The organism is Cloacibacillus sp. (assembly GCF_020860125.1).
In the GTDB taxonomy this organism is placed as follows: domain Bacteria; phylum Synergistota; class Synergistia; order Synergistales; family Synergistaceae; genus Cloacibacillus.
Genome location: NZ_JAJBUX010000001.1, coordinates 1 through 46,304, shown reverse-complemented (window position 1 = coordinate 46,304; position 46,304 = coordinate 1). Strand labels below are relative to the sequence as shown.

At 55.4% G+C, this 46,304-nt stretch carries 39 protein-coding genes, 1 tRNA gene and 1 CRISPR repeat array; of the genes, 16 read left to right on the top strand and 24 right to left on the bottom strand.

Annotation, left to right across the window (positions count from 1 at the left end; translation table 11 throughout):
• Nucleotides 1-411 precede the first annotated feature (411 nt).
• Complete coding sequence (locus tag LIO98_RS00200) at nt 412-2,037, bottom strand: bifunctional aspartate transaminase/aspartate 4-decarboxylase (protein ID WP_291952299.1); 1,626 nt, start codon at nt 2,035-2,037, stop codon at nt 412-414.
• 281 nt (nt 2,038-2,318) lie between these two features.
• Here LIO98_RS00200 and LIO98_RS00195 point away from each other — a divergent pair, with 281 nt between their 5' ends.
• From LIO98_RS00195 to LIO98_RS00185, 3 genes are all read left to right on the top strand, one after another.
• Nucleotides 2,319-3,710, top strand: a complete 1,392-nt coding sequence (locus LIO98_RS00195; protein WP_291952298.1) for a glutamate decarboxylase — start codon at nt 2,319-2,321, stop codon at nt 3,708-3,710.
• 104 nt (nt 3,711-3,814) lie between these two features.
• Nucleotides 3,815-5,320 carry a putative glutamine/gamma-aminobutyrate antiporter GadC gene (gadC, locus tag LIO98_RS00190; protein ID WP_291952297.1) on the top strand — a complete coding sequence of 502 codons (1,506 nt, stop codon included), beginning with the start codon at nt 3,815-3,817 and terminating at the stop codon, nt 5,318-5,320.
• Nucleotides 5,321-5,522: 202 nt separating this feature from the next.
• Nucleotides 5,523-5,598, top strand: a tRNA-Asn gene (locus tag LIO98_RS00185).
• 199 nt (nt 5,599-5,797) lie between these two features.
• Here LIO98_RS00185 and garR read toward each other — a convergent pair.
• From garR to LIO98_RS00140, 9 genes are all read right to left on the bottom strand, one after another.
• Nucleotides 5,798-6,691 carry a 2-hydroxy-3-oxopropionate reductase gene (garR, locus tag LIO98_RS00180; RefSeq protein WP_291952296.1) on the bottom strand — a complete coding sequence of 298 codons (894 nt, stop codon included), beginning with the start codon at nt 6,689-6,691 and terminating at the stop codon, nt 5,798-5,800.
• Between the two features lie 60 nt (nt 6,692-6,751).
• Complete coding sequence (locus LIO98_RS00175; RefSeq protein ID WP_291952295.1) at nt 6,752-7,783, bottom strand: D-2-hydroxyacid dehydrogenase; 1,032 nt, start codon at nt 7,781-7,783, stop codon at nt 6,752-6,754.
• Between the two features lie 163 nt (nt 7,784-7,946).
• On the bottom strand, nt 7,947-9,362 hold the full coding sequence (locus tag LIO98_RS00170; protein WP_291952294.1) for a Sapep family Mn(2+)-dependent dipeptidase: 1,416 nt from the start codon (nt 9,360-9,362) through the stop codon (nt 7,947-7,949).
• 86 nt (nt 9,363-9,448) lie between these two features.
• Nucleotides 9,449-10,186, bottom strand: a complete 738-nt coding sequence (locus LIO98_RS00165) for an ABC transporter ATP-binding protein (protein WP_291952293.1) — start codon at nt 10,184-10,186, stop codon at nt 9,449-9,451.
• Nucleotides 10,183-10,968 (bottom strand): ABC transporter ATP-binding protein, encoded by a 786-nt coding sequence (locus LIO98_RS00160; RefSeq protein WP_291952292.1) that lies wholly within the window; start codon nt 10,966-10,968, stop codon nt 10,183-10,185. The genes LIO98_RS00165 and LIO98_RS00160 overlap by 4 nt, the downstream gene beginning before the upstream one ends.
• The gene (locus LIO98_RS00155) at nt 10,961-11,830 is read right to left on the bottom strand and encodes a branched-chain amino acid ABC transporter permease (RefSeq protein WP_291952291.1); all 870 of its coding nucleotides are present in this window, start codon (nt 11,828-11,830) and stop codon (nt 10,961-10,963) included. The genes LIO98_RS00160 and LIO98_RS00155 overlap by 8 nt, the downstream gene beginning before the upstream one ends.
• Before the next feature lie 16 nt (nt 11,831-11,846).
• The gene (locus tag LIO98_RS00150) at nt 11,847-12,731 is read right to left on the bottom strand and encodes a branched-chain amino acid ABC transporter permease (RefSeq protein ID WP_291952290.1); all 885 of its coding nucleotides are present in this window, start codon (nt 12,729-12,731) and stop codon (nt 11,847-11,849) included.
• A gap of 136 nt (nt 12,732-12,867) precedes the next feature.
• Nucleotides 12,868-14,064, bottom strand: coding sequence for an ABC transporter substrate-binding protein (locus LIO98_RS00145; RefSeq protein ID WP_291952289.1), 1,197 nt, complete (start codon nt 14,062-14,064; stop codon nt 12,868-12,870).
• A 208-nt stretch (nt 14,065-14,272) separates the two neighbouring features.
• Nucleotides 14,273-14,974 (bottom strand): FadR/GntR family transcriptional regulator, encoded by a 702-nt coding sequence (locus tag LIO98_RS00140; protein ID WP_291952288.1) that lies wholly within the window; start codon nt 14,972-14,974, stop codon nt 14,273-14,275.
• Nucleotides 14,975-15,799: 825 nt separating this feature from the next.
• Here LIO98_RS00140 and LIO98_RS00135 point away from each other — a divergent pair.
• Both LIO98_RS00135 and LIO98_RS00130 read left to right on the top strand, forming a co-directional pair.
• Nucleotides 15,800-16,609, top strand: coding sequence for a mechanosensitive ion channel domain-containing protein (locus LIO98_RS00135; protein WP_291952287.1), 810 nt, complete (start codon nt 15,800-15,802; stop codon nt 16,607-16,609).
• Between the two features lie 26 nt (nt 16,610-16,635).
• Nucleotides 16,636-17,517 carry an NAD(P)-dependent oxidoreductase gene (locus LIO98_RS00130; RefSeq protein ID WP_291952286.1) on the top strand — a complete coding sequence of 294 codons (882 nt, stop codon included), beginning with the start codon at nt 16,636-16,638 and terminating at the stop codon, nt 17,515-17,517.
• A gap of 132 nt (nt 17,518-17,649) precedes the next feature.
• On the opposite strand, the gene LIO98_RS00125 is transcribed toward LIO98_RS00130, so the two are convergent.
• Nucleotides 17,650-19,056: an MATE family efflux transporter gene (locus LIO98_RS00125; RefSeq protein WP_291952285.1), complete on the bottom strand. Its 1,407-nt coding sequence runs from the start codon at nt 19,054-19,056 to the stop codon at nt 17,650-17,652.
• Between the two features lie 229 nt (nt 19,057-19,285).
• Complete coding sequence (locus LIO98_RS00120; RefSeq protein ID WP_291952284.1) at nt 19,286-20,107, bottom strand: MBL fold metallo-hydrolase; 822 nt, start codon at nt 20,105-20,107, stop codon at nt 19,286-19,288.
• 80 nt (nt 20,108-20,187) lie between these two features.
• Between LIO98_RS00120 and LIO98_RS00115 the strand changes: the two genes are divergently transcribed.
• Together LIO98_RS00115 and LIO98_RS00110 are read left to right on the top strand one after the other, a co-directional pair.
• On the top strand, nt 20,188-20,322 hold the full coding sequence (locus tag LIO98_RS00115) for a hypothetical protein (RefSeq protein ID WP_291952283.1): 135 nt from the start codon (nt 20,188-20,190) through the stop codon (nt 20,320-20,322).
• Nucleotides 20,315-20,998 (top strand): DUF1643 domain-containing protein, encoded by a 684-nt coding sequence (locus tag LIO98_RS00110; RefSeq protein ID WP_291952282.1) that lies wholly within the window; start codon nt 20,315-20,317, stop codon nt 20,996-20,998. The genes LIO98_RS00115 and LIO98_RS00110 overlap by 8 nt, the downstream gene beginning before the upstream one ends.
• A 63-nt stretch (nt 20,999-21,061) precedes the next feature.
• Nucleotides 21,062-21,876: direct repeats of the CRISPR family, unit length 32 nt; unit sequence GTTTCAACTAGCGTGCCCGCGGAGGGCACGAC.
• A 353-nt stretch (nt 21,877-22,229) separates the two neighbouring features.
• Here LIO98_RS00110 and citF read toward each other — a convergent pair.
• The 10 genes from citF to LIO98_RS00060 all read right to left on the bottom strand — a co-directional run bounded on the left by citF (nt 22,230) and on the right by LIO98_RS00060 (nt 31,497).
• Nucleotides 22,230-23,777, bottom strand: a complete 1,548-nt coding sequence (gene citF / locus LIO98_RS00105; RefSeq protein WP_291952281.1) for a citrate lyase subunit alpha — start codon at nt 23,775-23,777, stop codon at nt 22,230-22,232.
• A gap of 25 nt (nt 23,778-23,802) precedes the next feature.
• Complete coding sequence (locus LIO98_RS00100) at nt 23,803-24,663, bottom strand: aldolase/citrate lyase family protein (protein WP_291952280.1); 861 nt, start codon at nt 24,661-24,663, stop codon at nt 23,803-23,805.
• Nucleotides 24,664-24,936 carry a citrate lyase acyl carrier protein gene (gene citD, locus LIO98_RS00095; RefSeq protein WP_066742459.1) on the bottom strand — a complete coding sequence of 91 codons (273 nt, stop codon included), beginning with the start codon at nt 24,934-24,936 and terminating at the stop codon, nt 24,664-24,666.
• A 216-nt stretch (nt 24,937-25,152) separates the two neighbouring features.
• On the bottom strand, nt 25,153-26,424 hold the full coding sequence (locus LIO98_RS00090) for an isocitrate/isopropylmalate family dehydrogenase (RefSeq protein WP_291952279.1): 1,272 nt from the start codon (nt 26,422-26,424) through the stop codon (nt 25,153-25,155).
• Between the two features lie 120 nt (nt 26,425-26,544).
• Nucleotides 26,545-27,036, bottom strand: a complete 492-nt coding sequence (locus LIO98_RS00085; protein WP_291952278.1) for a 3-isopropylmalate dehydratase small subunit — start codon at nt 27,034-27,036, stop codon at nt 26,545-26,547.
• Nucleotides 27,037-27,038: 2 nt separating this feature from the next.
• Nucleotides 27,039-28,295, bottom strand: coding sequence for a 3-isopropylmalate dehydratase large subunit (locus LIO98_RS00080; RefSeq protein WP_291952277.1), 1,257 nt, complete (start codon nt 28,293-28,295; stop codon nt 27,039-27,041).
• 26 nt (nt 28,296-28,321) lie between these two features.
• The gene (gene leuD / locus LIO98_RS00075; RefSeq protein ID WP_291952276.1) at nt 28,322-28,846 is read right to left on the bottom strand and encodes a 3-isopropylmalate dehydratase small subunit; all 525 of its coding nucleotides are present in this window, start codon (nt 28,844-28,846) and stop codon (nt 28,322-28,324) included.
• A 15-nt stretch (nt 28,847-28,861) separates the two neighbouring features.
• A complete protein-coding gene (locus tag LIO98_RS00070; RefSeq protein ID WP_291952275.1) occupies nt 28,862-30,142 on the bottom strand; it encodes an aconitase/3-isopropylmalate dehydratase large subunit family protein in 1,281 nt (426 codons plus the stop codon).
• 41 nt (nt 30,143-30,183) lie between these two features.
• Nucleotides 30,184-30,744 carry an HD domain-containing protein gene (locus LIO98_RS00065; protein WP_291952274.1) on the bottom strand — a complete coding sequence of 187 codons (561 nt, stop codon included), beginning with the start codon at nt 30,742-30,744 and terminating at the stop codon, nt 30,184-30,186.
• A 54-nt stretch (nt 30,745-30,798) separates the two neighbouring features.
• The gene (locus LIO98_RS00060) at nt 30,799-31,497 is read right to left on the bottom strand and encodes a FadR/GntR family transcriptional regulator (protein WP_291952273.1); all 699 of its coding nucleotides are present in this window, start codon (nt 31,495-31,497) and stop codon (nt 30,799-30,801) included.
• A 422-nt stretch (nt 31,498-31,919) separates the two neighbouring features.
• Here LIO98_RS00060 and LIO98_RS00055 point away from each other — a divergent pair, with 422 nt between their 5' ends.
• Nucleotides 31,920-33,251, top strand: a complete 1,332-nt coding sequence (locus tag LIO98_RS00055; RefSeq protein WP_291952272.1) for a B12-binding domain-containing radical SAM protein — start codon at nt 31,920-31,922, stop codon at nt 33,249-33,251.
• A gap of 110 nt (nt 33,252-33,361) precedes the next feature.
• Here the strand turns inward: LIO98_RS00055 and LIO98_RS00050 are convergent, their stop codons facing one another.
• Together LIO98_RS00050 and LIO98_RS00045 are read right to left on the bottom strand one after the other, a co-directional pair.
• A complete protein-coding gene (locus tag LIO98_RS00050) occupies nt 33,362-33,715 on the bottom strand; it encodes a helix-turn-helix domain-containing protein (protein ID WP_008709551.1) in 354 nt (117 codons plus the stop codon).
• Between the two features lie 143 nt (nt 33,716-33,858).
• The gene (locus LIO98_RS00045) at nt 33,859-34,875 is read right to left on the bottom strand and encodes a proline racemase family protein (protein WP_291952271.1); all 1,017 of its coding nucleotides are present in this window, start codon (nt 34,873-34,875) and stop codon (nt 33,859-33,861) included.
• Nucleotides 34,876-35,095: 220 nt separating this feature from the next.
• Between LIO98_RS00045 and LIO98_RS00040 the strand changes: the two genes are divergently transcribed.
• The 8 genes from LIO98_RS00040 (at nt 35,096) to cas2 (ending at nt 46,187) form a co-directional block, all read left to right on the top strand.
• Nucleotides 35,096-35,893 (top strand): dihydrodipicolinate reductase C-terminal domain-containing protein, encoded by a 798-nt coding sequence (locus LIO98_RS00040; protein ID WP_291952270.1) that lies wholly within the window; start codon nt 35,096-35,098, stop codon nt 35,891-35,893.
• A 172-nt stretch (nt 35,894-36,065) separates the two neighbouring features.
• A complete protein-coding gene (locus tag LIO98_RS00035; RefSeq protein WP_291952269.1) occupies nt 36,066-38,408 on the top strand; it encodes a glycyl radical protein in 2,343 nt (780 codons plus the stop codon).
• Nucleotides 38,409-38,493: 85 nt separating this feature from the next.
• Entirely contained in the window at nt 38,494-39,648 is a 1,155-nt protein-coding gene (locus tag LIO98_RS00030) for a hypothetical protein (protein WP_291952268.1), read from the top strand.
• Entirely contained in the window at nt 39,645-40,550 is a 906-nt protein-coding gene (locus LIO98_RS00025) for a glycyl-radical enzyme activating protein (RefSeq protein WP_291952267.1), read from the top strand. Before LIO98_RS00030 ends, LIO98_RS00025 begins: the two co-directional genes overlap by 4 nt.
• Before the next feature lie 87 nt (nt 40,551-40,637).
• Nucleotides 40,638-41,132, top strand: coding sequence for a transposase (locus LIO98_RS00020; protein ID WP_291952266.1), 495 nt, complete (start codon nt 40,638-40,640; stop codon nt 41,130-41,132).
• A 667-nt stretch (nt 41,133-41,799) separates the two neighbouring features.
• The gene (gene cas9 / locus LIO98_RS00015; RefSeq protein ID WP_291952265.1) at nt 41,800-44,982 is read left to right on the top strand and encodes a type II CRISPR RNA-guided endonuclease Cas9; all 3,183 of its coding nucleotides are present in this window, start codon (nt 41,800-41,802) and stop codon (nt 44,980-44,982) included.
• The gene (cas1, locus tag LIO98_RS00010; RefSeq protein ID WP_291952264.1) at nt 44,969-45,847 is read left to right on the top strand and encodes a type II CRISPR-associated endonuclease Cas1; all 879 of its coding nucleotides are present in this window, start codon (nt 44,969-44,971) and stop codon (nt 45,845-45,847) included. The genes cas9 and cas1 overlap by 14 nt, the downstream gene beginning before the upstream one ends.
• A gap of 31 nt (nt 45,848-45,878) precedes the next feature.
• Nucleotides 45,879-46,187 (top strand): CRISPR-associated endonuclease Cas2, encoded by a 309-nt coding sequence (gene cas2 / locus LIO98_RS00005; RefSeq protein WP_273310741.1) that lies wholly within the window; start codon nt 45,879-45,881, stop codon nt 46,185-46,187.
• The last annotated feature ends 117 nt before the right edge of the window (nt 46,188-46,304 follow it).

Sequence of the window (46,304 nt, the reverse complement as noted above, 5' to 3'; positions counted from 1 at the left end):
CGGCGAGACGGAAGGAGTGTTGCTCTGTTTGGCGCGGTTTCCGCGCCAAACAGAGCCCGCGGCAAAAGCCGCGGGAGAACCTAAGGTCAACTCTCCCTCAGTCTCGGCGAAAAAACATCGCCGAGTCAGCTCCCTCTGAGAGGGCGCCTTTAAGGGCAAAGTCAAAAGCTAAACCGCTATTTATCTCTTCGTCTACCCGAAGGAAATCGGCGTTTAGAAGTGCGAGTTGCTAAATAACTTTGGGGTCTGCGCCCGGAGCCGTATCTTTATACGGTGATCGCAAGGCAATGTCCCCGCCATGGGGCGGGACACTTTTAAATTATCCATATTGCCGCAGCATGCGGATGCGTCTGCCGCAGGATGTTCCGGCCTTGTTGAGCTAAGTCAGCGGCGCGTATAAACGCCGATTTATCAGGCTTTCTTGTACTGCGAATAATACTCGTCGAGGATCGTCACCAGATCGTGGCCGATCTCGCGGTAGGCGTGATCGGGAAGGTTCGCCATTGAGACGCGCACGGACCAGCCAGGGGCGTCGAAGCCCTCTCCGGGAAGCAGTACTACGCTGGGGTTTTCAGCGAGGCGGAAGAGGATGTCTATCGGTTCAAAATTCTTCTGCAGCCAATCCGCGAAGCCCTCGCCGTATTTTTCCTTAGCCCAGAGCGAAACATCGAGCAGCTGGTAATAGGCGGAGCTGTTCGGAGAGAGGGGCCGCGGCCATTTGAGGTTGCCCCAGAAGTCTTTGTAGCGGCGGCGGACGATATTTTTCGTCAGCCGGTTGTAGGCGTCCGTTTTATCGATCAGCGCGCAGAGGGCGAAGAGAGCCATCTGCACCTGCTGCGGCACTGAGAGCCCCGCCGTGTGGTTCAGCGCGATGTCGCGGCTGTCGGCGACCATGCGGTCGATAAATTTTATCGCCCCCGGATCGACGGCAAGCTCGGAATAGAGCTTCGCCGTCTTTATCCGCTGCGCCGCGGGCATGGCCGCGATCATATCGTCGAAGACGTTCTTGCGGTGGATGCCGATGACTCCAAGCCGCCAGCCCGTACAGCCGAAATATTTAGAGAAGGAGTAGGAGCAGATGGTGTTATAGGGTATGGTGTCGAAAAGAGAGTGATAGTTATCGGCAAAGCTGGAGTAGATGTCGTCTGAGACGATCATCAGCTGCGGGTTTTTCGACGCGACGATATTTTTTATCTTCTGCGCCGACTCCGGCGATATCTCCACGGAGCCGGGGTTACTGGGATTGACGATGAAAAAGACCTTTACCTTCGGGTCGGCGAGCTTCTCAAGCTCTTTGTCCGAATACTGCCACGAATGGCGCGGCTCACCGTCCACAAGTTCCGTTCCGTCTGCATAGACCTGCACCGTCTTGAGCGCATACCACGGCAGGCCGGGGATCTCTATGTACGGGGTGAAGATAGGCGTGCCAAGCGCGATGGTGTCTCCCTGCTTCAGCAGGCCGTTGTTGAGCAGCGAGCGGAAGATGTAGACCATCGCCGCCGTCGCCCCCTCCGTCGCGAAGAGGTCGAAATCCTGGTTCTGTCTGTTACCCTGCTCAAGCTCCTCGATAATGTATTCGCGCACCACGCTCTCGCAGCAGGGCATCATCCTGTCGGGCGTCGGGTAATGGCCGCCCAGGATGCCGTCGCAGAGCTCAATGGCCCACTCGTCGGCGTCAAAACCTAGGATGTTGAGGCCATACTGGAAGGCGCGCCGCAGGAAGTCGGCGCCCGGCATCATTGAGTTGACGCCGAGCCAGCTGGCGAAGCGCGCGCCGATCCCCTCCTTCTCCGGCAGTCCCGCGAGGATGCCGTCGTCCCAAACGCGGCGGCTCTCGGTCATCGCGAAGCGGCCAAGGGTGAAAAAGGCCTCGCGCGGCTCCGTCGCGATCCAGTTGGGATTGCCGCGCCCCGCGTTGAGCATCGCGGAAGAGGTCGCGCGGGCATGTTTCGACGCCATATCGATAAGGACGTTTTTCACTTCAAAAGGGCTCAGTTTTTCATAGGCTTTTTCCTGTTTTTTTGTCGGCATATCCATATAGGAGACACTCCTTTAGATTAGGTATTTTCTTTATTAATTTTAAGTAAAAACGGAACTCTAACTATAATCTTATTCTTTTTTTACAATTTATACATGTTTAATTACGTACAGCCATTACATGCTTTTTGCCTAGCGGACATTCGGCAAAAACTATTTATCGCGAAATAGGGCTTCGAACTATACTCGGTGCATACGGTACAAAAAGTCGAAAACATAATTTCGGTGCGTACCATTAGTTATATTGCATCAGACGACATTTAACAGGAGGGATTTTTAAAATGTCACTTTACCAGAAGGAATATGAACACAGAGCCATTGACCCGACATTCGGTTCAGCGGCAATGGGCAGCCTGCTGCCCAAGGACGCGTTCCCCGAGGCGGAGATGGACCCGCAGGATGCCTATCAGGCAATCCATAACGAACTCGTACTCGACGGCAACGCTTCACAGAACCTTGCCACATTCTGCCAGACCTGGCTTGACGGCGAGACCCACAAGCTCATGGATGAATGTATCGACAAGAATATGATCGACAAGGACGAATATCCTCAGACGGCTGAACTTGAGGCGCGCTGCGTCCGCATGCTCGGCAATCTTTGGAATTCACCGGAAGAGGCCAACACCATCGGCACCTCGACGACCGGATCATCCGAGGCGGCAATGCTCGGCGGACTCGCGGCGCTCTGGCGCTGGCGCAAGAAGCGCAAGGCGCAGGGAAAACCCACGGACAAGCCGAACATCGTCACCGGCGCGGTACAGATCTGCTGGGATAAGTTCGCCCGCTACTGGGATATCGAACAGCGCCAGATCCCGATGAAGCCCGGCAAATACTGTATGACGCCGGAAGAGGTCGTCAAGTATGTCGACGAGAACACCATCTGCGTCGTCCCCACGCTCGGGCTGACCTTCACGCTCCAGTACGAACCGGTCAAGCAGATAGCGGCGGCGCTCGACAAGCTCCAGCAGGAGACCGGACTTGACATCCCCATCCACGTCGATGGCGCGAGCGGCGGCTTCATCGCCCCCTTCATCCACCGCGATCTCGTCTGGGACTTCCGTATCGAGCGTGTAAAATCGATCAACGCCTCCGGACACAAATTTGGCCTGTCGCCCCTCGGTGTGGGCTGGGTAATGTGGAGAGAGGTATCCGACCTTCCCGAAGAGCTCATCTTCTATGTCAACTACCTTGGCGGCAATATGCCGACCTTCGCCCTCAACTTCTCACGCCCCGCGGGACAGATCGTCAGCCAGTATTACAACTTCATCCGCCTCGGCAAAGAGGGCTACACAAAGATTCAGCAGGAATGCGCCGAGACCGGCCAGTATCTCGCGAACGAGATCATGAAGTTCGGCATCTTTGAGATGGTCTATGACGGAGAAGGCGGCGTTCCCGGCTGCACATGGAAATTCCGCGACGACGTGAAGCCCGGCTTCTCGCTCTACGACCTCGCAGACAAGCTCCGCTCAAGGGGCTGGCAGGTTCCCGCCTATTCGCTCCCCGCGGACGCGCAGAATGTCGTCGTTCAGCGTATCCTCGTCAGGAAGGGCTTCAACATCGACATGGCCTCGCTCCTCATCAAGGATATGAATAGGGCGCTTGAATATTTCAAGGCTCACCCCGTCGCAAAGCCCCTCACGGAAGCTGAGACCGGAAACTTCAAACACTCATAAACGAGAAATAACGGCAGACAAACACAATACTTTTTCCGAAAAGGCCGGTTCCTCCGGCTTTTTCGGAATATTTATCGAAAAATTTTTGAAAGGAGAAGGTCATAATGAGTACTGAAAACAAACCGTCATCCGGCTCAAAGAGCGGAACGATCGGTGTCTTTACGCTGGCGATGATGAACGTGGCCGCGATAGTCAGTCTGCGCGGCCTACCGGCAGAGGCGGAATACGGCCTTTCGTCTGTATTCTACTATATATTCGCGGCGGTATTTTTCCTGATCCCCGTGGCGCTCGCCGCGGCGGAGATGGCGACCGCGTGGCCGCAGAAGGGCGGCGTATTCAGGTGGGTCGGAGAGGCATTTGGCGGCAGGTTCGGCTTTGTTGCTATTTTCCTCCAGTGGATGCAGAATACAATATGGTTCCCGACCGTCCTCACATTCGCCGCGGTCTCCGTGGCATACATCGGAATGGACCCCAGCAGCGACTCAGCCCTCGCGGCAAATAAGATGTACACCCTGGCGATCGTCCTCGTATTCTACTGGGGCTCGACGCTGATGAATTTCAGGGGGATGTCCCTCTCGGGAGCGATAAGCAAATGGGGAACCCTCATCGGCACCGTCATTCCGGCGGCGATACTCATCATCCTCGGCATACTCTACTACGTTACGGGACATACGATCTACATGCCGCTGCATGCCAGCGACCTGATCCCAGATTTGGGAAATTTCAGCAACCTCTCCCTCGCGGTGAGCATATTCCTCTTTTACGCGGGGATGGAGGTCTCGGCGGTCCATGTCAACGAAGTCGACAACCCCGAGAAGAACTACCCGCTCGCGATACTCATCTCCGCGGGCATCACGGTAGCCATATTCGTCTTTGGAACGCTGGCGATCGGCTTCGTAATCCCGCAGAAGGATATCAACCTTACACAGAGCCTGCTTGTCGCCTACCGTAACCTCTTCCAGGCCTTCGGTCTCGAGTGGCTTTCACCGGTCGTCTCGATCTGCCTCGCCCTCGGAGTCTTCGCGGGAGTCAACACCTGGATCGCGGGGCCAAGCAAAGGTATCCTCGCCGTCGGTAAAGCGGGATATCTGCCGCCCATCCTCCAGAGGACCAACAAGCACGGAGTACAGGTGAATATTCTCTATTTCCAGTCGGCGATCGTCACCATACTATCCGTCATATTCGTGCTGCTCCCCTCGGTACAGGCGGCCTATCAGATACTCTCGGCCCTTACCGTCACGATGTACCTTATCATGTACATGCTGATGTTCGCGGCCTTCATTAAGCTGCGCATAAAAGAGCCGAACACCCCCCGCCCCTTCAAGGTGCCCGGCGGTGAGATCGGCATGTGGCTCGTCGGCGGCGTAGGGCTTGTCAGCGCCTTCGCGGCCTTCCTCGTCGGCTTCATACCGCCCGGACAGATTCCGGTCGGCAGCCCGACGGAATGGATCGGTCTGCTCGTCGTCGGCAACATTCTCGCGGTCGGCGTGCCCCTTCTAATCTACCACTCACGCAAAGAGAGCTGGAAGACGGCCGAAGGCTCGGACTCTTTCGAGCCGTTCAGCTGGCAGAAAGAAACCGATGCTCCCGCTAAGACGGCAAATAAATAAATCCACCGGACAGGCGTCAAAACAATGTAAGGCAGCGGCGGCGGCAGGGATGAGAGACCCGACCGCCGCCATTTTTATTCGCCGCGCGCCGGACACTCTTTCGCGTAACATCACGTAATTCGCCCCCTATACGGGTTTTTAGGGGGTTGCCAAAAATCAGGGGCGTGCTATAATATCCTCTGTCGAGTTTTCGACCTGATATTCCTCGATGGCGCAATCGGCAGCGCGGGTGGCTGTTAACCACTAGGTTCGAGGTTCGAGTCCTCGTCGAGGAGCCAGCCGATAGTATGGCATTCTGTACCGCAGGGTACGGGATGCCATTTTTTATTACAGCTATCTTTTCCATTTTTCACGCGATCTCTGTTTGTAACCGGCTGTCTGATTTTTAAGGAAAACTGCGGGAGCGCGTCCCTTTTTGAAGAGACGCGCCCCCGCGGGTATCTCATATGCGCTGCCGCGGCAGGCGCCTGTTTTCTATTACCGCTCCCTGAGGCTCACGCCGTTGAGCTTTTCATAGTAGAGGCCAAGCGCGCCGTGGTCGAGGGTATCGTTTCCCTCCCCCGCAAGCGCGATCATCATCTCGGCAACCTGCGCCGAGAGGGGGGCGGAGCTGCCGATGGAGCGGCTTGTCTCCAGCACGTTCCAGTAATCCTTGATGTGCAGGGCGATGCGGAAGCCGGGGTCGTAGCGCCCCTCGAACATTCTCGGAGCCTTATCCTCCAGGCACTGGCTCCCGGCGAGTCCCTTGCGGATCGCCTCAAAGACCCGGCGAGGCTCGACGCCGCATCTCTTGGCGAGGCTCATACCCTCGGCGACGGCGGCGATATTTATACCAACGATCATCTGGTTAACGAGCTTTGTGATCTGACCTGCGCCAAGTTCACCGACAAGCGAGACGCTGGCCCCCATTTTGGAGAGGATATCTTTAACACGCTCGAAGACCTCGCTTTTGCCGCCGACCATGATCGCCAGGGTGCCCTTTTCGGCCTTTTCCTGCCCGCCGCTGACCGGCGCGTCAAGCATCTCCACCCCGCGTTCGGCGAGGGCGCCGCCGAGCGAACGGCTGACAAGCGGCGCGATCGAACTCATGTCGACCACGACCTGTCCCCCGCGGCAGCCGTGGATGATGCCGTTATCCCCCAGCACGACCTCGCTCACCTGCGGCGAGTTGGGCAGCATGGTGATGATGACCTCTCCCGCCTTCGCGGCGACATCCGCCGGCGAACAGCCGCGCTCGGCTCCCGCCGCTACAAGTTTTTCGACCGAGGCCTCCGCAATGTCGTAGACGACCAGGGAGTAGCCAGCGGCAATCAGGTTTTTTGCCATCGGCACCCCCATGATTCCCAGTCCGATGAAGCCAATTTTGCTCATTTGCATCCCTCCAGAATTAATGACGGTTCTTGCTCCGCTGCGCGGCTGACGCCCCGCGCACTAAAATTCTTTTTTGATATCGACGATGTTTTTCAGCGGACGGCCGGCCAGCTCATTGCGCACGTTTTCGATCGTGAGGTCTAAGGTGAGCGGCATGTAGTTTATCACGTCGTCCGACGAGACATGCGGCGTGATGGTCAGGTTCGGCGTCTTCCAGAGGATGGAATCGGCGGGCAGCGGCTCCGGCTCGAATACGTCGAGGATCGCGCAGCAGAGTTCTCCGTTCCGCAGCCTGCGGTCGAGCGCGTCGTGGTCGAGCAGCGCGCCGCGCGAGATGTTCATCAGCCCCGCGTGCTTCGGCAGCCAGCCCAGCACCTCTTCGTTGAAGAATCCGCGCGTCTCCTCCGTCGCCGGCGCGGCGATGGCCAGGAAGTCGGCGTCCGCCAGCTCTTCTTTCAGTCTGTCGATGCCGTATACCGCCTCGCAGCAGGGATGTTCCTTTACATAAGGATCGATCGCGATCACGCGGAGGCCCATTCTGTGCGCCTGTCTGGCGATTTCGCCGCCCTGGCTGCCGGCGCCGAAGATGACGAGCTTTTTGCCCTTGATCACCGAGGTGAAGATGCGGTCCCACTTGCCGTTGCGCTGCGCAGTAGCCAGGCGGGGCATCTGCGCGTTGAGCATCGCCAGAAACATCGCGAAGGACTCTCCCGATTTAGGCAGATGCACGCCTCTGTTGTTTATGATGGTCACGCCCTCCGGCACCCAGTCGAACGGGGTCGCGTGCTCAATACCTGCGCTGATGAAGTGTATCCAGCGCAGGTTCGGCGCGTAGGAGGCCATGTCTTTCGTCGGGAAACAGAAGCCGACCATTATGTCCGCCGTCTTCATATAGCCGTAGTACTCTTTCAGATCTTCTTCCGTCCACTGTTCCACCGGGTCCACGGCGCTGCTGCCGAGGGTTACGTGGATTTTGTCCACTATATCGGCGTTCTTCTTCAGAAGAGCCTTTACATGCTCCTCAGTGGCGATAAATATCGGAGACGAACTGCGGCTGTTTTCGATGTGAATATGGATCTTTCCTTCGTACATTGTAAAGACCTCCCTGTTTTTGTTTCGCCCGTCAAGAGCGGGCGCTTTTGTCTGTCTGTAATTTATATTCGCTGAACGCGGGTATGGAGCCATCTGCCGCGGCGCTCGCTGCCGCGCCGCGTATACCTGCCCTCTCGGACGGCCCGTATGACGGAGACGCCGCTCAGCGTCCCCTTAATTCCTCGGCGGCCAAATCCTGCAGCTGCCAGAGCGCCAGGATGTAAACCTTAAGCGCCTCTTTCAGAGAGGGGATATAAGATGCTTCGTTCGGCGCGTGGTCCGAGGCGACGAATGAGGGGCGCGGCGTATAATCGTCTCCGGGGCCGAACCCCACGGCGTTTTTGAAGCGCCTGGCGTATGTGCCGCCGAACATGGTATATGCCTCCGCGGGATGCCCCGTTATCTCCGTGTAGGCGGAGAGCAGCACCTTTATCGCTGGCGAGTCCGGCGAGATGTAGAAGGGCTCCAGTATCTCCCCTCCGCCAAACTGCGCGTTGTGGGCGGCGGCCACCTTGGAGAGGGCCTTCTTGAGCTCTTCGCCGCTGACGCACTCAGGATAACGGATGTTCATATCCTGGCGCACGACGCCACCCTCCTGTGAGATGACGCCGCCGATGCTGGTCAGCTGCCCCAGCAGTTTGCCGGTGCAGGCGATCCCCAGCCCCTCGCCGTAAGCGTTGGAATGGATCTTATGCAGCAGCTCCAGGAACTGTCTTTCGTCGGCGTCGCCAATGCCGTTGTCGAGCAGGAAATCGGTCAGGATGCCGATCGCGTTGTGTTTGCCGTCCGGGTGCGCCGCATGGCCGCCGATACCCTGGGCCTCTACTAAAAACGAGCCGTCCTCTTTGGGGGTAACGGTGATCCCCTTCGTCTCCTTGAAGCTCTTTCCGGGAGCGTGGACCACGCAGGAGGCCCGGCCCGGGATGGAGTTGCTCGCGTTGCCTGCCGCGAATGCTGAAATGCTGGTAAAGACCGGCGCGGAGGAGAATACGCCGCCGGCATACATGCCCTTTTCGCCGATGCTGACGGGAAAGTCCACGTCGGGGGTAAAGCAGAAGATCGGCTCCGGGTTGCGCGCGAGATAGTAGGGGACGTCGTGCATGCCGCACTCTTCGTCGCAGCCCATCATTACGCGGATTCCGTAGTTGAGGGGCCTGCCGGAACGCGCGAGGAACGCCGCCGCGTAGAGTGAGAGTATCACCGCGCCCTTGTTGTCGCTGATTCCGCGCCCGATCAGCCAGCCATCTTTCTCCGTCAAAACGTAGGGATCGGAACTCCAGCCCTCGCCCTCGGGAACGACGTCAACGTGGGCGATAACGCCTATGTGCTCTTCATGCTTTCCCGGAAGGTCGGCCCAGCCCACATAACCGTCGCCGTCGTTGACCGCGAAACCGAGGCGTTCGGCAATCGCCATGGCGGAATCGAGGGCGTTTCTCGGACCGTGGCCAAAGGGAGCGCCCTCTTCCGCCGGTCCCTTTACGCTGCGCTTCGATACCAGCTCGGCCATATCGTTTAAGATGTCTTTTTCATTTTTCTCGACGAAAGCCTCGATTTCCTGGAGCAGTTGCTTTTTTTCCATCATGGTCCCCTCTTTCTTTTGATTACCCGAATATCCGAACAGTTTTGATCTATTCCAGAAATACCGCCATAGGCCGCGCGGAGGCGCTATTCATCCTCGGCCAACTGCTGAATGCCCAAATATTCCTGCTGTATGGACGGGTCGTTGAGAAGCGCCGCGCCGGTACCCTCGCGGGTGATGCTGCCGGTCTTGATGACATAGGCGCGGTTGGCCACCTCAAGGGCCAAAAAGGCGTTTTGCTCAACGATCATGATCGTCTGACCTCTCTCCCTGTTCAGCTGCAGTATCTTTTCAAAGAGTTCGTCGACGATGATCGGCGCAAGCCCCAAGGATGGTTCATCCATACAGAGCAGCTTCGGGTGGGCCATGAGCGCGCGCCCCACGGCAAGCATCTGCTGCTCGCCGCCGGAGAGGGTGCCGCCCCTCTGTTTCAGGCGCTCCCTGAGCCGCGGGAACAGCGCCAGCACCTCTTCAAAGTCTTTCTCTATAGACTCTTTAGGATCCTTACGGCTGAAGGTGCTCACGATAAGGTTTTCTTTCACCGTCAGATTGGGGAAGATACGCCGCCCTTCGGGAACAAGCGAAATACCTTTAGCCATAGTCTCGTAGGCGGTATGGGGGAGGCGTTCCCCACAGAACGTAACGGTCCCCGACTTTATCGCCTTGTCCCCGGCGATTGCCCGCAGGAGCGTGGATTTACCCGCGCCGTTGGCGCCGACCACAGAGACGATCTCCCCCTCTTCGATATATAGAGAGACGTCCTGCAGGGCATGGATGCCGCCGTAGTATACGTTTAGCGAATCAACCTCTAAAAACTTGCTCACGCTTTACGCCTCCGTTCTCCCAAATAGGCCTTAATGACCCGGGGGTCTGTCTGGATCTGTTTCGGCGTTCCCTCCGCCAGGACCTGTCCCAGGTTCAGTACGTAGATCCGCGAACAGAGCTTCATCACGATATCTATGTGATGTTCGATCATCACGACGGTCAGGTTGAAGGTCTTGTAAATACCGCGCAAAAGTTCTATCAGTTCGTTGCACTCGTCGTTATTCATTCCCGCCGCCGGCTCGTCAAGCAAAAGCAGCTTCGGGGAGGCCGCCAGCGCGCGCGCGATCTCAAGGCGGCGCTGTAAGCCGTATGGCAGCGTACCCGCCTGACGGTCTTTATGTTCCACGAGCCCCATTATCGAAAGAAATTCCAGCGCGCGCTTTTCGGTATCGATCTGAACTCGTTTTACCGAGGGAAGGCCCAGCATCGCCGCCCACACCGAATATTTCGGAGTGCTGTGCATCGGAATGGAAACATTATCAAGTACGGTCATCTTGGGAAAGAGGCGGATATTCTGGAAGGTCCTGCTGATGCCGTAGTTCGCGATTTTTGAGGGCGGCTTGCGCACCAGGTTTTCCCCATTAAAGAGGATCTTGCCCTCCGAAGGCTTTATATAGCCGGTAATGGAGTTAAAGAAGGTCGTCTTCCCCGCGCCGTTCGGCCCTATCAGCCCCACAAACTCATTTTCGTTTACATGGACGCTGACATCCTCTATCGCGCGTAGTCCGCCAAAGGCGATACTCATATGGCTGACGTCTAGCATCGGCGTCTGACTAGTCATTCGTCTTCACCCCTGTCCTTTTAAACAGATCCTCCAGCCATTTAAAGGAGATCTCCCGATATCCCATAAGACCTTCGGGCTTGAACTGCATGATGATGACAAAGGCCGCGCCGTAGAAGACGAGACGCCATAGCACCAGAAAATGCAGGACCTCCGGCAGGATGACGAGAAAGACCGTCGCCAGCATCGGGCCGGAGAGACTGCACATGCCGCCCAGGACCACCGCGGCCAGCAAATCGTCCGATTTAGCCTCCGCAAAGGTGGTGGGTGCGATATAGGTCGCGAAGAATGAAAAGAGACCGCCGGAGATACCTCCGTAAAAGGCGCTTATCATCAGGGCGACCAGCTTCGTCTTGACGGTGTCGACCCCTACCATTTCGGCGGCCAGCTCCTGCTGATTGATGGCGATACAGTTTTTTCCATAGTGAGATTTCAAAAAATTTCTCATGAGCCAGATCATTAGCACGGTGATGGGAAGCACGGTCCATATCGTGGTCAGCCGCGGTATATTGGAAATACCGTGAGCTCCCTCAAAAAACGGGTATATATTGGAAATAGTGATACGGACTACCGCGACGAAGCCCAGCATGACGATGGCAAAGGCGTCGCCAGCCATCTTATTTCGCAGGGCCGGGTAGCCGATGATCACGCTTACGATCACCGCGCAGATTCCACCGCATAGAAGGGCGGGAAGGAAGGGAACGCCGAAGTGCTTGAACAGAATGACGGCCGCATATCCCCCGACCGCCAAAAACCCGGCGTGCCCGATGGAAAAGATGCCGGTATATCCGGTAAGCAGAACTAATCCGGCGACGGCGATTATATTTACGCAGGCGAAGATCATGAGAGAAGAAATATACATGCTCTATTCACCTTCCTTACAGTTTGTCGCTGGTGTCGGCCCCGAGAATTCCATTCGGGAGGAAGACCAGCACGACAATCAAGATTCCAAACGAGAAGAGATCACGATACGCTGAAGAGATATATCCGGAGATTATCGTCTCCAGCACGCCGAGGATGAAGCCGCCCAGCACCGCTCCCGGCAGGCTGCCCAGCCCGCCGATGACGCTCGAAATGAATGCCTTGCTCGAAATGGCGCCCAGCGTGGGATAGACCGCGTATTTCATCCCTGTAAAGGTACCGGCAATCGCGGCGGTGATCCCCGAAATTGCGAACACAATCAGCGAGACCTTATTTACGTTGATGCCCATAAGTCCGGCCGTATCGGTATCGTGCGCGCTCGCCCTGATCGCGATCCCGTATTTCGTCTTCTCGATAAAGATCCACAATACGGCAAGCGCGACAAGAGAGACCAGCAGCGACAGGATGTCGATCGAGCCGATCTTGATTTTTCCAACCGCCAGGACTCTGAACGGCAGCGCAATGTTCAGACTCCTCAAATTTGCGCTCATCCATATCGTCATCAGGTTTTGGAGCAATATATTGACGCCCATCGCGGAGATCATCAGAAAAAGGCGCGAGGCCTTCAGCCTGCGCAGCGAGCGATAGGCTACCAGTTCGGTGATTATAGAAATAATAATACCTATTATGATAGCGCCGCAGAGGCCGGCGGCGAGAGAGGTCATCCCCAGATTCTTGACGACAAAATACGCGCCGTACGCGGAACACATCATAATCGCGCCGAAGGCAAAGTTGGTAAACTTAAAAATACTGTATATCAGCGCATAGCCGACCGCAAGGAGCGCGTAGATAGCGCCGATGGAAAATCCCGTTACAAGCTGTTGTATAAAAAGCGTCGACATTGTTTTATTCAACTCCGTTTGTAGGATGAAGCGGGGCGGATCTTCATCCGCCCCGCTTACCACAGAATTTCTGCAGACTCCGGGACAGCTCGGGCTGCCCTTATTCCGACAGCTTCAAATTTTGAGACGGCGACATTTATTTGGTGGGCTTAAACGTCTTAAGGTGATGATATTTGCTGTCTTTTATCTGAAGAATCGTGACGCTCTTGTTCAGAGGATTATGGGTCTTCGGATCAATGGTGAACGACTCCGTAAACAGAGGCACATTCTTTGCGCTCTCAAGGGCTTTTTTGAGCACCTCTCCGTCGAAGCTCTTGGTCTTTTTCACAGCCCACTCGAGGAGCATGATGCCGTCCATGCCGTAATAGGCGTAGATATTGGCCTTATACCCGGTCTTTTTATGTCTCGCGTCAAAGGCCTTTTTATAGTCCGCGTATTCGGGGGCGTCGTCGGTCATCGGGGTGGAAAGATAGGCGCCCTCAACCTGGGGACCGGCGGTCTCCATCAGCTCCGGCGCGTAGACGCCGTCCGGGAAGAGGTAGGTGAACTCAAGTCCCAGCTGCTCCGCCTGCTTGGAGATCAACGTGGCATATTTATATTCGCATGCCGGGGAATAAAGCACCTTGGCGCCGCTGTTGTCGATCGCCGAAAGCTGGGCGCGGAATTCCACGTCGCTCGTCTGATAGGACTGCGTGTTGATGATCTTGCCGCCAAGCCGCTTAAATTCATCGGTGAAATACTTCAGTATGCCCTGCGCGTAAAGGTCGTCTACACCGGCGATCGTCGCCACCTCTTTGATTCCAAGTTCCTTAAAGGCAAAGTTAGCCATCGCGCTGCCCTGGTAGGAGTCGGCAAAAGAAACTCTGAACATGTACGGATGTACGGCGCCGGTATCCTCATTCACCGTGACCTTGGCGTTCGTCGCCCCTATCGTGATGCAGGGAGTCTTAGATTCGTTGCAGAGCTGAACGATAGGTATCGCGTAACGGCTGCCGGTTGGGCCGACGATGGCGATGACCTTGTCCTGCTGGATCATCTTGTTGACGGCCGTCACCGATTCCGTCAGCGCGTCGCGTCCGGCGTCATAGGAAATAAGTTCAAGCTTTTTGCCAAGCCAGCCGCCCTTTGCGTTGACCTCTTTGATGTAGTCCTCTATCGCCAGCTTTGGCGGAATATCCGTGTACGCTCCCGAACCGGTAAGATTAGCCAGATAACCGATCTTGATCGTATCACCGCTCCACCTGTCGGACATCGCCGCCTCGGCCGAGCTCAGGACGCCCAGCATCATTACGGCCAACATGATGATCATTAACGCAAAAAATCTCTTCTTCATTACAGTACCTCCTTAAAAATACGCATATTAGAGAGCAATTAATTGCTTCTGCTCACTACACCAACAGTACGAGGCTCTAAAAATAGCTTCGCTTTAGCGTTTTGAGGCAATAAAACATCTGCCTCATGCCTTTTAGGCATGACGTTCATCCATTCATGCAGTTACTATTTGGGCATCCACCCTCCTCTTGTGTTGAGTGCGGCGCTCGTTATACGCAGCGCGCCAGATGCTTTTCGGAGTAAAACGACGCCTTTGTGGGGTTCCTTTCTTTGATCGCGTTTAAAATGAACCTATGAGCCTCCACCGTCTTCTCAAGAAGCCGGAGGTCCTCCTTATAGCGCCGCCACATGTGGACGTCCGCTCTTTTCAGGAGGTCATTGCTTATGGATATCAGTGTTTCGTTGTTCGTCGCCTCCGCCACCGCGATATGAAATTCCCGGTCGATATCAAGAAAGAGCTTCACGTCATGCTCCTCCAGGGCGACGCCGGACGATTCCAGCAGCGTCTCCATTCTCTCGATCTGTTCCGGCTCGGCTCTCCAAGCCGCCATGGCGGTAACGGAGGGCTCGATAGCCATTCTAGCCTCAAGGGCTTCAAATGAGCCGCCAACTTTTTCCGTGTCTTCGAGGAATTTTTCGAGGATGTTCTTTGGCGGATACTTACCCGCTGAGGCACGCTCGCTTATATACGTGCCCTCGCCAGGAACGCGCTTGATCATACCCATGATCTCAAGGGCTGACAGCGCCTCGCGCACAGAGGCGCGGCTAATGTCCGATTGTCTGACGATCTCCAATTCGTTGGGCAGCTTCTCCCCGGGCATCAGTTCGCCGTCTTCAATCAGGTCAAGAATCCTGCGGACGATAATCGCGGGCTTTTTTGTAGAGTCCTGTTTGGAAAATATATCCTTCACAGACGATCGTCCTTTCATTATTGGAATAAATTGCATCTTCATAATACGGCATAAGCCAAAAATTTGCACATAAAAGGCGCTAATAACATTAAAAACGTCCTTAAATCGATTCGTCTCTTAAATATAGCGATAACTCGCAGTTTTTTAGGATAACTGACGGGAGGGGTACATAAACCACAAGTCGGGCTAAACGTAAGAAACCTTACCACGGACACGGGGGCGTCCCGCTGCGTTAATAGCGGGGAGGCAAAGAGCTTTCTTTCGCGCCTGCCGTCTCCGCCGGTAGCCGAAGACGCGCCTGTCGATACGACAATCCAAAGGGGGCTGTGCTCCTTCAAACTCAAAAGACGGCCGGATACCGGAATGATCGATTCATCATATTATTTTTTCATAGTGTAATATCGATGTTTCTTATGGCTGATTTCAGTTAATACATCATATGTATTTACATCATATGTCTGACTTGATAATTTCATTATAGTTAATAATAGAACGATGTCAAGCAAAATAAGGCCAATTTCATTATAAATTTGTAAGTTTTTTAGAAAAGCAGAGATATTGTTATCAAAGTAATAAATATGAGCATGCTCAGGTGAATATCCCCTTAAACATAAAGAAAAACAGAGAATTAACCGCATAATAGATGCATGTATGAACATACAGGAGTATTTACGGCTTTTTACTGCCCCAAAATAGATACCCCCGGGTATAATTTGTATGTGTTCGCCCTCCGAACCGACAATTTCGCGTTGTCAAAGCTAATCGGGCTGGGTAGAATAATATCCGTTTGCAAGTCTTCTAAGACAAGAAAGGAACGATCAGAAAATGAACATAAACCTCGAAGGGCTGCCGGCAATATTGGAAAAGGTGACGCTTGCTTCGCTGCTGCCGGCGCTGCTCTATCTCCTGGGCGGAATAGCCGTCGTCAAGATCGTCATGAGAGCGCTGACAAAGGCGCTGGAAAGATCCAGCATCGAAAAGACTCTGCACAAGTTCATCCTCACGCTGATAAGGTTAACACTTTACTTCATCGTCTTCATGACCGTCGCGGGAGCCCTTGGGATACAGATAACCTCCTTCGTCGCCATCCTGAGCGTCGCCGGTTTGGCCATCTCCCTCTCGCTGCAGGGCGTACTTTCAAACCTCTCCAGCGGCGTCATGCTGCTCTCCGTCAAGCCCTTCAAAGCAGGTGACTACGTCGAATTGGGCGGCGTCGGCGGCACCGTGCGCGAGATCGGCTTCATACATACCAAGATCTCCACCCCAGACAACAAAATAATTTACATCCCCAACAGCGAAGTATCCTCCTCAAAGATCGTGAACTATACCAACGAAGGGAAACGCCGCATCGACCTCGTCTTTTCCGCCGGTTACAACTGCCCCTTAGAAACGGTCAAACTCGCGATAAGAGAGGCCGTGAAAAAATTCCCCAAAGTCTATACTGATCCCGCTCCCTTTGTACGCGCCAGCGCCTACAAGGAATCAGTCATCGAATACACCGTCCGCGTTTGGTGCGGCACCGATGATTATTGGGACCTGTACTACGATATAATAGAGGCGGTCTCGGAGTCATACGCCAGGCACGGCGTCGAGATGAGTTATCCGCACGTCAACGTGCACATGGTCAAAGATTAAAATAATTTACTTACGGGAGTGGTAACATGTCGGATAAAAAAATCCTCGGTTTCATCGGTACGGGCGTAATGGGAGCCAGTATGGCCGGACATCTACTGGAGGCAGGCCATGAGGTGCATGTCTATAACCGCACCAAAGAGAGGGCCTTGCCTCTGGTCGAAAGAGGCGCAGTCTGGGAAGATACCCCCGCCGACATCGCCGCGAAATGCGACGTCGTATTCACCATCGTCGGCTTTCCCAAGGATGTTGAAGAGGTTTACCTCGGCAAAAAGAGACTCGTGGAAAACGCCAAGAGCGGGACGGTGCTCGTAGACATGACCACTTCCAGCCCGAAGCTCGCGAGAAAGATTTACGCGGCGGGCAAGAAGCGCGGCATCGGCATCCTCGACGCCCCCGTCACCGGCGGCGACAGGGGGGCACGCGAAGCGACCCTCACCATCTTCGCCGGCGGCGATAAAGATGACTTTGAAACGGTACTTCCCTATTTTGAGATAATGGGGCGCACCATCAAACACATGGGCGGCGCGGGCGACGGGCAGAACGCGAAGCTCGGCAACCAGATCGTCATCGCGGGAACCATGACCGGCATGTGCGAGGCGCTCGCCTTTGCCAAATCCTGCGGCCTCGACCTTAACGAATTTATCGAAGCCGTCGGAGGCGGCTCCGCGGCCACCTGGAGCCTCAAGAATTACGGACCGCGCATCCTCAAAGGAGACTTCGCCCCCGGCTTCTTCGTCAAGCACTACATAAAGGACATGAAGCTCGCCGAAGAGGCGGCGAACGAAATGGAGCTTGACCTCCCGGCCCTCACCGTCACCAGGGAGCTTTACGAAGAGCTTGCCGAGGGCGGCTATGAAAACAGCGGCACCCAGGCGCTCTACTGCCTCTACGACCCGGAAGAGGAATAAAATATATATTGACCCCACAAAGGCCCCGCCTCAGCGCGGGGCTCCGTCATATAAATACCTTTATATCCGGAAAAATTAGGCGGCCGAGCCCCATGCTCTGCCGCCTTTCACATACGTAAGAAGCTCCTTACGCTAGTCTTTGACCGCCGCCGGATCGAGCATCGATTTTTCTTTGGTATCGAGCATCTTAAGGAAACCGCGGACAAAGGGCAGCGTCGCAAAGAAGGTCAGGACGTTGGTGGCCGCCTGGCTGACCGCGACGCCGTCCACCCCCATGAAGGCAGGCAATATCACCAGCATCGGCATAAAAAATATCCCCTGCCGCAGCGAGGCCAGTACCGAGGCGCGCGCCGCGAAACCGAGCTCCTGCATCATCATCTCCGTGATGATGAATATCGGCTGGAGGATGAATACCGCCGCCTGACAGCGGAGGGTAAAGGTGCCGACGCCAATGATCGCCGCGTCGCCGTAGCTGAATACGGTGACGATCTCCCGCGCGAAGATATATGTAAGGACAGAAATGACGATCATGCAGAGCGAGCCAATTTTTATCGTGAACCAGAAGCCCTCGCGGATGCGCGCGTACTGCTTCGCGCCGTAATTATAGGCCGCCACGGGCAAAAAGCCCTGCGTTATGCCCGTAACAATGGCGAATAGGAACATGACGACGCGCGAAACGACGGACATCGCCGCGATCGCCGCGTCGCCGTAGGGCCCGGCGGCGTAATTGAGCGCCGCCGTGGAGAGGCTGGAAAATCCCTGCCGCGTGAGGGAAGGGCTGCCGATCCTGAATATATCGTAATATTCGCGCGGGTCGCGCGATACGCTGGTAAGCCTAAGTTTCGTAATACTCTTGCCGCGCAGAAAGTATTCATAGAGGATCACGAAGCTCACAAACTGGCTTACAAGCATCGCGATACCGGCTCCCGCGATACCCATCTTCAGAGAAAATATCAGCACCGGGGTCAGCACTATATTGAGCAGCGAACCGCCAAGCAGCCCCCGCATCGAATAGGCCGCCTTCCCCTCGGCGCGCAGAATGTTGTTCATGACAAAGGCCGAACAGGCAAAGGGGGCGCTGAAGAGCACGTGACGCGAATAGTCCACGGCATAGGGAAGGATGGTCTCCGTCGCGCCGAGAAGCCGCATGAGCCCCACGACATACTTTATGCCAAGAACCGCCGTCACTATCCCGATAAAGATGACGGTGAAGAAGGAGGTGGAGGCAAAGCGGCTCGCCTCGGTATCGTTGCCAGAGCTGAGGCTTATCTCTATCTTACTCTCCGCGCCGTGGCCAAAGGTGTAGCCGACGGCGTTAAAAAAGGCGAAGATGACAAAAACGACGCTGGTGGCGGCGTTTGCGCTGGTTCCCAGCTTTGAGACGAAGTATACGTTCGAGATAAGGTAAAGAGTGGTGACGGCCATGGTGACCGTCGTCGGCCCGCCAAGTGAGAGAAGGAGCCTCCCTACGGGTTCGCTGAGCATTCGCCTGCGCTGTTCCTCCTTGCCGAGTGCCGCTGATGATTGATATCCTAACATTCGTATGTTCCTCTTTTATTCTTAAAGATATATGTCAAAAATCCCATACGACGGCCGGGACACACGGCCTTTAATTATCATATTCCTATTTTAGACCGGCTCCGCCGCCAGTCTCAGTATCGCTTTTTACCCCCTTCGCGTCATCTGTAATTGAACCGAAGAACGGCTCCGCCATCCGCGGCGGAAAACGCCCGTATAAACATCGTCCTTATGGCGGAGCCGGAAACGGTTATCTGTAGCTGAGCCGGAGCCCGACGCCGCACTCCGCGACGGAAAATTCCCGCGAGAGCGCCGCCTTCGCGGCAAAATCAGTACAGTGGCAGGGATGGAGCCGCGTTACCCCCGCAGATTTCATATAGGCGGCGACCGCCGCCAGCTCCTCGGGCGGGCTGGACAAAAGATGAAAGCCTCCCACGATATCGGCGATGCGCCCCTCTCCCGTAACCTTGACCGCCCGTTCGATAATGTTGCAGATACCGGAGTGCGAACAGCCGGTGACAATAACCAATCCCTCCGGGCCAGCGTAGGCGAGGGCGGAATCGTCAAGGCAACAGTCGTCTCGCTCGCCGCCGGAATCTATTATCTTGCCAACTGCCCGCCGAGGCGTCACCGCCGCCGGTATCTCTCCCAGCCACCATAACCCCGGAGCGAGCTCGCGCGGTTCAGCCGAAAGCACAAGATCAAAGTAACGTCCCAGCGCCTCCGCCCCCATCATCGTCCCGATGGTGAGCCCTCCGTGCCTCTTATTCTCAAAGACCAGCGGGTGTGCCGTCAGCCGCGGACGGCGTGAAAGTTCCCGGCGGTCAAAGAGTGAGACAAGCGAATGCGTCCCCCAGGTGTGGTCGTTGTGTCCGTGGGAGTAAACAAGCCCGTCCATCAGCGTCAGGTCGATCCCCATCCACGCCGCGTTGCGGATAAAGACATCCGAATACCCGGTATCAAAGAGGAATTTTTTATCGCCGCACTCGATCCAAAAGGAGAGCCCCGGCTCCCCCAGATAATACCTGTCTATGAGCGTGTTATTGTCGGTAAGTATGGTAAGCTCAAACATCGAACCGCCCCCTCAATTCAGAATGATATTCCGGCCTCACGGCAATTATAATATAACGCCGGCGTCGGCGCCAAAGCGGAATGGAACAGACGGCGGCGTCTCTCTCCATGCGCAAAATAGGGGAAAAAAGCGGCAAAGCTGCTTATTTTGCCGTTATTGCCGCTCCTTCCGAAATATATTATGGTCAAAAAGAGAGGTGGACGAAACATGTTTGACTTTAACGATAAAAGAAGACTGTCGCCGGTGCTTCATCCGGTGTCGGCTGGCGTCTCCTCCGTCTGTATCTTCGGAGCGGACAGGAAACCACCGCATATAAGCAAAGAAAATAATGGTTATGAGGCGTTTCTCTGGCGTCCGTACCTTGAAAGGCAATGGGGTCGGGAGAATTCACCGCTCCTTCTCTTCGTCCTCATGAACCCCAGCTCAGCCAACGCCGCATATGACGACAACTCCACAAGAAGGTGCCTCGATATCGCAAAAAGACACGGCTTCGGCGGCATGATAATCACCGATATCTGGGCGCTGCGCAGTACGGGGAATGAACGGCTGCTCTCGGAGCCGGGAGCGGCGGGCGGCAATATGTCCTACCTGCAAATATTCACCACAGGCGGCATCGATACCGGCGGCGAATATTACCACCAACTGATGACCTTGAAGGACAACCTGGACTTCATCGCGGCGGCGCTGAAAAATCCCCGCGTCACCAAGGTATACTGCGGCTGGGGAGAGCACAAAGAGCCGGATGAGCGGCAGCGGCTGAAAGAGACCGCCGCCCTCCTGCGAAATTCAAAGAAACCCCTGGTCTGCGCCTCTCAAAACGAGGACGGCTCTCCCAAATATGTCCTCTACACCCCCGTCGGCGCGCCGCTGGTGCCGTTTGAAGCAGATTAATGACAACGGATGCCCTACGGATGGCGCAATGGCAGAGAAGCCGCACGCCTTCCACGATATGGTGTTTCAACTAGCGTGCACGTAAGGGGCACGACATGAACAGTTTCAATTTCTTTAAGAGACGTCACGTTTCAACTACCGTGCCCGCTAAGGACACGACGACAGGAATCCACCCCGTGATGCCTTCAAGAGAGTTTCAACTAGCGTGCCCGCGGAGGGCACGGCAAGGAGACGTCGAATGTCTCTGATGCCCTGATAAGTTTCAACTAGCGTGCCCGCGGAGGGCACGACCACTTTCCATGTTGAAATACCGTCGTAAAGCAGTTTCAACTAGCGTGCCCGCGGAGGGCACGACCGGGCGATGGCATCCCACGAACGCAGCTTGGAGCTGTTTCAACTAGCGTGCCCGCGGAGGGCACGACACGTCGGGCTCTCCTACGGCTGAAGGATTTACAGGTTTCAACTAGCGTGCCCGCGGAGGGCACGACGGGGGTCACCAGGTACAATCAAGGGCTAGATGCAGTTTCAACTAGCGTGCCCGCGGAGGGCACGACGAAAAAGATCCCTCTCAAAATTGAGAGGAAAAAGTTTCAACTAGCGTGCCCGCGGAGGGCACGACATCTTATATAGTTGGTGAAAAGCCTAGTTGGTGTTTCAACTAGCGTGCCCGCGGAGGGCACGACGTAAAAGTTCGTCCGCATTAATATCGTCATACGGTTTCAACTAGCGTGCCCGCGGAGGGCACGACATGGCTATGTGTTTTGTGCGGTCTGCGGGGAGAGTTTCAACTAGCGTGCCCGCGGAGGGCACGACCTAGCCCTAAAATCTCCTGCACTGAGCACCCCAGTTTCAACTAGCGTGCCCGCGGAGGGCACGACGTAATAGCTGTTTTATACAGTAATACCAACATATTTTTCTCTATATTGCGCGAAGTGTACGATCTACGCATTTGCATGGTTCTAAGTTTATAAAAAATCTTCGTCTATTACAGGCGCACAGCGAAGCGCGAAGCTCCTATAAAAATCATGCGCGCTTCAGCTTCGCGCTGGTGGCGACACCTACCTTTTTAAGGTAATTCTGTGCGTACCGTATTTTGTACCATGTAACGGAATCTTTTATATAGCGGCCCCTTCTCCCTATTTTAACATCCCCCGTATAAAAGACAAAGGCCCCGCCCCACGGCGACGCCTCTGTCTTTTTCTATTTAACTTAACTGCTGCTTGTACGCTGTTTACTTTTTAAGCTGTCTGACGACGTCGATAACGGTGCCGTCTCTCCACTCGACTACTCCTATTATCCGGTCTGTGGTCGCCACGGGGTCGGTCGGTCCGGACATTTTCTTCGCCCTCGCCGCCAGCTCTTCCATGCTGATTATAGGAAGTCCCTTGAGGCCAGATACGGCATCTAACAGGTCTTTTCTTCTCGGGTTGAGGGTGACTCCGTATTCGGTCACTATGGCGTCGACTACTTCTCCAGGCGTGGTGACGTTGTAGACTTTGTCTGTCACGCAGGGGATTCTGCCTCTCAGGAGCGGCTGCGCTATTATTGTCAGTTTGGCTCCCGCCGCGGTGTCCTGATGGCCTCCGGTCCCATGGAGAAGCGCTCCGTCGGCTTCGGTGTTGACGTTGGCGTTGAAGTCGGTGTCTACTTCTGTCGCCCCGAGGATTACGACATCCAGCATGTTTACCGCCGCTCCGCAGTTCCATGGGTTGGCGTACCAGTCGGCGGAGATTTCTATGTGGTTGGGGTTTTCTCCGATGGATTTGACGGCTTCAAGGTCAAATGACTGGACGTCCATTAGTTTGTCCACGAGCCCATCTTTGAGGAGTTCGACGAAGTAGCCGGTTATTCCTCCGAGTCCGAAGCTGCCTTTGATTCCTTTTTTGAGCATGGCCTCTTTCATGAAGGCGGTGACTGCGAGCGGGATGCCTCCGGCTCCGGTCTGGAATGATATTCCGTCTTTGAAGTAGGGGCTGGCTTCTATGAGGCGCGAGGCGTAGCTGGAGATGAGGAGTCTCAGCGGGTCTCTGGTGACTTTGGTGGTTCCGGAGACTATTCCCGCGGGGTCGCCTATGGAGGGGACTTCTACTACGAGGTCGGCTTTGGTCTGGGGGATGGAGACGGGCGCCGCAGGGTATTGTACGAGGTTGTCTGTTATTGCTACGACTTTGTCGGCGTAGTCGGCGTCGGTGTAGGCGTAGCCCAGGGAGCCGCAGGCGGATTTGCCCAGGGTGCCGCAGATGTTGCCGTATTTGTCCGCCGTGGGCGCTCCGATGAAGGCGACGTCTATGTGGACGTCTCCCGCCATTACGGCGCGGGGACGCCCTCCGTGGCTTCTGAGGACTACGGGCACTTGCATGCCGCCTTCGGAGACGAGCTGGCCTATGGGGCCGTTGACGGAGCCCATGATTTTTGTCACTACTCCGCTTTTGATGTGGTCTATGACTTTTTTGTGGACTCCGAAGAGGGCGGTCGGGAAGAGGGTGAGTCCTTTGATGCCAAGTTCGGCGCAGGCGTCCAGGACCATGTTGACTACGTAGTCTCCGTTTCTGAGGTGGTGGTGGAAGGAGATTGTCATGCCGTCTTTGAGGCCCGCCGCTTTGATGGCCTCTTTGACTGAGGCTACTGTTTTGTCGGTGATGTCGCTGTTGTAGCAGCGGAGTTTGGCTCCCGATATGCTGCCTTCGGGTTTTTTCGCAAAGGCTCCCTGGTAGTGTTTTACTTGGCCGTAGCCCTCTATGTAGTCGGGGATTTCTCGTTTTACTGCGTTTATCGTCATGTCATTTCACCTCTTGTTGACCAGTTTATGCCAGGCCGGCGCGGACGAGTGTGTATTCCGCCCTTTTGACTACGGGGATGTCTACCATTTTGCCGTCTACTGTTACCGCTCCCTGCCCACGGGCAGCCGCCTCTTTGGCCGCGGCGATTATTTTCTGCGCTTTGGCTATTTCTTGTTCGGTGGGGTTGAATATGTCGTGGATTATTTTTATTTGGTTGGGGTGGATTATGGATTTGCCGGAGAAGCCGAGCTGTTTGATGAATTCGGTCTCTTTGCGCAGTCCTTCGTCGTCGGTTATGCGCGCGAATACTGTGTCGAGGGGTTCTACTCCCGCGGCGCGCGCCGCGAAGACGAGCATTCTTCTCGCCCATTCAAGTTCTGTGCTGTCGTCTGAACGGTTGGTTTTGAGGTCGGCGCGGAGGTCTTCTCCTCCGGGGATGATGGCCTCTATGCGCGGGGAGGCTTTGGCTATTTCGTAGGCGTTCCAGATGCCGTGCGCGGTCTCAAGGAGGCAGTGGAGGCTGAGTTTGCCCACCGGAAGGCCGTTTTGTTCTTCCAGTCTGGAGAGTTCTTCGTCTATTATTTTTACGGTGTTTTCGTCTTCGACTTTGGGGACGCGGATTCCGTCGAGGCGTTTGTTGGGGACTATGGCCGCGAGGTCGTCTTTCCAGTATTCGGTGTCTATGCCGTTGATGCGGACGGAGACGTAGCAGTCTCCGAATTCTCCCTGTTTGAGGTATTTGGAGACGAGTATGCGCGCCGTGTCTTTTTCTACCATCGCCACGGCGTCTTCAAGGTCGAGGACTATTCCGTCGGAGCCGAATAGGTAGCCTCTCGTTAGCATGTTGGGGTTGTTGCCCGGAAGGTAGAGCATTGTGCGTCTCATTTATTTAACACTCTCCTTTTGCAGTCTTTTGTAGGCCGCTTCGACTCTAGCGCCGAGGACGATGTCGAGGGCTCCGTTGTCCTGGACTCTGACTTCGATGTCTTTCGTACCCAGCTCGCACAGGGTGTCGGTTATTTTCTTTTCCATCGCGCTTTTGAAGCGGGCCGCGCTGGCTCCCGTTATCTCTATTTTGATTCCGGCTCCCGATGGCGCTTCGGTGAGGGTCACGAGGCAGTCCATTGATTCGAGTGTGCCGGCCTGGGATGTCTTCATCTCTCTTTTCCCCCTTGGTCTGGTCTTTCTTACTAATCGTCGGTTATTTTTTATAATGCCGCACTTACCGCCGCATCGCCGGCGTTTCCACCGCACGGCGATAGTTGACGCGGCCCGCCTCTCGATTCTGATTCTTACCGATTGGAAGGCCGCTGGATTATTTAGCGCCGCCGCCCCACTTAGGATAACTGCGGAGCGGCGTTCGTTATTTAAAAATTAGTCGGCGAATCCGATGAGCGAAGCCTCGTCCCAGGCGCACATCTTGTGGACTTTTTCTTTGGCCGCCGCAAGCTTCTCGCCCTTGAATTCGGGGTTGAGCTTCTGGGCGATCGCCGTGGCCATCTCTATCGTGGAGGCCGCGTTCTTTTCCCAGTCGGGGTCGCCGCGGAAGTCGCGAAGGACGTCGTATGTAAGGGTTCCGGGCTTGTTCTCAACGAGGACTTCGCCGAGGGCCTTTTCGATCTTCGCCGCGTCTTCGTCGAGGCCGAGGTATTCAAGCATCATCTTCGCGGTCATGATCATCGCGCTGGGGTTGACCTTGTACTGGTGGGCATACTTCGGGACCGATCCGCTTGACGGCTCGAATATGGCCGCGTCAACGCCGATATTTCCCGAGGGGGCAAAGCCCAGTCCGCCCGTGAGCTGTGACGCTTCATCGGAGAGGATGTCGCCGAAGACGTTAGAGGCCACGACTATGCTGTAATCCTGCGGGTTCTTGATGAGCCACATGGCCGTCGCGTCGGCGTTTTCTTCGTAGGCTTTAATGCCGTACTGCTCGTATTCCTTAGCTATTTCGAGGAACTTTCTCTTCATCATGCCGTCCGTCTGGCGGATGACGTTGGCCTTGTTGCCGCAGTGTACCGTCTTGCGGCCGGTCGCCTTCGCATATTCAAACGCCGCGCGGATTATGCGCTCGCATCCCTGCTCGGAGAATACGCGCCATGAAACGGCGACGTCGCCCTTGCCCTCGCGGAAGCGGTCCATGCCCTTGTGGAGGTCGAACATCTCTTTGGGAAGCGGGAAGAATTCAACCGCCGCGTAGAGGTCTTCCGTGTTCTCACGGAACATGACGATGTCGATGTCGGGGTCCTTCACGAGAGGTGTGCCGATTCCAGGCAGCTTCTTCGCGGGGCGGATGTTGATGTAGAGGTCAAAGAGCTGGCGCATCTGAAGGATGGCGGACTTGAAGCCTTTTACGCCGGCCTTTGAGGTGATGGCCGCCATAAGGGTGGCGTCCGTATCGCGGATCGATTTGATCGTTTCGGGCGGAACGGTGTTGCAGCGGGGATCGCCTTCGCCGAATTTCTTGTTCGACTTCTCCCACATGCACCAGCCAAGGTCGGCGCGGTGCCAGTTGATGGGCAGATTCATCGCGTCAAGGACGAGGAGCGCGCCCTCCATCATATCGAAGCCGGAATCGTCTCCAGCCATGTAGGTTACATCGTAGCGATCCTTCGTCTCTTTTACCTTCATTATGTTGCGTGCCATTGTTGTAGTTCCTCCTCTTAATTTTTATTGCTTCCTAGTTTTCTTTAATATTCAACTTACCCATATTACGCAGATCAGATGTGCCAGCCGCAACGCGAACGGCGCATATAATCAGCGGCGCTATAGACCGAGCTCTTTCTTGACGTGCGGAATAAGCCCGCCGTCTTTGATCAGTCCCTGCACAAATTCGGGATAGGGGGGGAAGGGATATTCTTTGCCGCCGGCGATGATTACACCGCGGTCAAAGTCTATCTCCACAACGTCCCCGGCGTTGATGGCGTCTACCGCGTCGGCGCAGATGATGATGGGCAGCCCCTCGTTGAAGCAGTTGCGGTAGTGAATGCGCGCAAAGCTCTTGGCGATGATCGCCGCGATGCCGCGCTCTTTGAGGCAGGAGACCGCCTGTTCACGGCTGGAGCCGCAGCCCCAGTTTTTGCCGCCGACGATGATGTCTCCCGGCTGGGCATTCTTTGTAAATTCGGGGTCAAGGTCTTCGCAGGCGACCTTCGCCATGTCCGCGCGTTCCTTGATGGTATATGTGTATTTCCCCGGGAAGATGACGTCCGTGTTGACGTCGTCGCCGTATTTCCAGACTTTACCTTTTACCGACATGATTATAGCGCCTCCCTCGGGTCTGAAATTTCGCCCTTGATTGCAGATGCTGCCACCGTCATCGGGCTTGCGAGATAGATGAAGCTCTCTTTGTCGCCCATGCGCCCCTTAAAGTTTCTGTTGGCTGTGCTGATCGCCGCCTCACCGGGGGCGAGGATTCCCTCATGGTTGCCCATGCAGGGGCCGCAGCCCGGGTTGCAGATTATACAGCCGGCGTCGAGGAATATGTCGAAGAGTCCCTCTTTCATCGCCTGGCGGTATACGATCCAGGAAGCGGGGATGACGACCGTGCGGACGGCAACCTTTTTACCCTTGAGGATGCCGGCGGCGAGACGGAGGTCTTCGATACGCCCGTTGGTGCAGGAGCCAAGGAACGCCTCATGGATCGGGGTGCCCTTTACTTCCTCAATGGGGGCGTAGTTGTCGACCTTGTGCGGCTTCGCGACGCCGGGTTCGATATCGCCGAGGTCGTAGTGGTACTCCGCCGCGTAGACCGCGTCTTCGTCGGCCCAGAGGGGCTCCCACTTGTCGCTTTTCGCGTTGGTTTTTATCGCGTCGAGGACCTTCTGGTCGGGCTTGCAGACGGCGTTCTTCGCGCCGAATTCAATGCCCATGTTGCAGAGGGTCATACGCTCGGCGATGCTCATGTTCTCGATGCCGTCGCCGTGGAACTCGACGCTCATGTAGTCGGCTCCGTCGGCGCGCACGTCGCCGATGAACTTGAGGATGAAGTCCTTCGCCGAGACGCCGGGCTTAAATTTGCCGGTGACGACGACCTTCATGCTCTCGGGAACTTTGAACCAGAGTTTGCCCGTGGCCCAGACCGCCGCCATCTCGGAACGGCCGATGCCGGTCGAGAAGGCGCCGTAGGCGCCGTAGGTGCAGGTGTGGCTGTCGCTTCCCACCATAACGAGTCCGGGAAGGGCGTAACCCTCTTCGCACATCTTCTGGTGGCATACGCCGCCCTCGCTCTTCACGTCGTAGAAGTTAGGGATGCCCTGCTCCTTCACGAACTCGCGGACCTCTTTGTGGTTCACTGCGTGGTCGCTGGAGGGCGCGGGGACGGCGTGGTCAAGGATGAAGCAGATGCGCTCGGGATATTTTACGTTTTTGACGCCGATCTTCTTAAAGGTTCTGGCGATCGGAGCGCCGTTGTCGTGGCTCATGCACCAGTCCGGCTCGACCGTTACGACCTGGTTGGCTACCACTTCGTATCCGGCCGCCTTGCCCAGCGCCTTTTCTGCAAATGTCTTGCCCATAAGATTTATCCTCCCTCTGTTACTCTCTATTTCGCAGCCGCTTTGGCCTTCATGTAGTTCATGAGGCCACCGGCCTTCATTATGTCGTTTTCGAGATCGCTGACTGCGTCGCCGTGGAAGGTGTTGCCGTTGGTGACGTCTTTGATCGTTCCCGTTGAGAGCTCGACCTCAAGCTGATCGCCGTCTTTGATCTTTCCCTCTTTGATGGCGTCGGAGATGCCCTTCACGAAGAGAACGGGATAGCCGTTGTTGATCGCGTTCCGGTAGTAAATGCGGCTGCAGGTCTCCGCGAGGACGCAGGGGATTCCCGCGTACTCGAGGCAATAGACGGCGTGCTCACGACTTGAGCCGCAGCCGAAGTTTTTGCCGGCCACCACAAAGTCTCCGGGCTTAACTTCCTTGGCGAAGTTTTCTTTGCCGGGATAGTATTCGAAGGCGTACTGCGGCATGTTCTTAGGATCGGTCTCCGCGAGATATTTGTTGTGATAGATGAGGTCGGTGTCGACGTCATCGCTGAATACCCACGCTCTGCCTTTGAGAATTTCGCTCATAACACTCTTCCTCCTCTACTTCAGTATATCTCTGGGGTCTGTGATGCAGCCTTTGACGGCCGTAGCCATCGCGGTCATCGGGCTCATAAGGTAGGTGTGGCTTCCCTTGCCGACCTTGCCGATGAAGTTGCGGTTAGTCGTCGAGCAGCCCACGTCTCCGGAGGGCATCGCTCCGTAGTGCTCCGCCGTGCAGAGCGAGCAGGTCGGGTTCGTAAAGACGATTCCGGCCTTGAGGAAGTCCGTGGCCATTCCCTCCTGCACGCAGCGCAGCTGTATCTCCGTAGTCGAGGGGGTAATGATCGTGCGCACCTTCGGGCTGACCTTGCCGCCGCCGGCCATCAGCACTTCGTGAGCGGCCTTGATGTCTTCATAACGCCCATTCGAGCATGAGCCGATATGGACCTGGTCGACGACCGTACCCGCGATTTCACGCACCGGCTTCACGTTGTCGGGAGCGTCGGGGCAGGAGGCGAGCGGTTCAAGATCCGTCACGTCGTAGTGGAGGACCTTGCAGTATTCGGCGTCTGGATCGGCCTTGAGCTCTTCGGCGAGCTTCGCCACTTCGGGACCGGCGCGCTCCACAAGCCACTTGAGCACTTCGCCGTTCGGCATGATGAGGGGGACTTTGCCGCTCATCTCTGTGACCATCGAGCAGAGCGTGATACGCTCGTCAAGAGTCGCGTTGTCGATCGTCTCTCCGGTGAATTCTACGGCGAGGAAGTCCATGCCGCCGGCGCCGAGGTCGCCGACGATATGGGTGAGGAGGTCTCTCATGCAGACGCCGCGCTTGAACTTTCCCGTTACTTCGATCTTCATCGTCTCGGGAACGCGGAACCAGTTTGTACCCGCGATGTAGGAGGCAGCGATGTCAGAGTTGCCGACGCCCGTGGCGAAGGAGCCCACAGCGCCGAGGAGGTTCATGTGGCTGTCAGTGCCGAGAACAACGTCGCCCGGCTTTATCATTCCGGCTTCAAGCATTACGTGCTGGCCGATGCCGTGGTTGATGTCGAAGACGCGGGTGACGCCCTGCTTCTTGCAGAACTCACGAATTATCTTCTGGTTGGTGGCTACCTTCTCCGAGTGAGCGGGAGCCTGAAGGTCGAAGGTGAAGGCGAGCTTGTCGGGGTCCCATACCTTCGCGTCCTTGCCCATCTCCTTTTCAAACTGGAGAACGACGTTCGCGCCGCCGAAGTCGCGGCAGGTCGCCCAGTCAATCTTGCACCAGACGCGGTCTCCGACCTTTACAGGATGGCCGGATGCCTTTTCCATGATCTTGACGATAGATGTCTTGCCCATTTTAGATATCCCTCCGTATTCGATTAGGTGGATAATATTAACTATTTCATTCCAAGGAACGACTTCACGGACTCGAAGTTAATGAAGTCGGCCTTGTTGACGATTACGCCTTCGGGGCTGCGGAGCGTGCCGTCGCCTTCTTTAGCGTGATTAGCAATGATGTGCCCGATCGCGTCGGAGCAGCCGTTGCGCATCGCGATGACTGTACCAGAGAAGGGATGGCGGAGGTTCTTGCCCACAGGCGACTTCACCGTTTCACCGGTGGCGTTACGCTCGTACTCCACCAGCTTGCCTACGTCGTGGAGAAGCGCACCGGCGACAAGAAGGTCGTTGTCGATCGTGAACTTCGCGTCCTTCGCGGAGTAGATGGCGTTAAACTCATCCATCGCCCTCTTCGCGACGCGCGTCACGCCGCGGACGTGCTCAAGATAAGAGAAGGGGCAGTTGGGAATAAGGAGCGTGAAGGGGATCTTGTCCATATCCTCGGGCTCCCAGCCGCCTGTCTTAAGGGCGTCCACATATGAGGCCACTACCTTGGCCTGCAGTTCGGGGTCCTTGATCCATTCGATTTCCGGAAAGAGCTCTCTGATTTTTTTCTCCATTATCACAATTCCTCCTATAAATTTGTTGTCTGTCCCACACTTGTTTTTATGTATTTATTCGCCCGCCGCAATTCCCTTGTGCAGCGTACGGTAAATCCTGTCGATATGATGGGAGGCCGCCTCGCGCGCCCTATCCACATTATGATCGAGGATCGCCTCGTACATCTCCTTGTGCTCGTTGAGAAAGGCGTCCTTGTCGTCGAGAAGGTTATATATCCTCTCGTGCGTCGCGAGTATCAGGTCAAAATTCATCCTTGTAAGGTTTATGAATACGAAGTTATGCGTCGCCTCGGCAAGCAGGAGATGGAAGTCGAAGTCTGCCTGCGCGCGCTCTTCGGGACTGGAAAGCGTCTTTTCCGTCGTCGTGATGACACGCAGTATCCTTGTGAGGTCCGAGGGAGTCGCGCGCATCGCGCTCTCACCGGCGATCGCGGGGTCAAGTATGCGGCGCGCCTCCATAAGCTCAAGTATGGCCGAGTCCTCGAGCTGGATCGTATTGCGGTCCGCGGAGATGGTGCGGGGGTGGCGTACGAAACGCCCCTTACCTGGGATAGACTCAATAAGCCCAAGAAGCTCCATCACACGGAAAGCCTCGCGCAGCGAACTGCGGCTCACGCCAAAAGTATCCATAAGCTGACGCTCCGAAGGAAGCGGATCGCCAGGAAGAATATTGCCCGCGGCTATTTCACCCTTCAGTTTTTCAACCACTTTTTCATAGATTCGAGTTCCTCTTGAAACCGGCGCGTCTATCATTGTGAAAAAACCTCCTTGGTGGACTACCCAGTACACCTTATACTACTTTTTAGGGAAGTTGGCAAGCCTTTTTACGTATTCTAAATAGTCCAATAATTTATGACAATTTACCGCAAACAATGAGTTCAACATATTGTGAACGCAATTTATAATATTGGTATCAGACGTTTTTTCGTGATTTTGGGCGATTAATTTTATTTCTGCATACTTATAAACTTTTTGTCCTATTTTTGATACGATATTATTACTTGCGAAATCTTCACTTATGGTCTGACCGCGTTTTCATTGTGCGGAAAGCACAATTTATCTGCACCTTCAGTGTATTTATCGCACAAAGCGGAGTCAAAGGCTTTCGTAAAGAGGCATTTTGCATTAAACTCTGAACCGTTTAAAAGTTTATATTTTCCGAAGAAAGGGTATCGATGACGTACAAAATTATTTCACAAACTGGACACTCCAAAACAATCTCTAAACCCCTCGCCACGCGGGAGCTAGTCAGCCTCCGCGGCGCACGGGTTCTCGGCGTGAACCCGCCGGTGCGGGACTTCGCCTTCATGGATCTCTGGTCCAAACCGCTGGGCCTTCTTTACCTCCTCCAAAGCCTCAGAACGCGTAACGATGTCCAACTGCTTGACTGCATCGCGCAGGCCGCCGACGGCGAAAAGAGCTTCGGGAGAGTGAAGATCCGAAAAGAAGAGGTCGGGAAACCGGAAGTTTACCGCATGATACCGCGAAAATACAGCCACTTTGGTCTGACCAAAAGTGAAATAATATCATTACTTGAGAGACAGGAGTGCCCCGATTACATCCTTCTCACCTCGGCGATGACCTATTGGTATCCCGGAGTGAGCTGGGCAATCGGCGTATTAAAGGAGATATTTCCACAGAGCCCCGTGGTACTCGGCGGCATATATGCAAGCCTCTGCCCGGAGCATGCGGCGGGACTCGGGGCCGATTATATCATTGGAGACCGCTGCGAGCCGGAGGCGCCCTATCCAGCGATGGACCTCTACGGCAGACCGGCCTACGGCGTAGTCATGACCTCCTTCGGCTGTCCCTTTTCCTGCCGTTACTGCGCCTCAAACGTCCTGTGGCCGCGATACCACCGGCGAAGCCTCGAAGAGGTCCTGCGCGAGATCGGCTTCCAGGCCGCCCTGGGCGCGAAAGACTTCGCCTTCTACGACGACGCGCTGCTGCTGGATAAAGAAAATTTCTTTTACCCGCTGTGCCGCGAGATCAAGGCGCGCTGCGGCGGCAAACTGCGCCTCCACACCCCCAACGGCCTCCATGTACGCCAGATAGACGCGGAATGCGCCTGCATACTTTACGAGAGCGGCTTCAAGACCATTCGACTGTCGCTCGAAAGCATCGATCCGGGAGTGGCGCGCGACAGCTCCGGCAAGGTGGCGCGCGGCGAATACGCCGCCGCGGTGAAGAATCTGCTTGCGGCGGGGTATGAGACGAAGGACTGCGAGACCTACATCCTGCTCGGCCTCCCCGGGCAGGACCTCACCTCCGTCAGAGAAACGATAGCTTTCATCCGTGACCATGGGGGCACGCCAAAGCTCGCGGAATTCTCCCCCATTCCCGGCACACCGCACTTTGAAGCGGCGGCGGAAAGACTGCCTGAATTGAGAACTGAGCCGCTGCTGCAGAACAACTCCGTCTACTGCTCCTATTTTTCACGCGACATCACGCCCGAAACGCTGCAGGAGCTGAAGGATATGGCGAGGCATAAGGAATACGCCGGTTAGATACTGTCTTTTACAGGACAGCCGCGCGCGAGGGCAAGGAGCCGTTCCCAGCATTTGCCGTTTTCGCCCAACTGAACGGGCGCGCTCCGACACAGAAGAAATGTTCCCGCTTACCGGGCGGGACGGTGTTTTTTGCCCCAGGCGCAGAGGTCTTCCATCAGCGGGAGCAGCGAGACGCCCTTTTCCGTCAGCGAATATTCCACGCGCGGCGGGATCTGCGGGAATTCCTTGCGTTCGACGAGTCCGCTCGCATCGAGCTCCTTCAGCGCGGTGCTGAGGGCGGTGAAGGAGACGTTGCCGATGAAGCGGTGCAGTTCGTTGAAGCGCATCGTGTTGCCGTGCTGCGCGAGGGAGTAGATGATTATCATCTTGTATTTGCCGCCTATCAGGGAGAGCGTGTAGCCGAATCCCGTATCCTTCAGTTCGGCCCCCGGCCTGGTGCAGTCTTTCAGTTCGTAATCCATTACGAAATCCTCGTTTCGTCGGAATTATATAGGGGCATTATAGCATCTTATCGCGGGGGCAGCTTTCACATATCGGCCCCCCCTCCCGCGACAAAATTCACTTCAATTTTTAATTTTTATAGACCGGGCAAGCGACGCCCCTCCTAAAGGAAGAATCCTTCCGGGAGCGGGTCGCTCGGGTCAAGGACGAGCTTGTTGAAACCGCTGATATAGGCGGAGCCTTTGATTTGGGGGATTATCGCCTCTTTACCGCAGACGTCCTCAGACGCCGTGACGGAGCCGACGAATTCCGTGCCGAGAATGCTCGTCGAGTAGAAATCGTTCTTTTTGTCCATCTGGCCTCTCGCGATGAGCAGCGCCATTCGCGCGGAGGTGCCGACTCCGCAGGGAGAACGGTCCACGGCCCCTTCGCCGACGACGCAAACGTTCCTGCTCTCATAGCCGCCCTCTCTCTTTTCCACGGGTGAGGTGACGAGCGTTCCGTATATCCCCTTTATCCCTTGGTTTTGCGGATGGCGGATATCGACGTTTTCATTGAGCCAATCTTTTATCTCGACGGCACGCGCCGCGATCCGCGCCCTGTTTTCGGGCAGGACTTTGAGTCCGAGCTTTTCTTCTTCCACGAAGCACATAAAGGCGCCGCCGTAAGCCACGGCGACCTCGACTTCGCCGATGCCTTTGACGGGGACCCTGATGCCGTCCCCATAGACGAAGGAGGGAACGTTCGTAAACGCGACGCTTACCGCCCTGCCGCCGTGAACGTCGGCGGTGGCTGTGACGCGGCCGGCGGGCGTATCCACCTTTATCACGGATACGCCGTCGTCAGGCACGGCGACGATGCCGGTATCGACGGCCATTTTTACGGCCCCTATCGTCGCGTGTCCGCACATGGTGCTCACGCCGCCATTATAAATAAAAAAGAGCCCCATGTCGCCGTCGTCTGTCACCGGCGGCTGCAGGACGGCCCCGTACATGTCGTTGTGCCCGCGCGGCTCGCGCAGGATCATCTTGCGCAGGCCGTCATAGTTTTCCCTGAAATAATTCATCCTCTCCAGCATACTCCGACCCCTTATCTGGGGCAGCCCGGCCGTGACAAGCCTGACCGGCTCACCGGCGGTATGTCCGTCAATGATGTCGATCATGTATTTAAAGTTTAGCATTCTCGGCGATTCCTCCATACTTTAAATTTTCCGCGGCGCGGCGCTGTCGCCCGGCAAACGTTTTCAAGGCGATTCTATGATTGTTACACTATCGTTGTCAACACTCAACTTTGCTTTAGTATCTAATGTTTTTTTGCGTTCTTGTGCAGGCAAATCCCTTCGTGATATCATGCGGCCGTAAAAGAAAAATATCAGCCGCAAGGCGATAGGAGGAAGAGCGATGATCAGAGTTTTTGTTACCGGGATTTCAGGAAATGTAGGACGTGCGATCGTGAAGACTATCGAGGCGAAAGAGGGATTTGAGCTTGTCGGAGGATGGGCGAAGGAGACCGGCCTCGACATAGGCGTCGCGGCGGGGACGAAGGAGCTGGGAATGACGATCCTGCCGTCGCTCGCGGAGGCGCTGAAGGCGAGCCGCCCGGACGTAGCGATAGATTTTTCCGCGACGCCGGTCCTTGAGAACAATATGCGCGCCTATCTCGACGCGGGGCTCAACGCCGTCATCGGCACGACCGGCCTCACGGAGGAACAGCTCGCGCCGTACAGGGACAAGGTAGCGGCGCGCGGCCTGCGCTGGGCCGTGATCCCCAATTACGGGCTCGGCATCAGCCTCGCCGCCGATTTCATCAAGCATGCGCGCAAATATTATCCGTACGTCACGATAACCGACCAGCACACGAACGAGATGATGAACGCCCCCAGCGGCACGGCGGCGGCTCTTGCGGCCGCGGCGGCCTCCGAGGGCGCTTTGGGCGCGGTCGCGAGCAGGGAAAGCTACGACGGTGTCCTCGGCGCCGCTATCGAAGGCGTGCCGGTCTTCTCGCAGCGCCTTCCCTGGCCCGGGCCTTTCTCGGGACATGAGATCACGCTCGCGCGCAAGGATGAAGTGATAAAGATATCGGTGCAGGATTTTACGAGCGACATCTATATGGACGGGATCTTCCTCACTGCGGAGAAAATCGCGGCCTTCCCCGCCGGCTCCTTCCTGCGCTCTCTTTCCGCCGTATTGGAAGACTGACGGCAGCCGTCACCGGGCGGCGCGCGGCATTTCCGCGCCGCACCAATGACAACCTATTTCCCCGCCAAGACGATAACCGAAACTGACAACTGAACAGGAGGTTTTTTATATGACGTCATAGCCATTGGGCGCTGCGCCGGCAGATGGCCCGCGCCTAGCGCTCACGGAGAGGGTGAAGCGCCTCAGAGAACTCAGCCGGGAGGCCGAGGTCTGGATCGATCCCGAAAGGGCGCGCGTGATCACGGCCTTTTACAGGGAAAACGACGGCAAGTACAGCATCCCCGTGCTGCGCGCGCTGGCCCTCAAGGATCTTTTTCAAAAGAAGGAGCTCTATCTCGGCGACGACGAGTTAATCGTCGGCGAGCGCGGGAGCGCCCCCAAACGCATCCCCACCTTCCCCGAGATCGCCTGCCACTCGCTCGAAGATCTGGAGATGCTCGCCTCGCAGAGGATGATCACCTACAACGTCTCCGACGAGACGAAGGATCTTTACAAAAACGAGGTCATTCCCTACTGGCGCGGCCGCTCGCTGCGGGACCGCGTATTCGGCCGGCTGGAGCGCGAGTGGATGGATATTTACGAAAGCGGGCTCATCACCGAGACGCTGGAGCAGCGCGCACCCGGATCGATGGCGCTGGACGGAAAGATCTACAGGACGGGGCTGCTGGGGATAAAGGAGGAGATCAAGTCCGCTGTGGCAGCGCTTGATTTCATGAACGACCCCGAGGCCTCCGACAAGCGGGAGGAGCTGACGGCGATGGATATCGCCTGCGACGCGCTCATCCTCTACGCCAAGAGATACGCGGAGATGCTGGCTGAGAAAGCGGCACTCTGCGCGGACGGCGCGAGACGGGCGGAGCTGGAAAAGATGGCCGACGTCTGCCGCCACGTCCCCGCGCACGCGCCGCGCGACCTCTGGGAGGCGCTGCAGACCTACTGGTTCCTCCATGTCGGCGTGGTCACAGAGGCCAACGGCTGGGACGGCTGCAATCCCGGGCATATCGACCGCCACTTTTACCCCTTCTATAAAAAAGACGTCGAGAGTGGCGCACTGACAAAGGATTCCGCAAAGGAGCTTCTATGCGCTTGGTGGATAAAGTTCAACAATCACCCCGCGCCTGCCAAGTACGGCGTGAGCGCGCTCGAAAGCGGAACTTACAACGACTTCGTCAACATCAGCCTCGGCGGGATGACGCAGGAGGGGACGGACGCAGTCAACGAGCTCTCTTACGTCTTCCTCGACATACTCGACAAGATTGAATTCATCCAGCCACAGGCACACATCCTGCTCAGCCGCGTCAACAGCGACGAATTTCTCAAATACGCCTGCCGCGTGATCCGCAAAGGGCGCGGCTTCCCGGCGGTCTTCAATGCCGACGCGGCGATCGAACAGCAGCTGCGCACCGGCAAGACGCTGGCCGACGCGCGCGGCGGCGGCATCTGCGGCTGCGTGGAGACGACCTGCTACGGCAAGGAGGCCGCGCCGCTCATCGGCTATATCAACTTCCCGAAGATACTCGAACTCGCGCTCCACGACGGCGTCGATCCGCGGACAAAGCGCCGGATCGGCCCGGCAAGCGGCGCGGCGGCGGACTTCGCTGACTATGAGGAGCTGATCGCGGCCTTCAAGCTCCAGGCGAAGCACGTCATCGAGACCAAGCTGCGCGGGACGCAGTATCTCGAGCGCATGTTCGCCGAATACCTGCCGCAGTCCTTCCTCTCCTCGCTCATCGAGGGCTGTGTCGCCAAGGGCAGGAACTACAACGACGGCGGCCCGAAGTACAGCATCTCGATGCTGCCCGGCGTCGGCATCGGCACGGTGACGGACAGCCTCGCCGCGATCAAAAAGCACGTATTCGACGAGGGAAGGTATACTCTCGCTGAGACGGTGGAGGCGCTCGACGGCAACTTCGAGGGCCGCGGGGAGATGCGCGCCGTCTTCGCGAACCGCACCCCGCGCTACGGCAACGACGACGATTACGCCGACGCCATCATGAAGGAAATTTCCGATTATTTCATCGACGCCGTGGACGGCAGGCCCGACAGCCGCGGAGGCACCTACCGCATGGATATGCTCCCCACCACCTGTCACATGTATTTCGGCGAGATGACGCTGGCGACGGCTGACGGGCGCGCGGCCTTCACGCCGCTCTCCGAGGGGATATCGCCGGTGCAGGGGGCGGACCGCGGCGGCCCGACCGCCGTGCTGAAGTCGGCGGCGAAGATGGACCACGCCCGCACATGCGGCACGCTGCTGAATATGAAGTTCCTGCCCGACGCGCTGAAGGACGAGAACGGCATCCAAAAGCTCGCGGGGCTGATACGGACCTATTTCCGCTTCGGCGGCTATCACCTCCAATTCAACGTCTGCGACGCGGAGACGCTGCGCGGGGCGCAGAGAGAGCCGGAGAAATACCGCAATCTCATCGTGCGCGTGGCGGGATACAGTGATTATTTCAACGCCGTCGGCAAGTCGCTGCAGGACGAGATCATCCGCAGGACGGCCCACAGTTAGGGAGCCGCTGATTACGGCTCCCCGGCCGTAATCAGCGGACGATACGTTAGGTCTTATATAGTAAAAAAGAGACGGAGGCTTTGTGATGACAAATATCAACGGGAAAACCGGCGGTTGGAAATCGATCCTCATTTTCGCCGGCAGCTACATCAGCTATTATTTCGGCTCGGGCTACGCCACTGGACAGGACCTCATGCAGTATTATCTTCGTTTCGCCTACGGCTGGCATTTTTTACTGGGGCCGATGCTGGCGCTGGTGATCTTCTGGTATTACAACTGGAGCTTCACGCGGACGGGGGCGCGGGAAAAATTCAAACGGCACGGCGATATCTTCACCTATTACTGTGGTAAGATCATCGGCCTCGCCTTCGACATCTTCATCATCATCTCCTGCGGCCTCTGCTATATGGTGATGTGCAGCGGCGCCGCCGCCACCCTCGTGCAGCAGTTCGCGATGCCGGAATGGCTCGGCGCGGTCATCTTCTGTTTCTTCGTCGTGACGACGAACATCTTCGGACTGCGTGGTATCGTGAGGGTGCTGGGGCAGCTTGGGCCTATCCTCATCGTCAGCGTCTTTCTTATCTCGCTCTTCACGCTGGCGCGCAGTTATGAAAACATTCCCGAGGGCTTCCGCCTGATCCGGGAGGGCAATCTGGGACAGATATCGATCGGCCCCAACCTCTGGATCGGCTCTATCTTCCATTCCGTCACTGTGATCGGCTGGTTCGCAGCCTTCTCGGCGGAGCTCGGGGCCAGGAGCGATCTCAAAGAACTGTCGACCGGCATCGTGCTCGCCTGCTTCGCGGTCCTCGTCACCACTACGGTGGGCTCGTTCGCGCTCATCGGCAACATCAAAGAGGTCGCGACCGCCGCCATCCCAAACCTGATCTTGGCGAACAGGCTCTCGCCCCTGCTCGGCAACTTCTTCGCCTTCATCGTGCTCGGCAGTGTCTACACCACCGCAGTGCCCCTGCTCTGGACGACCTCCAGCCGCTTCGCTGGCGGCGACCTTTCGCGCCGCTTCCGCCTCATCACCGTCGGCGTCGGCGTGCTCGGCCTGCTGATGGCCCTTTATGTGCCATACCGCAGCTTCATCAACATCATCTACACGCTTTGCAGCTACATCGGCATCGTGATGCTGCTCTTCATGCTGCTCAGGGACGCGCGCTTTTTCCTTGCGGGGCGCAAATTCGCCAAGGCCGCCGAAGCCGCGGGAGGCGAAGGGGAGGGCGGCAGATGAACGGCACGATTTTCAACATCGAGCATTACGCTATCCATGACGGCCCCGGCATCAGGACGACGATATTTTTCAAGGGCTGCCCGCTCGCGTGCCTCTGGTGCCACAACCCCGAGGGGCTATCCGTCAAACCGCAGATCGTCTATTACCGGCAGCGCTGCGTCGGCTGCAAAAAATGCGTCTCCCTCTGCACCGCCGGCGCGCTCTCGCCGAGGGACGGCGGGATCTCGTTCGACGCCGGGAAGTGCCGTCTCTGCGGCAGATGCGCCGAAAGCTGTCCGGCTGAGGCGCTGGAAAAGGTCGGCAGAAGCGTCACGGCGGCGGAGGTTATCGCCGAGGCGGAAAAGGACCGGATCTTCTACGAGGAATCGGGCGGCGGCGTGACATTCTCCGGCGGCGAACCCTTCCTTCAGGCCGATTTCCTCCGCGAATGCCTGACGCTCGCTAAGACGCGGGGACTGCACACGGCGGTCGAGACGAGCGGTTTCGCCCCGCGCGAGGCAGTGGAAAAGGCCGCGCCTTACGTCGACCTTTTCCTCTTCGACGTCAAGCATATCCGCGCCGCCGAACACCGGAAATACACAGGGGCGGACAACGCGCCGATCAAGGCCAACCTGCGCCGCCTCTCGGAGCTGGGGAAGGAGATCGTCCTGCGCATGGTGGTAATCCCGAACGTGAACGACGATAAAGAAGCGCTGGAGGAGCTCTGCTGTTTTCTGCGCGATGAGACGTCCGTGCGTACGGTGAACCTGCTGCCGCTCCACAAATCGGCCTCGGAGAAATACCGGCGGCTCGGCAGGGAATTCGCGATAGAGGACTTTGAGACGCCCGACGACGAGAGGATGGCCGCGGCGGCGCGCCTCTTTGCGGAATACGGATTCAGGATGCTGATCGACGGACAATAAACAACAGAAACAGTCCACAACGACGACCGCGCGTCCCCGCGCGAAACGCGGGGCGCGCGGCCTTAAGGAATTGCTGATAAATTCACTTTGTCATATAAAACCTTACGTATCGTCCCCAAGACGGAGATACAGAGCTGTGTCAAACACCAGCTTCGCAATTCTGGGCGGTACGTTTTATATAAGGATATAAAGGAGCTCATGAAAGACTTGAAGGCCGTATATACCGCTCCAGACGAAGCGTCCGCGCTGGAAGCTCTCGATGCCTTTGGTGAGAAATGGGACAAGAAATACGCCTATATAACCAAGTCCTGGAGGGAGAACTGGGCGAACCTCAGCACATACTTCAAGTACCCGTATGAGATAAGAAAGCTGATATACACGACAAACGCGATAGAGGGGTTCAACAGGCAGCTGCAGAAAGTCACCAAGGCCCAGTCCGTATTCCCGACAGATGACAGCCTGTTAAAAATGCTCTACCTGGCAATGATGGACATAACTAAGAAATGGACGGGGCGCCGCATAGACTGGGGACAGATACTCGCCCAGCTCTACGTATACTTCGAGGACAGAATCCCGGAATAACCCCTGGCAATAAGTAAAAACAAGCTGGACGCCATTGACATCCGGCTATGGTGAAGCTATGTTTTACGTACAGAGCAGAGCCGCAGCGCACGTTTGAAACGCGCATGGGAATTAGTCTCGAACTACAAGACTGAGGATGTTTACACAGAATTAGGAACTGACCCGGAAAAAGCCCGCAGCGAGAAGAACTATCTTTTTATTTTTACCCTGAGTTCCCCAGCCACTGAAAAACATACGCACAGCCCCCGATCTCTGCCGGATATCCTTTCGTTTATTTTACATTAAATATCCCTTCCGCGGAGGAGACGATAAAATTCATCCGCGGCGGCGGAAGCACGCCGAAGTCCGCGGGACGAGGCTCCGTTACCGGTACGCCGCACGTTGAGCATGGTATGTGACAAGATTATTGATATCGTTCTTAACTTAAGACAACAATGTTACATTATAATTTTATAAGAGTAAAATTATTGCATAAAATATAAAAACAACGTATACTAAGGTCACGGTTCGCATGTGTAGCATTTCGGAGTGTGGCACATTGCTATAATAAGTGCATCCCAACTGGGATGTTACCGTAAGGTTCGCCCCGGTTTTGGTTTTAGTACCTTGACCGGGGTATCCTCTTTCAAATAGACAAACAGCGACAAATAAAAAGGGAGGTTTCCTCATGAATTCTTCCATGCTTGAACGTTACTCACTCGGCCTAGATATTGGAATTACCTCCGTCGGTTGGGCTGTTCTCAACCTAACCGGGGGAAAAATAGCAGATCTTGGCGTCCGCATATTTGACAGAGCGGAAGAACCAAAGACAGGAGCCTCTCTTGCCGCGCCGCGCAGAGAGGCAAGAAGTACGCGCCGCAGGCTCAGACGAAAAAGGCAGCGCATGTCGGATATTCGTTCGCTCATCGTATCCCACGAGATCCTTTCACAGACTGATATGGACAACCTCTTTAATTCCCCACATCCATGTACTCCCTGGGTGCTTAGAGCCGAAGGGCTTGACCGCCTGCTAACATGTGAGGAATGGGGCCGCGTCCTCATACACATGGCAAAACATAGAGGCTTTAAATCAAATAGGACTGTGGCTGAAAGCGACATAAAAAACAGCGAGGACGGCAGGGCACTGTCCGGAATAAAAGAAAACAGCGAACTGCTCAAGGCCGGCAACAATGGCGCCGGCTACAGGACAGTCGGGGAACTCATCCAAAGCGACCCTAAATTTTCCGGCCACAAGCGCAACAAGGGCGGAGAATACTCACATACTATTCTTCGTAAGGATATAGAGAGAGAAATAGAGGCTCTCTTTGAAGAACAGCGTAAATTTGGAAATACCTATGCCTCTATGGAATTAGAGAAAGAATACAAGGATATTTTTGGAAGACAGCTCCCATTCGCGTTCGACGGCACGATAGAAAAGCTTATTGGACACTGCTCTATTGAGCCTGCCGAAAAAAGGGCGCCAAAGGCGTCGTGGACCGCGGAACGTTTCATCCTCCTAAGCAAAATTGCAAATCTAAGAGTACGCTCAGACGGCAAAAAAGTTCCTCTGAGCATAGATGAACGGAGAACCATTGATAACCTTGCCTACAAGAATACAAAGGTCACATATAAACAGATACGAAAAGCTCTCAACTGGCAGGATAACTTAGTTTTTGACAGCCTTCCGTTCACAAAAAAGGACAAAGATCCCGAAGACAGCGTTTTTGTTGAGCTGAAAGGCTGGCACACCTTCAAAAAATGCCTCTCAGAAAAATTAGGAAAAGACTATTGGGAGACAATAAGCGTAAACCCGCGCCTTCTCGATGATTTAGCCTACGCTTTGACATTCAAAAAGACAGATGATGATATTACGAGGTATCTTGAGGAACGGAACATTGACAAAAAGATTATCGACGCGGTTCTCCCACTCAACTTTTCCGGCGTCGTAAATCTGTCAGCCGCAGCGATGGGCAAGCTTATCCCGTTTATGGAAAAAGATGGCTGCCGCTATGACGAAGCATGCGTCAAGGCCGGTTACATCCACTATAAACCAGCGGAAAAAGAGCGCTCCCTAAAACTTCCCGTGCCGGATTGGGAAGAAATAAGAAATCCCGTCGTCATCCGCGCCATCGCAGAGACACGCAAAGTAGTAAACGCCGTCGTGCGAAAATACGGGCCGCCAGAGTCAGTTCAGGTTGAGCTTGCACGGGACCTCTCCCGTTCGAAAGAAGAAAGAGATAAAATTATAAAAGAGCAGGAAGAAAATAGATCTCAAAAGGAAAAGCTTGCAAAAGAGTTTCAGGACAAGTTTCATTACGCGCCTAACGGGCGGCAGCTTGAGAAATTTCGTCTTTGGAAGGAACAAAACGGTTTCTGTCTATACACCGGACAATATCTCGCACCCGGGGACGTCTTCAACGGCAGTGACGATAGCTTCGCGGAGATAGACCATATCATTCCGTACAGCATCTCTTTTGACGACAGCCGGATAAATAAAGTGTTGGTAACTTCCGGCGCCAACAGAGAGAAGGGGAACCGCCTTCCCTATGATTACTTCGGCGGTGACGGTGAAAAATGGGACGAATTCACCGCTCGTGTCAACGCCAATATCCAAAACAGGAAAAAGGCCGCACGCCTGAAGATAAAGAGCCTTGATGATAGTGACATCTCTGAAATGAAAGAGCGGAATTTGAGCGATACGAGGTACATAACAAAATACGTCGCAAAATGGCTGGAGGAAAATCTGTTATTTGCCGAAAAAAAGGCCGAAAATCATGTCACGAGAATCAACGGGCGGGCCACAGCAACGCTGCGCTGGCAGTGGGGAATCAATGCTCTGAAAGACCGCGAAAGCAGCGACCTTCACCATGCGCTTGACGCCTGCGTCGTCGCGGCGGCAACGCCAGGTATAATAAAAAAAATCTCCGATTATTCGCGTGACAGAGAGCTGCAAAAATTAAAGGTCAACGCAGAGGGCAATAAAAAAAGGCGCTGCCCAGAACCGTGGGAATACTTCAGGAAAGAGGTCGAAGCACGCCTCTCCGAAAACCCGGCGGAAAAGATAAGGGAATTCGGCCTCACCAGCTACAGCGAGAGCGAACTGAACGAGCTGAAACCTATCTTCGTTTCCCGCCGTCCTGACCGCGGGGCGACAGGGGCCGCCCATAAGGACACCATATACTCAGCGAAATATCTTAATGACGATCCACCAAGAATAGTCGTAAAAAAAGCGCTGACATCTCTAAAAAAAAGCGACCTTGAGAACATGGTAGGTAAAGAAAGAGACCGTGCTCTCTACGAAGCGCTTGCCAAAAGACTCGAAGAATATGGAGATAAGCCGGAAAAAGCGTTCAAGGATGGTTTTAGAAAACCGGCCAGCAATGGAAACCCCGGCCCCGTCGTACGTTCTGTTAAAATTTTTGACTCGCGCACCGCCGGCCTGCCGGTAAACGGCGGTATCGCCTTCAACGACGGTATGGTCAGGGTAGATCTCTATCAAAAAAACGGCAAATACTTTTTAATACCGTATTATGTCAGCGATATCGCAAAAAAAATTGTAAAGAACAAGGCAATAGCGCCCGGCAAAAAAGAAGATGAATGGATCACTATAGACGGAACCTATAACTTCATCTTCTCACTATTTAAAAACGATCTGGTAAGGATAATCGACAGCAAAGGCAGGGAAATTTTTGGATATTACAACAGCTGCGACAGAGCAACTGGCGCTATTGAAATAAAAAAGCATGACGGCAGTGTGTCGTGGCGTGGGATAGGAGTTAGGACCGCAAAGCTTATTGAAAAATATCAGGTGGATGTCCTCGGAAGCTGCCACAAGGTGAAGAGAGAAAAGCCATCGCATGAGCTGGCGTAATGTGGTAATCGGCAGCCCCGCGAAACTTTCACTTCGACTGAACCACCTTGTCATCGGACAGAAAGAAGAGGTGGAAATCCCGCTTGAAGACATCTCGGTTATAATCGTAGAGACTGAACAGGCGATCATCACCTCCAGTCTCCTTGATGTGCTCGCGGAAAAGGATATACCGCTTTTTACGTGCGGCAAAAGCCACCTTCCCTTCGGCCTCTTAGTCTCATATCAAGGACACAGCCGGTTTCTGAAGGTATTGAAGGGGCAGTTGGAACAGACCCTGCCCTTCAGAAAAAATTGCTGGCGGCTTGTGGTTCGGCAAAAAATCAATAACCAGGCCGCCTGTCTTGAAATTCTCGGCAAAAAAGGAGCTGACGAGCTTCGTGCCATCGCGACAGATGTACGCAGCGGGGATAAGGAAAACAGAGAGAGCGCCGCGGCAAGAATATACTTCGACAGCTATATGCCGCAGACAACCCGCCAAGAGGACAACTGTGTAAACGCCGCGCTGAACTACGGATATTCAATCATGCGCGGCGCGGTGGCCAGATCCCTGACATCATATGGGTTTTTGTGTGCCATCGGCATACATCATAAAAATGAACTTAACTCTTTCAATCTGGCGGACGATTTCATGGAAACGCTGCGACCCGTGGTTGATCTCTGGACTGCACGGAATATTGAGGAAGGGCAAAGTTTCACAATAAAAGACAGAACGGCGTTGGTCTCCCTGCTTAATTCCCCGATAACGATCGACTATGCGCGGCAAAGTATCATCAGGGCGATTGATATAATGTCCGCCAGCTTCAGCACCGCCACTTCGTCAGGCGATCCGGAACGGCTGAAACTGCCGGTATTGGATCTCCGTTAGCGCCGTGCCCGCCGCAAAAAGGTTAAGATTCTTGAGAATCCTAGTATTCTTTGATCTTCCCGTCGTCTCCAAAGACGAACGGAGAATATATACGAAATTCAGAAAATTCCTCATCTCCGACGGTTATGACATGCTCCAGTTTTCCGTCTATTGCAGGATCGTAAACGGAGAAGACGCAGTGGACAAACATTTAGAACGGCTGAAAAAAGAATTGCCCGAAAAGGGCTCCGTGCGATTTTTGCAGATAACAGACAGGCAATATGCCGCGATGAAACTGCTCCTCGGAGTGAAAACGAAAAAAGAAAAATTCGTAGATTCCCGCCAAACATTACTCTTTTAACAAAAAAATAAACGCCTGGAATCCTTACCAAACAAGTGCTGGCAAGAATCCAGGCGCTGCGAATTATAGCATTTCGGAGTGTGGCAGAGAGCTATAACCGAACCCGAGAACGGCTCG

Coding starts and splice junctions, on each gene's coding strand:
- LIO98_RS00150 (WP_291952290.1), bottom strand. CDS start 12,731: ATGTCGACGCTTTTTATACAACAGCTTGTAACGGGATTTTCCATCGGC.
- cas9 (WP_291952265.1), top strand. CDS start 41,800: ATGAATTCTTCCATGCTTGAACGTTACTCACTCGGCCTAGATATTGGA.
- garR (WP_291952296.1), bottom strand. CDS start 6,691: ATGAGCAAAATTGGCTTCATCGGACTGGGAATCATGGGGGTGCCGATG.
- LIO98_RS00120 (WP_291952284.1), bottom strand. CDS start 20,107: ATGTTTGAGCTTACCATACTTACCGACAATAACACGCTCATAGACAGG.
- LIO98_RS00085 (WP_291952278.1), bottom strand. CDS start 27,036: ATGTCGGTAAAAGGTAAAGTCTGGAAATACGGCGACGACGTCAACACG.
- LIO98_RS00195 (WP_291952298.1), top strand. CDS start 2,319: ATGTCACTTTACCAGAAGGAATATGAACACAGAGCCATTGACCCGACA.
- LIO98_RS00040 (WP_291952270.1), top strand. CDS start 35,096: ATGATCAGAGTTTTTGTTACCGGGATTTCAGGAAATGTAGGACGTGCG.
- LIO98_RS00155 (WP_291952291.1), bottom strand. CDS start 11,830: ATGTATATTTCTTCTCTCATGATCTTCGCCTGCGTAAATATAATCGCC.
- LIO98_RS00045 (WP_291952271.1), bottom strand. CDS start 34,875: ATGCTAAACTTTAAATACATGATCGACATCATTGACGGACATACCGCC.
- LIO98_RS00025 (WP_291952267.1), top strand. CDS start 39,645: ATGAACGGCACGATTTTCAACATCGAGCATTACGCTATCCATGACGGC.
- LIO98_RS00135 (WP_291952287.1), top strand. CDS start 15,800: ATGAACATAAACCTCGAAGGGCTGCCGGCAATATTGGAAAAGGTGACG.
- LIO98_RS00145 (WP_291952289.1), bottom strand. CDS start 14,064: ATGAAGAAGAGATTTTTTGCGTTAATGATCATCATGTTGGCCGTAATG.
- LIO98_RS00170 (WP_291952294.1), bottom strand. CDS start 9,362: ATGGAAAAAAAGCAACTGCTCCAGGAAATCGAGGCTTTCGTCGAGAAA.
- LIO98_RS00080 (WP_291952277.1), bottom strand. CDS start 28,295: ATGGGCAAGACATTTGCAGAAAAGGCGCTGGGCAAGGCGGCCGGATAC.
- citF (WP_291952281.1), bottom strand. CDS start 23,777: ATGACGATAAACGCAGTAAAACGAGAAATCCCCGACTACATAGAGGGC.
- LIO98_RS00160 (WP_291952292.1), bottom strand. CDS start 10,968: ATGACTAGTCAGACGCCGATGCTAGACGTCAGCCATATGAGTATCGCC.
- LIO98_RS00055 (WP_291952272.1), top strand. CDS start 31,920: ATGACGTACAAAATTATTTCACAAACTGGACACTCCAAAACAATCTCT.
- cas1 (WP_291952264.1), top strand. CDS start 44,969: ATGAGCTGGCGTAATGTGGTAATCGGCAGCCCCGCGAAACTTTCACTT.
- LIO98_RS00110 (WP_291952282.1), top strand. CDS start 20,315: ATGTTTGACTTTAACGATAAAAGAAGACTGTCGCCGGTGCTTCATCCG.
- LIO98_RS00125 (WP_291952285.1), bottom strand. CDS start 19,056: ATGTTAGGATATCAATCATCAGCGGCACTCGGCAAGGAGGAACAGCGC.
- LIO98_RS00130 (WP_291952286.1), top strand. CDS start 16,636: ATGTCGGATAAAAAAATCCTCGGTTTCATCGGTACGGGCGTAATGGGA.
- LIO98_RS00090 (WP_291952279.1), bottom strand. CDS start 26,424: ATGGCACGCAACATAATGAAGGTAAAAGAGACGAAGGATCGCTACGAT.
- LIO98_RS00200 (WP_291952299.1), bottom strand. CDS start 2,037: ATGGATATGCCGACAAAAAAACAGGAAAAAGCCTATGAAAAACTGAGC.
- LIO98_RS00030 (WP_291952268.1), top strand. CDS start 38,494: ATGACAAATATCAACGGGAAAACCGGCGGTTGGAAATCGATCCTCATT.
- LIO98_RS00115 (WP_291952283.1), top strand. CDS start 20,188: ATGGAACAGACGGCGGCGTCTCTCTCCATGCGCAAAATAGGGGAAAAA.
- LIO98_RS00060 (WP_291952273.1), bottom strand. CDS start 31,497: ATGATAGACGCGCCGGTTTCAAGAGGAACTCGAATCTATGAAAAAGTG.
- gadC (WP_291952297.1), top strand. CDS start 3,815: ATGAGTACTGAAAACAAACCGTCATCCGGCTCAAAGAGCGGAACGATC.
- citD (WP_066742459.1), bottom strand. CDS start 24,936: ATGAAGACATCCCAGGCCGGCACACTCGAATCAATGGACTGCCTCGTG.
- leuD (WP_291952276.1), bottom strand. CDS start 28,846: ATGAGCGAAATTCTCAAAGGCAGAGCGTGGGTATTCAGCGATGACGTC.
- LIO98_RS00100 (WP_291952280.1), bottom strand. CDS start 24,663: ATGAGACGCACAATGCTCTACCTTCCGGGCAACAACCCCAACATGCTA.
- LIO98_RS00050 (WP_008709551.1), bottom strand. CDS start 33,715: ATGGATTACGAACTGAAAGACTGCACCAGGCCGGGGGCCGAACTGAAG.
- LIO98_RS00175 (WP_291952295.1), bottom strand. CDS start 7,783: ATGTACGAAGGAAAGATCCATATTCACATCGAAAACAGCCGCAGTTCG.
- LIO98_RS00070 (WP_291952275.1), bottom strand. CDS start 30,142: ATGGGCAAGACATCTATCGTCAAGATCATGGAAAAGGCATCCGGCCAT.
- LIO98_RS00065 (WP_291952274.1), bottom strand. CDS start 30,744: ATGGAGAAAAAAATCAGAGAGCTCTTTCCGGAAATCGAATGGATCAAG.